Below are 56,048 nucleotides of genomic sequence, written 5' to 3' on the forward strand. Positions count from 1 at the left end.
AGTGCACGTTCGCCGAGCTCGACCGGCAGGTCGAGAAGGCCCGCGCCGAGCACGACCCCGCCGAGACCGAACGCCGCCGCCTGGCCGCGGCCGAGCAGCGGCACTTCAAGGTGCACCTGAAGTACATGACCGCCGAGGGCCTGGTCCCGATCTCCGGGCTGCTCGACGTCGCCGACGCGGTCGCCCTGGACGCCGTGGTCGCGGCGAAGGCCGACACCCTGGACCCCGCGCTGCCCCTCGACGTGCGCCGCGCGATCGCGGCCGGCCTCCTCGGCGACCCACCGGCCGGGCAGCCGCGGCGGGAGGTCGTGATCTACGCCCACACCCGCCCCGGCCAGGTCATGGTCGACCTGGACAACACCCGCTCGGTGATCACCCCCGAACACCTCCAGCACTGGTGCCAGCAGGCCGGCACCACCGTGACCGTGCGGCCGGTGATCGACCTCAACGACGAGCTGGCCACCGAGACCTACCAGGCCACCCCGCTGATGAAGGAACAGGTCCGGCTCCGCCACCCCGAGTGCCCGTTCCCGCTCTGCCACCGGCCCTCCTGGCGCCAAGGCCAGCACGCCGACACCGACCACACCATCGAATGGCCGCTCGGCGCGACCACCACCTCGAACCTCGCACCCCTGTGCCGAGGACACCACCGGCTCAAGACCTTCACCGACTGGACCTACCACCACGCCCCCGGCACCGGGTTCGTCTGGACCAGCCCCCTCGGCCACCGACATATCGGCTGACCCCCACCCCGCCGACCACGGCCGGCGGGGTCACCGTCATGTCCGTTCCCGCGAAAAGCGCCCCGGCGGTCCAGCTGTACCGGCAGACCGGTTCATGACAGTCGGCTCGCGGAGAGCTGGTAGCCGAGTGGTTGTCGGTCCTCACCCGTTCGATGCGGGTGATGCCGCGGGTTGCGAAGTACGCCGCGGCGCGGACCAGGAAGCCGGCGCAGGTCGCGCCTTCTCGTCCGGCAGGACCTCGGAGTAGGCCAGCCGGAAGTGGTCGTCGATGAGTGAGTGGACGTGGTCGAACCCGATCTTCGCGCGCTTCTTCGCCGCGGTGGATCCGGCCGACCTCCAAAGCCGGGAGGCAACCGCAACCACCCACCCGCCATCCCCGCTTGCTGCCTAGCGGCCGCCACCACCGACCAGCCGCAAACCCGCGGACATGCCAACGAGACTCACGGCTCCGTGCGGTCACCCGGCTCCCCGTCGCCCTGCTCGCGCTTCCGCTGCTCGTCGTACGCCTTGCGCTGGGCCTCCGCGCGCTCGCGCACCTGGCGGAGGAACTCCTCGTCCTTCTCCGGGTCGACGGCGGCGGCACGGCCGGGGCGGTCGTACTCGGGGAACGACGGCTGCTGGCGCTCGTACGCCGACCGGCGCGCGGCGCCGTCGTCGGGGCGGCCGGCGACCAGCCAGGCGATCGAGCCCACGAACGGGAACAACAGGACGATGATGATCCAGGCCGCCTTGGGCAGGTTGCGGACCCGGTCCGCCGGGCTGCCGATCGCGTCGACCAGGCAGAAGACCCAGAGCGCGAACGCCACCACCCCGAAAAGACCCTCGATCTTGATCACGGCGGCAGTCTGGACCCCCTCCGCTCCCGACGTCAGCAGAATCGCGTGGTTGACTCGCGGGCATGGACGCCGATCGGGTCGGCGAGGCGTTCGCGGCGGTCCCGCGGGCGTGGTTCCTCCCGCGGTCGCAACGCGGGCGGGCGGCGTACGACGGCCCGATCGACATCGGCCACGGCCAGACGAGCTCGCAGCCGCGCACGGTCGAGAACATGCTGCGCCTGCTCGAGGTGCGGCCGGGCGACCGGGTGCTCGACGTCGGCTCCGGCTCCGGGTGGACGACCGCCCTGCTCGCGCACCTGACCGGACCGGAGGGCGAGGTGCTCGGCCTCGAGCTCGAGCCGGAGCTGGTGGAGTTCGGCCGTGGCAACCTCGCCCGCGGCACCTGGCCGCGGGCGCGGATCGAGGCGGCGGACCCGGACGTGCTCGGCGACCCGGCCGGCGCGCCGTACGACCGGATCCTGGTCTCGGCCGGGGCACGGGAGCTGCCCGCCACCCTCGTCGACCAGCTCGGACCGTCGGGCCGGATGGTGATCCCGGTGAACGGCGAGATGCTGCTGGTCGAGAACGATGACGGGCAACCGGTCGTCAGCCGGCACGGCTACTACCGATTCGTGCCGCTGCGGTGAGTGCTACGAGGAGGGATAGACCTCCCACGCGTACCAGGTGCTGCCGGGCGTCCGCCACTCCCCGACGACCTCGTCGTCGCTGATGAAGTGACCCTTGTAGCACCAGTCGCGCGAGCAGACCTCGTTCCAGTGGCCGGTGTTGTCCACGGTGGTGCTCGGGAAGTCACCGAACCCGTTCACCGTGAACCCGGAGACGTGGGTGCCGTTCCACCTCAGGTGCATGTTGTTCCCGTGGTGGTCGAAGCCGCGCCAGGTGCCCTGGAAGTAGCTCGGTCCGGACGGGGTGCGAGCGCTCCACACGTGGTAGGTGCGGTCCCCGCCGCGCCGCCACTTGCCCACCACGTCGGTGGGGCTGACCCACCGGCCGGAGAAGCAGACCCCGTTGTTGCACCGCTCGTCCCAGAAGTCGTTGCCGCCGACGTGCGCGTTGCCGAAGCTCAGCTGCCCGACGTAGAAGCTCTTCACCTCCGTGCCGTCGAACTTCAGGGTCACCGTGAGGTTCTGGTGGTCGGCCCCGGTGTAGTCGCCCCGCTTCGGGATCGTGCTGCGCTCGTGGGCCGGCGAGCCGGCGGCCGCGGCGTGCTTGCCGCCGTGGGCGTCGGCGGTGGAGCCGATCAGGCAGGCGACGACGGCGGTGAGTGCGATGGTGAGTGCACCGATCCGGCGCGGGATGCTCGGCGCGCGCATCAGTGGGCGTACACGTAGGCGGTGAAGTGGGACTCGTGGCCCTGGTTCGGGTCGTTCCAGATCCCGAAGAACTCGGTGTCCGAGGCCCAGTGGCCGCGCACGCACTTGCGGGTGTGCGGGTCGCACCTGTGGTGGACGGTGGCGCCACTGACCGGCGCGCTGCTCACGATCAGGTGGCCGTTCACCGTGACGTTCGAGATCGCGTGCCCGTCGAAGTAGAAGCGCACGGACCGGTCGTGGCCGTCGCGGCCGAGGTAGTGGCCGTGGTACGGCAGCACGGACCGGGCCTCGAGCCCGGCGTGCGCCGCGTCCGCCGGAGCGGTGACGACGAGGCCCACCCCGGCGGTCATGAGTAGTACGGCGAACGTCGCGCCGATCCTGCGCAGCATGATGTGTCTCCCCTCGAGTCCCCTGTGCCCCCCGGCCTCGCCACGCTAGGTGGGCCACCCCCCGGAAGCCATCGCCTGTCCGGGCCATGGCGCCGCTGGGGTCGGACCGTTCACCGCCCGTTCCCGGGCCGCCCCTATCCTGCGCGGGTGACCGATGCGCCCGCCGAGCTCCTGCGGCTCGCCTCCGCGGACAACTTCCGCGACGTCGCGGGCACCGGGTCCGGCCACCCGACCCGGGACGGCGGGCGCGTCCGCCGCGGGGTCTTCTACCGGTCGAACGAGCTCCAGCTGACCGACGCCGACGCGACGGCCCTCGCGGACCTCGGGATCGCCGCCATCCACGACCTGCGCAGCACGCCGGAGGTCGAGGCGCACCCGGACGTCACGGTGCCGGGCGCGGCCTGGCACCACGTCGAGGTCTCCGGCATCCCGATGGCGATGGTCGAGGGACTCCACGACACCGCCGCGGCGGAATGCGTCATGCGCGAGGTGTACGACGCGTTCGTCCGCTCGGCCGGGGCGCGGGCGTCGTACGCCCGCCTGCTGACCGCGCTCGCGACCGGGGAGCTGCCCCAGCTCTTCCACTGCACCGCCGGGAAGGACCGCACCGGCTGGGCCGCCGTACTGCTGCTGGAGATCGCCGGGGTCGACCGCGGCACCATCCTCGCGGACTACCTCCTCACCAACGAGGTGTCGTCGGCGACCCGGGACAAGTACCTCGCGCTGATCGCCGAGCACCTCGGCCCGGACAAGGTCGCGGTGTACGAGCCGACGATGATCGTGGAGCCGGGCTACCTCCAGGCGGCGTACGACGCGGTCGAGGCCGACTACGGCTCCGTCGAGGGCTACTTGCGGGACGGTCTCGGTCTGGACCAGTCCCTGCTCGACGCGTTGCGGGCCAGACTGATCGCGTGACCCGCCACCCGTACGCCGTCCGGGAGGTCGGCATCGTGGTCGCGATCCAGGCGCTGGCCCTGGTCGCCCTCTCGCCGTTCTACGGCCCGCACCGGGACGAGCTCTACTTCGTCGTCGCCGGGCACCACCCGGCGTGGGGCTACCCGGACCAGCCGTCGTTCACCCCGCTCGTCGCGGCGTTGATGGACTCCCTCGCACCGTCGCACCTGCTGGTGCTGCGGCTGCCCGCCGTGCTGGCGGTGGCGGGCGTCGTGCTGCTCTCGGCACAGGCGGCGCGGCTGCTCGGTGCCGCGCGAGCCGGCCAGGTGCTGACCGCGGTGGCCGTCGCGTTCTCGGCGCTCGTGCCCGGGCTCGGGCACCTGCTCGAGACCTCGACCTTCGACCTGCTGTTCCTCACCGCCGTCCTGGTCGTCGTGGCCCAGTCGCTGATCGACGACCGGCCACGTCTCTGGCTCGTGGCCGGTGTGCTCGCCGGGCTCGGCCTCAACAACAAGCACTCGGTGGCGTTCCTCCTGCTCGGCCTCCTGGTCGGCGTCGCACTCACGCCCGGGACCCGGCCGATGCTCCGGACCCGATGGCCGTGGCTGGGCGGACTCGTCGCGCTGGCGATGTGGGTGCCGAACCTCGTCTGGCAGGCACAGCACGGTTGGCCGGTCTTCGCCCTGTCCGCCGACATCGCCGACGAGTACGGCGGGGTCGGCGGGCGGATCACCCTGGTCCTCGAGGCATTCGTCATGTACAGCCCCGTGATCGGGGTCGTCTGGATCGCGGGCCTCGTGCAGCTCCTGCGCCGTCCGGACTGGGAGCGCGCCCGGCCGGTCGCCTGGGCGTTCCTGGTCGTGCTGCTCGTCTACCTGGTCACCGGCGGCAAGGGGTACTACCTCGGCGGCCTGGTGCCGCCGCTGATCGCGGCCGGCTGCACCCACCTCGCGGCGAGCCGACCCTCCCGCCGCGTCGTCGGGGTCGGGGCCGTCCTCGTCGCGACGTCGGCCGTGGCGTACCCGGCGGTCGTCCCGGTGCTGCCGACCTCGACGTTCTCCGGCTCGTTCTGGGCCGACGTCAACGACGTCCAGGGCGACACCATCGGCTGGCCGGGATACGCCGACCAGGTCCGCGCCGTCGTCGACTCGCTCTCCCCCGAGGAGCGCGAGCACGCCGTCGTCTTCACGACCAACTACGGCGAGGCCGGGGCGATGAGCTGGTACGACGTCGGGCTGCCGGCGTACAGCGGCCACAACGGCTACCGCAACTGGGGGCCGCCACCCGAGGACGCCTCGCCCGTCGTGCTCGTCCTCGAGACCCCGCCCGACGACTTCCGGGGCTGCGAGCTCCGGGACCGGCTGCGCAACGACACGAGCACCGACAACGAGGAGGTCGGCGCGGGCGTCTGGGTCTGCGACGGCCCGGTCGGCGGCTGGCGTGCGGCCTGGCCGAGGCTCGTGCACTACAACGCGTAGCGGCCGGTCAGAGATCGACGACGAGGTCCGCGGCCGGGGTCGCGGAGCAGATCAGCACCTCGTCCGCGCCGGGCGCCTCGAGCGGCGGGGTCGCATACGCCACCGAACCGGACAGCACCGCAGTCACGCACGTGTGGCACACACCGGTCCGGCACGACCACTGGGTCGGGACGTCGCACGCCTCCGCGAGCTCCAGCACGGAGCCGTAGCCGTCGGCCCAGGCGGCTGTGATCCCCGACCGCCCGAAGGTCACGGCCGGCCCGGTGCCCGGCGGTCCCGGTGGCTGGTGCGGCACCGGGGTCGGGGCACCGACCACGCCGGGGTTGATCGGGGAGCGGGACCCGAACCGCTCGGTGTGGATCCGGGTCGGGTCCAGGCCGGCGGCCGCGAGCGCCGCACCGACGTCGGCCATGAAGGAGTCGGGGCCACACACGTACGCGCTCGCCGTCGCCGGGACGCCGAGCGCGGCGACGGCCTCCGCGGTCAGGCGTCCCGTCCGTACGCCGGAGCCGGCCGCGGGCGGTTGCGCCGGGGTCGTGTAGTACACGACCGAGTGCGACGCCGGAAGCCGCCCGAGCAGCCCCGTCACCTCGCCGGCGAACGCGTGGCTGTCGGCATCGTGGGTCGTGTGGACCCACCACACCTCGCGGGTGCTGTCCTCGCTCGCCAGCCGGTGCAGCATCGCCAGCACGGGAGTCAGGCCGATGCCCGCCGAGACGAGGAGGACCGGCGCACCGTCGTCGTCCAGCACGAAGTCCCCGCGCGGCGCCGCCACCTCCACGCTGTCCCCCGGCCGCAGGTGGGCCTGCAGGTAGGAGCTCACCCGGCCCTGCGTCTCGCGCTTCACGCTGATCCGGTACTCGCCGTCGGGACCTCCCGACAGCGAGTAGGTCCGCACCGGGACCGGGTCGCCCGAGCCGGGGACGCGGAGGGTCAGGAACTGGCCGGGACGGTACGGCGGCAGCGGGTCGTCCGAGGCCAGTCGGTACGACGTCACCGACGAGGTCTCCGCGACGACGTCGGTGACCGTGAGGGTCCGGAAGCCCGGCCAGGCCGGTGGCGGGGCGACGGCGACGCCGGCCGGCTGGCCGGTCCCGCCACTCTCCAGCATGCTCCGGAACGACCCCTGCCAGCCCGGGCTCAGGGCCGGGATGTCGAGCGCGTCCGCCAGCCGCTCCGGGTCGTGTCCCGGCAGGTAGAGGAGCGCGTCCGCGGCGGCCACGCTGAGCTCGTGCGGGCCTCGGCGGGTCCGCTCGATCGGGTCCCCGGCACGCACGTGGCCCTCGGTCAGCACCCGGAGGTAGAAGCCGGGACGGTGGTGCGCGACCAGCAGCGACGGCAGTCGTGGCTCGCCCAGCCGCATCCCCACCCGGAAGCAGGTCACGCGTGGCTGGCTGACCTCGAGCTCGGCCTCGCCGATCCGGTAGCGGTCACCGATGCAGACCTCCTCGTCGGCGAGACCCTCGACCGTGAAGTTCTCGCCGAAGGCGCCGGGCTCGAGGTCCTCGCGCTGGAGGACATCCGCCCAGTACCGGTAGGACTCGACCTGGTAGACGAGCACGGCGCGCTGCTCCCCGCCGTGTCCCGCCAGGTCGCCCTGGCCGTCGCCGTCGATGTTGAGGCGTCGTACCAGCCGGGGACCCGAGACCGGGCTCTTCCACACCCCCGTGTGCACGGTCCGTCCGCGCCAGGACACGTCCTTCGGCATCCCGACGTTGACCGACAGCAGGCGGGCCATGGCCCCAGCCTCGCCGATCCGACCGCGTCTGTCACGACACGTGGTCGGCGCCGTCGTCCTCCTCTTCGCGCATCGTGATCCGCTGCTCGGCGAACCGCACCTCGACGGTCTCGAATCCCTTGTGACGCTGAGCTCTCGCGTAGCCGACGTACGCGCGCCGGTCGGCGTCGGTGAGGTCGACCCGGTCGGTGAACGGCGTCAGGAGGGCTCGTGGCCACAGCCGTCGCTCGAGCACCACGTTGACCTCGATGCCCAGGACGCCGATGACCGCGGTGAGCCAGAGGAGCCCCATCAGGCCGAGGACCAGGCCGAAGGTCTGGTTCATCGCGCTGGTCTCGGTGAGGACGTTGGTGACGTAGGCCGTGCCGATGGTCTGGAGCCCGATCCACCCCAGCGAGGCGGTCACCGCGCCGGGCACCGAGCCGGTCCAGATGCTGTGGCTGCGGGCGGCGCCGACGCGGAACAGGGCCGTGAGCACGACCGTGTTCACCAGGACCGTGAGGACCGTGATCGGCCACCGGTACGACGAGACCGTCTCGCCGAGGACCTCGGTGTTCGCCGCGAGCGTCGACAGCACCGAGATCGTCAGGACGGCGATGCCCGCGGTCAGCAGCAGGAACAGGCTCTTGAGCCGCAGCAGGATCGGGTTCGGCCGGCTGTTGCGCGGAACGGACCACGCCACGTTGAGCGCGTTCTGCAGCGCCTGGCCGAGGCCGAGCGCGCCGTACAGCGCCACCAGGCCGCCGACGATGATCGCGGTGCTCGAGCCCGTCAGCCCCTCGGGACGGCCGAGCTGGTCGCCGATGACCGGGAACTGCGCGAGCGCCGAGTCGATCAGGTCCCCCTGGAGGTCGGGGTTGCCCTGGAGGAGGAAGCCGAGGATCGAGGAGCCGAGGAGCAGTAGCGGGAAGATCGCGATGAAGGCGTAGTAGGTGATGATCGAGGCCAGGTAGTTGCCCTGGTCGTCGAAGTACTTGTAGATGACCGCGAGCGGGTATCCGAGCACGGACCAGCGCCGCTGGGCGCGATCGGCGCCGTCGATGACCCGTCCCACCCCGCCACGCTACCGAGGTCGCGGTCCCAGAACGGTCAGGTTGCCGTCCCGGTCGGTCGTGAACAGCTCGACGCCGTCGGTCACCGTGGGCGCGTCGGCGCCCAGGGCGACCGCGATCTTGTTGGCGGCGTTGCGGGTCACGTCGAGCACCACCTCGACGACCTGGTCCTCCGGCAGGTGGCTCCGGGCGGCCGCGGCGACGTCCGCGGGGACGGCGTACGGCGTCCAGATCACCGCGTCCGTCAGGGCGAGCGCTGCCTTGACGTGGACCGGCAGGTCGCTGTCGGCGTACCGGTCCACGGCCTCGAACGTCGCCTCGTCGGCGCCCTGCTCGATCGCCGCGACGGAACGCCGGGACCGGCAGACCCGGCAGTCGTGCTGGCGCGCGCCGCGGAGCCGGACCAGCTCGGTCGTCACCGGGTCCAGCGCGTCGAGCCGCGCCACCTCGCGCATGAACTCCTCCAGCGCCGGCCACAGCTCACCGCCGTCCTCGACCGGACTGCCGACGGGACCGAGCACCGCCGGCACCCGCGGCCAGAAGTCGTCGACGAAGATCGCCTGCACGGCGACGAAGGCCGCCGGTCCGGTCGCCGCCAGGAAGCCACCCCGGAGCTCGTCGTCGATCACCGACACGTCGACCGCGAACTGCTCCGCGAACGCCACCACCCGCGGGTCCGTGAGACCGACGTCGAGGGCACGCCGCGCACCGAGGACGGCGCCGTACGACGGCGGCAGGGTCGACGGCGGCACGAGGTCAGCGTAGGGGCCCGGGATCGGGGAGCGTCGGCATCTCGAGGCCGGTGCGCCTGCCGACCAGGGCCGCCCGGGTGACCGACGCCGAGCCGAACCGGTCACGAACCCGGTCCAGCGCCGCGTCCAGGCCGTTCTCGTGCACGACGTCCGGGAACAGCGGCAGCTCCAGCTGCTGGGACCGCCCGTCGACCAGGCCGGAGATCGTGATGCCGAGCAGCGTGCACCCCCGCTCCTCGATGAGCGCCCAGTTGTCGGCGAGCAGCCGCCGGCCGGTCTCGAGCCAGGTGGCGGTGGTCGCCGTGGAGTACTTCAGCGTCGCGGAGCGGGTGGCCCGGGTGAAGTCGTCGAAGCGCAGCCGGAGCGTGAAGGTCTGACCGATCCGCTCGCCGGCCCGCAGCCGCCGGGCGACCCGGTCGACGAGGCCGGCGAGCAACGCGTCGAGCTCCTCGCGCGACTTCGGCTTGCCGGCTCGCCCCATGGCGCACTGCGACCCGATCGAGCGCCGCCGGCGGCCGACCTCGACCGCGCGCGGGTCCATCAGGTTGGCCAGTGCCCACAGGTGCCGGCTGGCGGCCCGGCCGACCGTCGCGCTCAGCTCGACCTCCTCCCGCCGGGCGAGCTGCCCGATCGTGCGGATCCCGTCCGCGTGCAGCTTCCCGGCGGTGATCGCACCGACTCCCCAGAGCCGCTCGACCGGCAGCGGGTGCAGGAACTCCTCCTCGCCGTCCGGGGCCACCGCGAGCAGGCCGTCGGGCTTGCTGACCGCGCTGGCCACCTTGGCGAGGTACTTCGTCCGCGCGATGCCGACCGAGATCGGGAGCCCGACCTCCTCGCGCACCCGGCGCCGGAGGTCGACCGCGATGGCCTCGGGCTCACCGACCAGCCGGCGCAGCCCGCCGACGTCGAGGAACGCCTCGTCGATCGAGATGCCCTCCACCAGCGGGGTGGTGTCGTCGAAGATCGCGAAGACCTGCTTGCTGGCCTCGACGTACGCCGAGAAGCGCGCCGGCACGACCAGCGCGTCCGGGCACAGCCGCGCCGCCTGGCGCCCGCCCATGGCGGAGCGGACGCCGTACGCCTTGGCCTCGTAGCTCGCGGCCAGCACGACACCACCGCCCACGATCACGGGCCGGCCGCGCAGCCGCGGGTCGTCGCGCTGCTCGACCGAGGCGTAGAACGAGTCGAGGTCGGCGTGCAGGATCACGGGACCCATGATCGAACACACGTTCGATCATGGGCAAGTGTCGGGAGCGCGCCGGCGCCGGGCGCCGGGTCAGGCGGCGAGGGCGGTCTCGATCTTCCCGGCGGAACGGCGCGCACCGTCGAGCACGGCCTCAACGGCCTCGGCGGGGGTGAGCAGCTCGTGCGCGGCCGCGACGACGGAGTCGGGCATCGCGGCCGGGGTCCGGATCATGGCTTCGGCGATGGCCAGTGCTGCGCGCGCGGCGTCCGGCCGCTCGTTCGACGCGTCGTGGTGGGCGTCGACCTGCATCGAGATCGACTCGAGGAAGCTCGAGATCGCGTCGCCGGTGTCCGCGACCGGGTAGCGGCGCCGACCCGGCCACGTCTCCGAGGGCCCGAAGAGGGCGTCGAGCGCGACCCGGACGCGGGGCGCCACGTCGGCGATCCAGATCATGTTGGCCACGGCTGCGGTGTGGCCCGCGGTCGCGCGGACGAAGGCGTCGCGCACGCGACCGTCGATGGCGGTCGCGTCCCGGCCGAACTGGTCGGCGAAGGCCACGACCTCCGGCGCCTCCAGCATCTCGTCGTGCACTCCGGACGGCCGCACCGAGACCAGGACCGTGTAGGACGCGAGTGTGGCGGGCGCGTGGGTCCCCAGAGCGGTCGCGCCGCCCCCGGTCCAGTCGTCGTGGGTCACTCCCCTGACTGTGGCACGTTCAGTACGACTTGGGCAGTCCCAGGGAGTGCATCGCCACGAAATTGAGGATCATCTCCCGGCTGACGGGCGCGATCCGGCCGGCCCGGGTCGCCACCAGCAGCCCCGCCACGCCGTACTCCTGCGTGATGCCGTTGCCGCCGTGGGTCTGCACGGCCGCGTCGGCGGCGTGGCAGGCGGCCTCGGCCGCGGCGTACTTGGCCATGTTCGCGGCCTCGCCCGCGCCCATGTCGTCGCCGGCGTCGTACAGCGCCGCGGCCTTCTGCGTCATCAGCCGCGCCATCTCGGTCTCGATGTGGCACTGGGCGAGCGGGTGCGCGATCGCCTGGTGCGAGCCGATCGGGTCCTTGAACACCGTGCGCTCGCGGGCGTAGGACGCCGCCTTGTCGAGGGCGTAGCGCGCGAGTCCGGTGGAGAACGACGCCGCCATGATCCGCTCCGGGTTGAGCCCGGCGAACAGCTGGACCAGCCCACCGTTCTCGTCGCCCACGATCGCGTCGGCCGGCAGCCGGACGTCGTCGATGAACACCTGGAACTGCAGCTCCGGGCTGACGATCTCCATGGGGATCGCCCGGTACTCCAGGCCCGGGGCGTCGGTCGGCACCACGAAGAGCACCGGCTTCACCTTGCCGGTCCTGGCGTCCTCGGCGCGCGCGACGACGAGCACGTTGTCGGCCTCGTCCACGCCGGAGATGTAGATCTTGCGGCCGTTCAGCACCCACTCGTCGCCGTCCTTGCGGGCGGTCGTCGTGATGTTGTGCGTGTTGGTGCCGGCATCCGGCTCGGTGATGGCGAACGCCATCGTCGAGGTGCCGTCGCAGATGCCGGGCAGCCAGCGCTGCTTCTGCTCCTCGGTGCCGTAGCGGCTGATGATGGTGCCGCAGATCGCGGGGCTCACGACCATGAGCAGCAGCGGGCAGCCCTGCGCGGACAGCTCCTCGCAGACGGCCGCGATGTCGCCGATGCCGCCGCCACCGCCGCCGTACTCCTCGGGGATGTTGATGCCGAGGTAGCCGTTCTTCCCGATCTCCAGCCAGAGCTCGGTGGTCTTCTCGCCGCTGCGCGCCTTCGCGGTGAACCACTCGCGGCCGTACTTGCCGGCCAGCCGGGCGACGGCCTTGCGCAGCTCCTGGCGCTCCTCGGACTCGCTGAACGTGCTCACTCTGCTTCCTCCACCACTGCGAGAACCTCGCCGGCCGCGACCTGCGTGCCGACCTTGACGTCGATCTGGGCGAGGACGCCGGCGTGCGGCGCGGTCACCGGGTGCTGCATCTTCATCGCCTCGAGCACCAGCACCTGCTGGCCCGCCTCGACCTGCTGGCCCGCCTCGACCGCGACGCTGACGACGGTGCCGGGCATCGGGGCGAGCAGGCTGCCGCTCGCGACCTGCTCGGCCGGGTCGACGAACCTCGGCACCCGGGTCAGCCGGACGTGCCCGTGCGGGCCGTCGACGTCGACAGCTGCTCCGTCGACACTGATCCGGTAGGTCGTGCGCACGCCGTCGGTCTCGAGCGTGACGCTGTCGGGACCGGCGTCGATGACCTCGTGGCCGTCGACGGCGTAGGCACCGAGCCACTCGACCGTGGCCTCCTCGAAGACCGTCCGCTGCGGCTGGGACACCACGTTGCGCCAGGCGACCGGGATGCCACGCTGGACGGTCCGCACCTCCTTCGCCCGCTCCGCCAGCGCGATCGCCGCGGCGACCGCCGAGCGGGTCGTGTGCCCGGGACGTGTCTCCGGGTCGTTGTCGGGCATCCGATCCAGGAAGTCGGTCGACACCTGACCGGAGAGGAACCGCGGGTCCCGCAGGATCGCGACGAGCTGGTCGCGGTTGGTGACCAGTCCGTGGATCCGCGCCCGGGACAGGACGCCGGCGAGCTTGCGGGCCGCCTGCTCCCGGCTCGGCGCGTGCGCGATCACCTTGGCGAGCATGGCGTCGTAGTGCGTCGACACCTCGCTGCCGGACTCGAAGCCGGCGTCCACGCGGATGCCGTCCTCCACCGGGATCTCGAACGTCGTGAGCACGCCGCTCTGCGGCTGGTAGCCGGCAGCGGGGTCCTCGGCGTACAGCCGCACCTCGATCGCGTGGCTCCGCGGCGGGTCCGTCCACCCCATGTACCAGTCCGACTCCGCCGAGATGATCTGCAGCTCGACGAGGTCGACGTCGTGCACGAGCTCGGTGACCGGGTGCTCGACCTGGAGCCGGGTGTTCATCTCCAGGAAGAAGAACCGCTCGGTCGCCGGGTCGTAGAGGAACTCGACCGTGCCGGCGCCCCGGTAGTCGACGGCCTCGGCGGCCTTGCGGGCGGCGTCGTGCAGCGCGGACCGCGTCTCGTCCGGGAGGTTCGGCGCGGGTGCCTCCTCGACGACCTTCTGGTGCCGCCGCTGGAGCGAGCAGTCGCGCTCGCCGTAGACGCTGGTGCCGACGACCTGCACCTCGACGTGCCGGCCGTGCTCGACGTACGGCTCGACGAAGACGGTGCCGTCACCGAAGGCGGAGGCCGCCTCTGACTCGGCCTTCTCGATCTCGCCGGGGAGGTCCTCGAGGCGTCGGACGACGCGCATGCCGCGGCCGCCGCCTCCGGCGGACGCCTTCACGAGCAGCGGCAGGTCGGCCTCGGTCGGCTCGTCCGGCGCCTGGAGCACCGGCACGCCGGCGGCCTTCATGATCTCCTTGGCGCGGATCTTGGAGCCCATCGCCTCGATCGACTCGGGCGCGGGCCCGACCCATGTCAGCCCCGCGTCGACCACGGCCCGGGCGAAGTCGGCGTTCTCGGACAGGAAGCCGTAGCCCGGGTGGATCGCGTCGGCACCGGAGCGCCGGGCGGCGTCGAGCACCAGGTCGATGCGCAGGTAGGTCTCGGCCGGTGCGTTGCCGGGCAGGCGTACGGCGGTGTCCGCCTCGCGCACGTAGGGCAGGCCGGCGTCGGCGTCCGAGTGGATCGCGACCGTCTCGATGCCGAGCTTGCGGCAGGTGCGGAAGACCCGCGAGGCGATCTCGGCCCGGTTCGCCACCAGGAGTCGTTCGATGGGGCGGCGGCTCACGGGCGGAACACCCCGAACCGGTCGGCGCCGACGACCGGCTTGTTCTCGATGACCGACAGGCAGATGCCGAGGACGGTCCGGGTGTCGCGCGGGTCGATGACGCCGTCGTCGTACAGCATCCCGGACAGGAAGTAGGGCATCGACTGCTCCTCGATCTGGGCCTCGACGATCTCCTTCACGCCCTTGAAGCCCTCGGCGTCGAACACCTGCCCCTTGGCCTCGGCGGACTGCTGGGCCACGATCTCGAGCACGCCGGCGAGCTGGGCCGGGCCCATCACGGCGGACTTCGCGGACGGCCAGGTGAAGAGGAACCGCGGGTCGAAGGCGCGGCCGTTCATGCCGTAGTTGCCGGCGCCGTACGACGCGCCCATGATCACCGACAGGTGCGGGACCCTCGAGTTGCTGACCGCGTTGATCATCATCGCGCCGTGCTTGATGATGCCGCCCTGCTCGTACTCCTTGCCGACCATGTAGCCGGTGGTGTTGTGCAGGAAGAGCAGCGGGGTGTCGACCTGGTTCGCGAGCTGGATGAACTGGGTGGCCTTCTGCGCCTCCTCCGAGAACAGCACACCCTGCGCGTTGGCGAGGATCCCGATCGGGCGGCCGTGCAGCTTGGCCCAGCCGGTGACCAGGGAGGTGCCGTAGAGCGGCTTGAACTCGTCGAAGACCGCGCCGTTCGCTCCCCCGGATCCCGGGGCGGAGACGCCGTCACAGATCCGGCGGATCACCTCGCGCGGGTCGAACGGCTCCTTGAGGTCGGTCGGGATCAGGTCGAGCAGTCCCTCCGGGTCCTCGTCCGGCTCGGCCCAGGCGGCGGGCGGCGCCGTCGCCTTACGCCAGTTCAGCCGCGCCACGATGCGCCGGCCGATCCGGATCGCGTCGAGCTCGTCCTCGGCGAGGTAGTCGGCCAGGCCGCTGGTCCGGGCGTGCATCTCGGCGCCGCCCAGGGACTCGTCGTCGGACTCCTCGCCGGTGGCCATCTTCACCAGCGGCGGGCCGCCGAGGAACACCTTGGCCTGGTCGCGGACCATCACGGTGTAGTCGGACATGCCGGGCACGTAGGCACCGCCGGCGGTCGAGTTGCCGAACACCAGCGCGATGGTCGGCTCCTTGCGCGCGCTGGAGCGGGTGATGTCGCGGAAGAGCTTGCCGCCCGGGATGAAGATCTCCTTCTGCGTGGGCAGGTCCGCGCCTCCGGACTCGACCAGGGCGACCGAGGGCAGCCCGTTCTCCTCGGCGATCTGCGAGGCCCGGAAGATCTTCTTGACCGTCCACGGGTTCGAGGCGCCGCCCTTCACGGTCGGGTCGTTCGCGGTGATCATGCACTCGACGCCCTCCACGACGCCGATGCCCGTCACCACCGACGCACCCACCGCGAAGTCGGAGCCCCACCCGGCCAGCGGCGACAGCTCGAGGAACGCCGAGCCCTCGTCGACGAGCAGCTCGATCCGCTCGCGGGGCAGCAGCTTGCCCCGCGCGTGGTGGCGGTCGACGTACTTCTGTCCCCCGCCCTCGACGGCCCTGGCGTGCTCGGCGTCGAGGTCGGCGATCTTCTCGAGCATCGCGGTCCGGTTGTCGCTCATTGCTCGACCACCGCCTTCATCCGCTCGAGGGTCGTGCGCATGCCCTTCTCGTTGGTGCGGCCGCGGAGCCTGCCCATCACCAGCCAGTAGGCACGCAGGTAGAAGACGGGCTCCAGCCGGTAGTACTCGGTCACCAGCGCGCCGTCGCCGTCCGGCTCGATCCGGTAGCCCCAGTTGTTGACCGTCACGTCGTCGGTGCCGACGGAGAACTCGAACAGCTCGTTCGGCACGCACGCCGTGACCTTGCAGGGAGTCCAGTAGGTCGGCCCGACGCCGTTGCGCTTCACGTGGCCCTTGAAGTACGCGCCCTCCTCGGGCCCGGTCGAGCCACGGGTCCACTCCGCCTCGAAGGTCTCCGGCGAGAATTCGCCGATCCGGGTCACGTCGCTGACCAGCGCCCACACCTTCTCGGGCGGCGCGTCCATCCGGAGCGTCACCTCGCCCCTCATCGATGCGGTCATTCGGGGTCCCCTCGGAATCGTGGGATGGAGGAGCGAAGCGGGGGAATCCCGCGATTCCGTGGGGTGATCATGTGTAGCCCAGCAGCTTGGCTGCGAGATCGGTCAGCACGTCGCTGGCCCCTCCTCCGATCGGCAGGATCCGGGCGTCGCGGTAGTGCCGCTCCACCTCGGTCCCGTGCATGTATCCCGTCCCGCCGTGCAGCTGGACGGCCTGGTCACAGACGTACGTCGCGCAGTCGACCGCGGTCTGCTTCGCCAGGCAGGCCTCGGCGACCACGTTCTCTCCCGCGACGTGGCGGCGGGCGACCTCGCGCGTGTAGGTGCGCGCGACCTCGACCTGCCTCCGCATCTCCACGAGCCGGTGCCGCACCACCTGCCGGCTGAGCAACGGCTTGCCGAAGGTCTCCCGGTCGCGGCAGTAGGTCGCCGTGAGCTCGAGCGAGCGTCCGGCGATGCCGTAGGCGTGCACCGCCAGCGCGAGCCGCTCGACGACGAACTGCTCGGCGATCTGGAGGAACCCGGTGTCCTCCTCGCCGACCAGGTTCGTGACCGGCACCCGCGCGTCGACGTACGACAGCTCGGCGGTGTCGGAGCAGTGCCAGCCCATCTTCTGCAGCGAGCGGTCCACGGTGAAGCCGGACGTGCCCTTCTCGACGACGAGGAGGCTGACGCCCCCCGCCCCCGGACCACCGGTCCGCACGGCGGTCGTCACGAAGTCGGCGCGCACGCCGCTGGTGATGAACGTCTTGGACCCGTTGACGACGTACTCGTCACCGTCGCGTACGGCGGTGGTGCGGATGCCGCCCACGTCGGAGCCGCCGCCGGGCTCGGTGATCGCGAGCGCGCCGATCCTGTCGCCGGCCAGGGCCGGGCGGACGAACCGGTCGACGAGGTCGGCGTTGCCGGATGCGGCGATGTGCGGGAGGGCGATGCCGCCGGTGAACAGCGCGGCCATCAGCCCGCTGCTGGCACCGGCCTCGAACATCCCCTCCTGGAGGTCGACCGTGTCGAGCAGGTCGCCGCCCTCGCCACCGACCGACTCCGGGAACGAGACGCCGAGGAGGCCCTGCTTCGCGGCAGCGGCGTGCAGCTCGCGCGGGACGGACCCGGCGTCCTCCCACTCCTGGAGGTGGTCGACGACCTCGCGGCGGGTGAACTCCGCGGCGACCTCGCGCAGGTTCATGCCAGGTCCTCCTGGACGTGCACCATCCGCGAGCGGACCCACTCGCCGAGCCCCTTGGCCTGCGGGTCGAACCGCGTCGACGCGGCGACGCCGTCGCCGAGCAGCCCGCGGACCAGCACGTTCACCGCACCCAGGTTCGGCAGCAGGTAGACCTCGACGTCCAGGTCGGCCGCCTCGGGCACCAGCTCGCGCACCTTGCGCGGGGTGACGAGCTTCTGCAGCCAGGTCACGCGGTCGGCGTACTTGTCCGAGCCGTCGTGCGCCACCCAGAGGCCGAGGTTCGCGTCGCCGCCCTTGTCACCCGATCGCGCGTGCACGAACGTGCCCAGCGGCATCCGGCGGGTGAGGGAGTCCGTGGGCGCCGGGTACGGCGAGGGCCGCCGGCCCTCGGCGTCGTCCACGGCGGCGAACTCCGTCGGGTCGGCGATCACCTCGCGCCGGCCGTCGGCGTGCACGACCGTGTGCGTGACGGCCGATCGGTCGACGTACGCGGGCCGGTAGACGCCGTACGGCGCAGGTTGCGCCGGCGGGCCGGTCATCGTGAAGCCGGGGTACGACGCCAGCGCGAGCTCGACGGCCGGGCCGGTGAAGGCCCGGCCGACCGGGTCGGGCGCGGCGTCGCGCACCGTGCAGCGCAGGAGGCAGGACGCGCCCTCCTCGGTGTCCGCGTCCGGCGCGGGCAGGGCGCCGAGCGTCCAGGTCACGTCGGCGGCGGTCAGGGACGGGCTGAGCTGCTCGCGCACCCAGTCGGCCTTGGCCTCGATGTCGAGGCCGGTCAGCACGAACTCCACGGTGTTGCGGAAGCCGCCCAGCTCGTTCACGCAGACCTTGAGCCGCTCGGGCGGCGCCTCGCCGCGCACCCCGCTGATCTCGACCCGGTCCGGCCCGACCTCGCGCAGCCGCACCGAGTCGAGGTGCGTGGTGACGTCCGGGTTGAGGTAACGGGTCGTCTGGATCTCGTACAGCAGCTGCGCGGTGACGGTGTCGATCGTGACCGCCCCGCCGGTGCCGGCGTGCTTGGTGATCACGCTCGACCCGTCCGCGGCGATCTCGGCGAGGGGGAAGCCGAGCGACCTGGTGTGGTCCGGGAGGGACCGGAAGCCCGAGAAGTTGCCGCCGGTCGCCTGGGTGCCGCACTCGAGGACGTGCCCGGCGACGACGGCGCCGGCGAGCTCGTCGTACGACTTGGGTGTCCAGCCGTGGTGCGCGACCGCCGGCCCCACCACCAGCGAGGCGTCGGTGACGCGTCCGGTGACGACCACGTCGGCGCCCGCCGAGAGCGCGGCCGCGATGCCGAAGCCGCCGAGGTAGGCGTTCGCGGTGAGGGCGCCCTCGCCGATCCCGACCTCGGCGAGTCCGCGGACGTCGTCGCCCTCGACGTGGGCGACCTGCGGGTCGAGCCCCAGCCCGCGGGCGACCTCGCGGATCCGCTCCGCGAGACCCGCGGGGTTGAGGCCGCCGGCGTTGCTGACGATCCTCACTCCCTGCTCCAGCGCGAGCCCGAGGCAGTCCTCGAGCTGCCGGGCGAAGGTCTTCGCGTACCCGAGCGCCGGGTCCTTCATGGTGTCCCGGCCGAGGATCAGCATGGTCAGCTCGGCGAGGTAGTCGCCGGTCAGGTAGTCCAGGCCCTGCCCGTCCTCCTGGCGGCCCTCCAGCATCTCCCGCATCGCGGAGAGCCGGTCACCGTAGAAGCCCGAGCAGTTGCCGATCCTCATCGCCTCTGCCGCCCGTCACCCGCGGGACCGGCGAACGCCTGGGCGATCGCCAGCCACTGCTCCGCGTCCGCGCCGACGGCGACCAGGTCGGTGTCGTCGCGGTGCACGCGCTGGGTGACCAGCAGGCAGAAGTCGTAGGCGGGGCCGCGCACCGACTGTGCCGCGTCCTCCGGCCCCCAGGCCCACAGCTCGCCTGAGGGCGCGGTCAGCTCGACGCGGAACTCCTCGGCCGGCGCCTCCAGTCCGTGCACCGAGAAGGCGAAGTCCCGCGTGCGTACGCCGAGGTGGGTGACGTGGCGGATCCGGTCGGTGAGCTCGGGGACGACCTCGAGGGCGTCGTACACGTCCAGCGCGTGCGCCCACGTCTCCATGAACCGCGCCGTGGCCATCGAGGCCGGGGACATCGGTGGGCCGAACCACGGCATCTTCTGGCCGACGGGGAACTCGCGCAGCGCCCGCGGTAGCGCCTCCCGGGCCGCGCCCCAGCGGCCGAGCAGCGCCTCGGGCCGCAAGCGCGCGACCTCGTGCGCCTGCTGGTCCACGAACCCCGTCGGGTCCTCCAGCGCACGCAGCACCAGCGCGTCCCACGCGTCCTGGTCGGTCGCCGCGATCACCGCGACCTCGTCGGTCCACAGCAGGTGGGCGACCTGGGTGGCGACCGACCAGCCGGTGGCCGGCGTCGGCGTGTCCCAGCCGTCGTCGTCGAGACCGACCACGACGTTCCAGAGCCGGTCGCTCTCCGCCTCGAGGTCGTCGAGCAGCTCGTCCAGAAGGGTCATCGCAGCTCCTGCTCCAGGACGTCGGCCCAGCGGTCGAGGATCCGGCCGCGGCGTCGTGCGTCGTCGGTGATGGTGTTCGCGAGGCCGAGGCCGCGGACCAGGTCGAGGGTCGCCTGCACCAGCTCGCGGGTGCCGGCCACGGACTCGTCGGCCCCGAGCAGCTCGACGGTGAGCCGGTGCGTCTCCCGGCCGACCCGCTGCTCGAGCGGAGCGACGGCGGCGAGCAGGGCCTCGTCGGTGCGGGCGGCGACCCAGAGCTCGAGCGCGGCGGTGAAGACCGGTGAGGTGAAGTGGTCCGCGAGCACCTGCAGGACCGCGCGGGTGTGGCGCGGTCCCTCCGGCACGGCCGCGGCCGCCGCGGCGAGCTCCAGACCGCGCTTCTCGGTGAGGTGCTCGACGGCCGCCACGACCAGGTCGTTCTTGGTCGGGAAGTGGTGCAGCTGCGCGCCCCTGCTGACGCCGGCCCGCTCGGAGACCAGCGTCGTCGACGTGCCGGCGAAGCCGCGCTCGACCAGGCAGTCCACGGTCGCCTCGAGCAGCCGCGCCCGCATCACCCGGGTGCGCTCCTCCTGGGGGACGCGCGTCGTCCCGGCGGTGGTCACGCGGCCAGCATGGCGCGATCACCAACAAACAGTCAAGACTGACTGTTTGTCATTCGAGCCGCGCGACCATCGGCAGCCGCGACCGGGTGCTCAGCCCGACGATCAGCGCGGTCACCAGCGGCAGCCCGACGACCAGGCCGAGGATCATCAGCCACGGGACGTCGAGGAACGGGCCGGTGTCGGAGTACGCCGGCGCCGTCAGCGGCACCGTGATCGCGAGGCCGGGGATGAACCCCACCACCGCACCGAGCACGGCGCCGACGAAGCCGACCACCAGCGCGTACGACGCCGCGACCCCGCGCCGGCGGCGCGGGGAGGCGCCGACTGCGGAGAGCGTCGCGAGGTCCGGCCGGGCGTCCGAGAGCGCGAGGAACGTCGCCGTCAGCGTGCCGCCGAGCATCAGCACCGCGCCGAGCCCCGCGAGCACCAGCTGCACGATCTTCGTGCCCTGGTCGGCCTGGTAGCCGCGCTCGACGTAGAACCCGGCGTTCCGGCTGACCGCCGAGATCGCCTCGGAGAGGTTCTCCTGCTGGGTCGCCGAGATGTCGGTCCCGGTGACGGCGAGGGCCCCGGTGGACGTCTCCGCGCCGAGGCGCTCGGCGACCGCGGGCGGCACGATCGCGGCGAGCGGCGGGTAGGAGCCCGCGGTGAAGCGGACGTAGGCGGCCGGCACGGTCACCCGCTCGTGCCCCCGCCGCACCACCGCCGTCTCGTCGTCGACCCGGTCGTCGGTGAAGGCCACGACACCGCCGCGCGCGAGAACCTCGTCGGCTCTCGCGCGGTCCGCGGCAGACACCCCGGGGACCACCGACGGGACCGCCCCGGCCACGAGGATCGAGGAGCCGAAGTTCTCCGTCATGGTCTCCAGGAGCGGACCGCGGTGGTGCGGCGCCGTGATCTGGACCGAGCTGCCCCGCCCGGCCGCGGCGAGCACGAGCTCGACGTCCGCGTCCGGGACCTCGCGCCGCACCGCATCCTCGATCTCGTCCCACTTCGCGGGCTTCAGGCCGTACCCCGTCACCGCGGCCTGCCCCATCGCGAGCGTCGGCGTGTACGTGCCGCGGTTCTCCGCCTCGTCGCTGGTGACCGCGATGCCGAGCGCGACCACGCCCGCGACGGTGGCCGCGACCGCGGCGACCGCGGGCACGGTGCGCGTCCGGTGCCGGGCGGCGTCCCGCGCGGCGTACCGCGGCGACAGCGGCAGCCGGCCGGCCAGCCGCGCCACGCCGATCACGACGACGGGCACGATGAAGAGCATCCCCAGCACGGCCAGGATCGCGGCGCCGGCGATGAGGAACGCACCGGTGTCGCCCGAGGTCGTGCCGAACACCGCCATCGCGACGGCGCCGCCGATGAGGAGGACGCCCGCGATCGGCGAGCGCGCCGACGGGGGCCGATCGGCTCGCCGGCCGGCGAGCACCGCCACGACGTCCTGGCGCGAGGCGATGACGGCTGGGACGACGGCCGCCAGCACCGCACTGGCCAGGCCGAACGCGGCGACGCCGAGCAGGTGCGGCCACGGCACGTCGAACGGGCCGAACCAGGTGCTCGACCACCGCTGCACGACGGGCACGAGCAGCCACCCGGCACCGATCCCGAGGATCACGCCCAGCACCGCGGCGGCGCCCCCCAGGACGACCCCGCCCGCGAGCACGACCCGCCGGGTCTGGGCCGGGGTGCCGCCGGAGGCGGCCATCAGCGCCAGGCTCCGCGACTGGCGCCGGGCGCTGACCGCGAATGCCGGACCGGCGAGCAGCACCACCTCGAGCAGCGCCATCACCACGACGAGCGCGACGGCCGCGATGACCGCGTTGTCGCTCCCGGAGCTCCACGACCGGATCTCCGCGGGGACCTCCGAGGCGGGCGGAGGATCCTCGATGACCGCACGGGACAGCACGGTCGCCCCCATCGCGTTGAGGTCCTTGACCGTCTCCCAGGAGACCGGTCCACCAGCGGCCAGCCAGGTCGGACCGCCGGCATACGCGGCCGAGACGCCGAGGCTGCCGACCGGGCCGGCGACGTAGGGGTAGGTGCGCAGTTCGGGCGACTCTGCAACGCCCACGATCACCGGCGACGGCGCGTCCTTGCCGCGGATGTCGAGCCGGTCCGCGACGGCGTACCCCTTGTCCAGGAGGGCCCGGTTCACCACCACCTCGCCGGCGTCCTGCGGGAGCCGGCCGGAGGTGAGGTCGACCAGGCCGGCGGCGACCGGGTCGCGCAGGTCGACCTCGACCGAGTCCGCCGACGCGTAGCCCTTGTCGGTGCGGACGTCGACGCCGCCGGTGCGCTCCACGACCAGTCGTGCGCCGCCGAGCGCGGCCGAGATGTCCGCCGCGGCGGGCGGCTCCTGCTTCCGCCCGTCGGAGGTGTTGCCGTCGTACGGGTCGAAGGCCTGGATCATCGGCCGTCCCTCCGCGGGCACGACGACCTGAGCAGCCGCCGACCCGAGCCGGCGGTCGAGCCCCTCGACACTGCTGACCGACTGGGTCTGGATCAGCACGTCGGCCGCCGTCACCGCGAGCACGGGCAGCGCGATCATCACCAGCACCAGGACCGACCGGCCGCGGGCGCGCAGCGCCTCCCGTGCCGCGATCCGCAGCGCGAGTCGCCAGGAGGTGACCCGGCCGGCTCCCGGTCGGCTCATCGGGTGACGCCCGACTCGAGCAGCCCCTCGGCAGCGTCGGTGCCGGTCTCGTCGATCACCACTCCGTCGCGCAGGAACACCACCCGGTCGGCCCAAGCGGCGTGCCGCGCCTCGTGCGTGACGAGGACGCCGGCGGCGCCCGCGTCGCAGCGCACCCGGAGCAGGCGCAGGATGTCCTCGCCGGTCTCGCTGTCGAGCGCCCCCGTGGGCTCGTCCGCGAGGATCAGGCGGCGGTCCCCCACGACCGCCCGCGCGATCGCGACGCGCTGCTGCTGGCCACCGGACATGTGGTCGGGGAACCGGTCGGCGAGGTCGCCGATGCCGACCTCGTCGAGGGCCGTCCGCGCCGCCGCGCGAGCCGTGCGGGTGCGGACGCCGTCGAGTTCCAGCGGGAGCGCGACGTTCTCCACCGCCGTCAGCGCGGGGATCAGGTTGAAGTCCTGGAAGACGTAGCCGATGGAGGTACGCCGCATCCGGGCGCGGCCGCCGTTCCCCAGGGTGGCCAGGTCGACACCCTCGACGGAGACCGTGCCGGAGGTCGGTGCGTCCAGGCCGCCGGCCAGCGTGAGCAGCGTCGACTTGCCGGACCCGGACGGGCCCATGACCGCGACCAGCTCGCCGGCGGACGCGCGGAAGGAGACGTCGCGCAGGGCGCGCACCTCGGTGGCGCCCTCGCCGTGCACGCGGGTGACGACGTTGAGGTGCAGCACCGAGCTCATCGGGCCACCTCCGGTGCGTCGACGGGAGCCGGGACGGCCGGCTTCTCGAGCGCGGCGCGCCGCAGCCGGGCCTCGCAGTGATCGAGCCAGCGGATCTCCGCCTCGGCCGCGAACACGAGCGAGTCGAGCACCAGCCCCCACGCCAGGTCGTTGCCCCCGTCGCGCTTGAGCCGGGTGTAGTCCTGCAGGGCGGCCATGGTCGCGGAGCGCTGCTGCTGGATCACGCTGCCGACGTCGACGCCGGGCATCGTGACGGCGAGGGCGAGCTTGATCGCCAGCTCGTCGCGGGGCGGCTGGGTGCGCGGCACCGGGGTGGTGAACCAGGCCGCGACCTCCTCACGCCCGGCTGCGGTGACCCGGTAGATGACGTGGCCCTCGCCGTCCGCGCCGTCGGCCTCGACGAGGCCGTCGCGCTCGAGCCGGGTCAGGGTCGTGTAGACCTGCCCGACGTTGAGGGGCCAGGTCGACCCGGTGCGCTGCTCGAACTCCGCGCGCAGCTGGTAACCGTATCGCGGGCCCTGCTCGAGGAGGGCCAGGAGTGCCTGTTTCACCGACATACCGAGTATGTATACCCGGTATGCACCGCGCTGGCAAGATGGTGCTGGAGGGCAGAATCGGTCCGGTGACCACCACGCGGATCCCCGGTCTCGTCCTCACCGACCACACGGTCGAGGTGCCGCTCGACCACGCCCGGCCGGACGGGCCCACGATCGAGGTCTTCGCGCGCGAGGCGGTCGCCGCCGGCCGTGAGCACGACGACCTGCCCTGGCTGCTCTTCCTCCAGGGCGGACCGGGCGGGAAGTCGCCGCGCCCGGGCGGCGGCGCCGACGCCTGGGTCCGGTTCGCCACCCGCACGCACCGGGTGCTGCTGCTCGACCAGCGCGGGACCGGCCGGAGCACGCCGTTGACCCGCCTGTCGGTCGCGGGCAGGTCCGACGCCGAGATCGCGGCGTACCTCCGGCTGATGCGCGCGGACAGCATCGTCGCCGACGCCGAGGTGCTGCGCGCCCGGGTCGCCGGCGGCCGGACCTGGGAGACCCTCGGCCAGAGCTACGGCGGCTTCGTCACGATGGCCTACCTCTCGCGCGCCCCCGAGGCGCTCGACGCCTGCTACGTCACCGGCGGGCTGCCCGGGCTGACCGCGACCGCCGACGAGGTCTACCGGCGCACCTACCCGCGGGTGGCCCGCAAGAACGCGGAGTTCTACGCGCGCCACCCCGGTGACCGTGAGCTGGTGCGCCGGATCGCGAACCACCTGGACGCGCACGTCGTCGTGCTGCCCGACGGCGACCGGCTGACCACGCGCCGGTTCCGGCTGGTCGGCAGCGCGTTCGGGATGAGCGACGGCTACGAGCGGGTGCACTGGCTGCTGGACGAGGCGTTCCACGGCCACCGGCTCTCCGACGTCTTCCTGTCCGGGGTGATGGCGCTGACGTCGTACGCCGAGGGGCCGCTGTTCGCGCTGCAGGAGTACACCTACGGCCGGCCCGGCGCCGGCCCGACCGCGTGGGCTGCCGAGCGCGAGATGGCGCGGCACCCGGAGTTCGCCGAGCACCAGGACCCGCTGCTGCTCACCGGCGAGATGTTCTACCGCTGGATGTTCTCCGACATCCGGGCGCTCGAGCCGTTCGCGGGAGCGGCGGACCTGCTGGCGGCGTACGACGACTGGCCGCCGCTGTACGACCTCGACCGGCTCGCCGGCAACGAGGTGCCGGTGCTCGCGGCGGTCTACTTCGACGACATGTACGTCGACGCCGAGCTCCAGCTCGAGACCGCGCGAGGGGTCGGCAATGTCCGCACCTGGGTCACCGACGAGTTCGAGCACGACGGCCTGCGGGCGGACGCGCCGCGGGTGCTGGGACGGCTGATGGCGATGCGCGCCGGTCAGGTGTAGCTGTTCGAGGGCCAGCCGTTGGCGTCGAGGTACCAGACCGCCGAGGTCAGCACGACGAGGATCAGCAGCGCGAACAGCAACCCGCCGGCGACCGGCAGGAACCAGCCCGGCGCCCGCTTCGAGCGGACGGCCGTCACCTTCACCACGACCGCACCGAACACCGCGCAGCCGAGGACGCCGTGCACGACCGTGCGCAGCGGCACCTTCTCGCCGTCCGGCAGGTGACCGCTCTCCAGGCCGAGCGCCCAGATGCAGTGGTAGGCCACGAACACGCTCAGCAGCAGGGCGACCGCGCCGGTGGCGCGGTGCGCGGTGCCCAGCCAGGACGGCAGAGCGAGCCCGAGCTTCCCGTAGAGCCACAGGGCGCCGAGGAGCTGGAGCACCGCGAGCACGCCGATCACGCAGGTCACCGCGACCTTCATCGCGAGCACGGTGTCGAACCCGAGCGTCGTCGTACCGCTCAGGGTCGGGTCGTGGAGGGTGCCGAAGACGCCGACGAGCAACGCGACGACGGCGCCCGCCGCGAACGCCGTGAGGGGGACCGTCATGCCCCTGCCCATGGGCACAGCATGCTCCCGGCGGGTGCTCAGCGGTAGGTCAGGTGCTCGCCCTCGAGGTGCGGGTGCTCGTTGAACGTGAGGATCCGGGCGCCGGTCGAGCCGACCACGACGCGGGTGAACGACGAGTTCACGATCGTGGTGTTGAAGCGGCTCCAGAGCCGGCCGAACGTCGCATCGTCGGCGCCGGGGTCGACCAGCGCGGCGCAGGCCGCGGCGATCGGGCCGCCGGACGTGACGACGACGGCCGTGCCGCCCGGCCCGGCCTGGGCGCAGACGTCGTCCAGCGACGCGGTCACGCGGGTGCGGAAGGCCGACCACGGCTCGTGGTACTCGCCGTCGTGCTCGCCGGCGGTCCAGCGCGCGGTCGCGAGCTCGAAGACCCGCTGGAACTCGCGGTTGTCGAGCTCGCCCGGCGGTACGTCGGGGTACGCCGCCACCACGCCGAGGTGGTCGAACTCGTCCCACCCGGGATCCACCACCGCGTCGGCCCAGCCGGCCGCCTCGGCCGTCTCGCGGTGCCGGCGCATCGAGCCGCGGACGACCGCGGTCGGCCGGTCGGCCTTCTCGCGCAGCCACTCGCCCAGCAGGCGGCCCTGCTGCCAGCCGGTCTCGGACAGCACGTCGTAGTCGTCGGCCCCGAACGACGCCTGCCCGTGACGGACCAGGATCACCACACCCATGCCCGGCAGGCTAGAGGAGGGCCCGTCCGTGCCATTCCCGGTCCCGGGTCGCGGGACCTACCGTCGGACCATGTTCATCCAGGTGTTCCAGGGTGTCTGCACCCGGCACGACGAGCTGAAGGCGGTCCTCGACCGCTGGCCCGTCGAGCTCGGGCCGGGCGCCGACGGCTGGCTCGGTGGGACCTACGGGTTCACCGACGACGACTACTTCGTCGCCGTGGTGCGGTTCGAGGACCGCGCCGCCGCGGAGGCGAACTCCCGGCGCCCCGAGCAGGGTGCGTGGGCCGAGCGGCTGATGGCGGCCTTCGACGGGCCCGTGGAGTTCCACGACGCGGACGACGTGACGCTGCTCTTCGACGGCGGCTCCGACGAGGCGGGCTTCGTGCAGGTGATCCAGGGCCGGGTCGACGACCCGGGGCGGCTGCGGCGGCTGATCGCCTCGGAGCCCTCGGAGCTGCGCCGGATGCGTCCCGACATCATCGGCGCGACGTTGGCGATGGAGCCGGACGGGTCCTTCACCGAGACCGTTGCGTTCACCGACGAGGCGAGCGCCCGCCGCGCCGAGGGGCAGGAGCCGCCCGCCGACGTCCGTGCCGAGCTCGAGTACGCGATGGCCGGCGCGCGGTTCTACGACCTGCGCCATCCCTGGTTCGCCTCGCCGTAGGGACGTCGTCCGAGGTGGTCGCGGGAGCGACCGACTCGGACGACGTCCCGGCGCGGGTCAGGCCGGGAAGGAGCCGTGCGACGCGGCGAGGTCACGCAGCCACGCCGAGGCGCGGAACCGGTCGCCGTACCTCTCGGCGAGCTCGTCGGCGCGCTTCACGAACGCCCCGAGGCCGATCTGGCCCTCGGTGTTCTCGTAGCCCGTCATGAACTGCGCGGCGCCGCCGGTCATCGCCGGGAAGCCGATGCCCATGATCGAGCCGATGTTCGCGGCGGCCGCGGACTCGATGACGCCCTCCTCGAAGCACTTCGCGGTCTCGATCGCCTCGACGAACAGCAGTCGGTCCTTGACGTCCTGGAACGGGACCGGCTGGTCGGCGACCGGGAACGCCTCGGCGAGTCCCGGCCAGATCCCGACGCGGGACCGGGACTCGTCGTACTCGTAGAAGCCGGCGCCCTTGAGCCGCGACGGGCGGCCGATCTCGAGCATCCTCTCGACGACCGCGGTGCCCGGGTGCGGGGCGTAGTCGATCCCGTCGCGCGCGGCGGCGTCGGCGGTCGCCTTGCCGATCTTGGCCATCAGCTCCATGTTGAGCTCGTCGCTGAGCTGCAGCGGGCCGACCGGGTAGCCGTCCTGGGTCGCGGCCCGCTCGATGCTGACGGGGTGCACGCCCTCGGCGAGCATCGCGAGGCCCTCGTTGACCATGGTGCCGATCACCCGCGAGGTGTAGAAGCCGCGGCTGTCGTTGACGACGATCGGCGTCTTCCGGATCTGCTGCACCACGTCGTACGCCTTGGCCAGCGCGACGTCCGAGGTCTCCTTGCCCCTGATGATCTCGACCAGCGGCATCTTGTCGACGGGCGAGAAGAAGTGCAGGCCGATGAAGTCGGCGGGCCGGTCCACGCCGGTCGCGAGCTCGGTGATCGGCAGCGTCGAGGTGTTGGAGCAGAGCAGCGCGTCGGGGTCGACGTACGACGCGACCTCCGCGAACACCTGCTGCTTCAGCGCCGGGTCCTCGAAGACGGCCTCGATGACGAGGTCGCACCCCGCGAGGTCGGCCGGGTCCGCGGTCGGGGTGATCCTCCCCAGCAGCTCCTCCGACTTCTCCTCGGTGAGCTTCCCGCGCGAGATCGCCTTGGCGTTGAGCTTCTCGGAGTACGCCTTGCCCTTGTCCGCGCCCTCCTGCGAGACGTCCTTGAGCACCACCTGCATGCCCGCACGGGCGCACGAGTAGGCGATGCCGGCGCCCATCATGCCGGCGCCGAGGACACCCACCTTCTTCGCCGTGTAGGGCTCGATGCCCTGCGGTCGCAGCTTGCCGGCGTTGATCGCCTGCAGGTCGAAGAAGAACGCCTGGATCATGTTCTTCGAGCCCTGGTTGACGATCAGGTTCGTCAGGTAGCGCGACTCGATCCGCGACGCCGTGTCGAAGTCGGTCAGCGCGCCCTCGACCGCGGCGGACAGGATCGCGCGCGGCGCCGGGTAGACCGCGCCCTTGGTCTGCTTGCGCAGCAGCGCGGGGAACGCCGGCAGGAAGCCCGCCAGCGCGGGCGACGTCGGCGATCCGCCGGGCATCTTGTAGCCGGGCTTGTCCCACGGGTTCTGGTGCTCGTCCGGGTTGGCCCTGATCCACGCCTTGGCGGCCGGGACCAGCTCCTCGCGGGTGGCGACCAGCTCGTCGACCAGGCCCTTCTCCTTCGCGGCGCTCGGCTTGAACTGGGTGCCGGGGAGCAGCACGTCCATCAGGCCGGACTGCAGGCCGAGGAGGCGGACGACGCGGGTCACGCCGCCCCCGCCCGGGAGCAGGCCGAGCGTCGACTCGGGCAGTCCGAGCTTGACGCTGTCGTCGTCGACCACGATGCGGTGGTTGCACGCCAGGCAGATCTCGAAGCCACCCCCGAGGGCGGCACCGTTGATCGCGGCGACCACCGGCCTCGGGTACAGCTCGAGCTTGCGCAGGCCGGCCTTCACCGCCTCGCCCATCGCGAACACCGGGGCGGCGTCCGCCTTGGTCGCCTGGACCATGTTCTTGAGGTTGCCGCCCGCGAAGAACGTCTTCTTGGCGCTCGCGATCACGACGCCCGTCACGCTGTCGACCTCGTCGTACAGCCGCTGCACGGCGGCCGACATCGACTCCTGGTAGACCTCGTTCATGGTGTTCGCGCTCGCGGTCGGGTCGTCGAGCGTGAGGGTGACGATGCCGTCGGCGTCGCGGTCGTAGCGGACGGCGGTCTGCTGGTCAGTGCTGCTGGTGCTCATCGGGATTCCTGTTCTGGGTGCCAGGTGAGGTGATGGTGCTCAGGGAGAGCGACTGGGTCTCGATACGCCCTGGTCCGCGACCTCGTTCCTCGGTCGCGGGGGCTACTCGACCACCGACGGGTCGCTCCGGCTCGTCAACGGCGGTCTGGCGGCTCCGCCGCTCAGACCACCTCGACGATCGTGGCGATCCCCATGCCGCCGCCGACGCAGAGCGTGGCGAGGCCGCGGCGCAGGTCCCGGCGCTGGAGCTCGTCGATGAGGGTGCCGAGGATCATCGCGCCGGTGGCACCGAGCGGGTGGCCCATCGCGATCGCGCCGCCGTTGACGTTGGTGATCTCGTGGCTGATGCCGAGGTCCCGCATGAACCGCATGGCGACGGCGGCGAACGCCTCGTTGATCTCGAAGAGGTCGATGTCCTCGACCTCGAGACCGGCCCTGGCGAGCGCCTTGCGTGCGGCCGGTGCGGGCCCGGTCAGCATGATCGTCGGGTCCGCGCCCGACACGGCGGTCGCCAGCACGCGGGCCCGCGGGGTCAGGCCCAGTGCGGAGCCGACCTCCTCGGTGCCGATCGCCATCAGGGCCGCGCCGTCGACGATGCCCGAGGAGTTGCCGGCGTGGTGGACGTGGTCGATCCGCTCGACCCAGTGGTACTTCTCGAGCGCTACGTCGTCGAAGCCCGCCTGTGCGCCGATGTCGGCGAAGCTGGGCTTCAGCCCGGCCAGGCCCTCTGGGCTCGTGTCCGGACGGATCGTCTCGTCGTGGTCGAGCACCGTGAGGCCGTTGAGGTCCTTCACCGGGACGACGGCGTTCGCGAAGTAGCCGTTGGCCCAGGCCTTGGCCGCGCGGTGGTGGGACTCGGCGGCGTATGCGTCGACGTCCTCCCGGCTCCAGCCCTCGATCGTCGCGATCAGGTCGGCGCCGATGCCCTGCGGCACGAAGCCGGTCGTGAGCGCGGTGGCGGGGTCGGACGCCCACGCGCCGCCGTCGGAGCCCATCGGCACCCGGCTCATCGACTCCACGCCGCCGGCGAGGATCAGGTCCTCGAAGCCGCCGCGGACGCGGGACGCGGCCTGGTTGACGGCCTCCAGGCCGGACGCGCAGAAGCGGTTCAGCTGCACGCCCGCGACCGTCTCCGGGTACCCGGCCTTGAGCGCCGCGGTCTTGGCGATGTCGCCGCCCTGCTCGCCGATCGGCGACACGACGCCGAGGACGACGTCGTCGACGCGCTCCGGGTCGAGCGTGGGGTTGCGCACCTTGATCTCGTCGAGGAGCCCGACCATCAGGTCGACGGGCTTCACCTCGTGGAGGGAGCCGACCTTCTTGCCCTTGCCGCGCGGCGTGCGAATGTGGTCGTACACGAATGCCTCTGCCATGCAGCGATTGTGACACTATTACTGTCACCGTCAACAGGATGGATCGTGTGGTGCGGGTCACGAGGAGTGGGATGGACGAGCTGCTGACGCTCGAGGAGCTGACGACGCGGGTCGGCATGAGCGTGCGGAACATCCGCTTCTACACGACCAAGGGCCTGGTCCCGCCGCCGATCCGGCGCGGCCGCTCCGGGTACTACAGCAGCGACCACGTGGCCCGGCTCGAGCTGGTCCAGGAGCTCCAGGCACACGGCTTCACCCTCTCGGCGATCGAGAAGTACGTCGCACGGATCCCGGCCGACGCCTCTCCCGAGGACATCGCACTGCACCGGACGATGCTCGCGCCCTGGCAGGCGGACCTGCCGGTCGAGATGTCGAGGACCGAGCTCGAGAAGCGCACCGGCCGCACGCTCAGCGACGACGACCTGACCACGCTGGCCGCCCTGGGCATCGTGTTCCGCACCAAGCGCGGCCGCTACGAGGTCGCGGTCTCCCAGCTCTCGGTCGGCCTCGGCCTGCTCGAGCTCGGCTTCCCGACCGAGGCTGCACTCGCCGCCGCCGACGTGTACGCCGAGCACGGCCGGCAGATCGCCAAGGAGCTGAACGAGCTGTTCCGCACCATGGTCTGGCCGGTCTACCGGGAGTCCGGCGCCCCGCCCGACCGGCTGCGCGAGGTCGTCGAGCGGCTCAAGCCGCTGTCGGTGGCGAGCCTGGTGTCGGCGTACGAGGCCGCGATGGACGAGACCCGCCGCGAGAACATCGCCAAGCGGGCCCGCTGAGCGCGACCGGCTCCACGACCACTACCGGGGCCGCCGGGTGGGTACGGCAGGACCCGTGAGCACCGTCCTCGTCACCGGCGCGACCGGCTTCGTCGGCCGCCACCTGGTCCCCGCGCTCCTCGAGCGCGGCTTCGACGTCCGCGCGATGACCCGACGCCCGGAGGAGTACGACGCCTCGGGGGAGCCGGTGGCCGGCGACGTCTCGGACGCGGGCAGCCTGGCCGCTCCGCTCGAGGGCGTGGACGTCGCGGTGTACCTCGTGCACTCGCTCGACGAGGACGACTTCGAGCAGCGGGACGCCGAGGCGGCGCGGGCGTTCGGGCTGGCCGCCGCGGCGAGCGGGGTGCGCCAGATCGTCTACCTCGGCGGCCTCGGCAAGGACGACGGCCGGCTCTCGCCGCACCTGCGCTCGCGGCGCGAGGTCGAGCGGCTGCTCGGTGGGTCGGGCGTCCCGGTCACGGTGCTGCGCGCGGCGATCGTCGTCGGCGCCGGTGGCATCTCCTGGGAGATGACCCGGCAGCTGGTGAAGAACCTGCCGGCGATGGTGGTGCCGAGGTGGGCGGAGACCCGCACCCAGCCGATCGCGCTCGCGGACGTGGTGCGCTACCTCGCCGGCGTCGTCGGCCGGGAGGAGGCGTACGGCCGGGCGTACGAGATCGGCGGCCCCGACCAGCTCAGCTACGTCGACATGCTCCAGCAGGCGGCCGAGGTGATCAACGGGCGCCGGGTGCCGATCGTGACCGTGCCGGTGCTCACGCCCCGGCTCTCGTCGTACTGGATCTCGTTCGTCACCGACGTGGACGCGACGACGGGGCGGAACCTGATCGACTCGATGGGCACCGAGGTGATCGTCACCGACCACGCGATCCGCGACCTGGTGCCGGGCGAGCCCCTGACCTACGCCGAGGCGGTGCGGCTAGCGCTGGAAGAGAGCGGGCAGCAGGAAGAGCATGGTGAGTGACCACGTGCAGTGCGTGAGGATCGGCGGCAGCAGGGCGTCGTAGCGCCGTCGCTCCAGGGCGACGATCACGCCGAGCACCACGGCGGCGAACGCGAGCAGCAGGTTGCCGGTCGCCAGCGTCGTGAGGCCGTAGACGGCGGTCGTCACCGCGACGGGGTGGCGCGGGACGAGGTCGTAGGCCGCGCCGCGGAAGAACAGCTCCTCGGCGATGCCGGTGACGACCGTGACGAGGACGAGCAGCGGCCACGAGCCGCGGGCCGCGTGGTCGGCGACGTCGCGCACCTGCCCGTCGAGGAACGCGACCTGCCTGACGACGAACGAGCCCACGACGAACAGGCCCACCAGCGCCGCGCCCGCCGCGACCGGCACGAGCACCGGGCGAGGTGGGCCGAGACGCGGTGGGCCCACGGCGTACGCGGCCACGACCCACACGCCGGCCAGGGCCAGCGTCGCCGCGTAGAACCACGCACTTCCGGGCGGGATGCGCAGGGAGACCCCGAGCACCGCGCCACCGAGAACGACGAAGGCGGCGGCGATCAGCCGTCGATCGCGCACACGCCCCCCTGCGTCGTACCGGCTACTTGGAGAGTCCGTCCTTGACGTCCTTGGCGGCGTCCTTGACGTGCTCGCCGGCGTTCTTCACCTTGCCGGACGTCTGGTCCGCCTGGCCCTCGGACTTCAGGTCGCGGTCACCGGTGGCGCTGCCTGCCGACTCCTTGCCCTTGCCCTTGAGCTCTTCAGCCTTGTTCTCTGCCTTGTCCTTGAGTCCCATAGGGCTCCAGTGACCGGTCAGGGGTACGCCGAAACGTCAGGAGGCGCGCTGGCGCGGGCGACCGCGGCCACCGCGGGACCGCGATCGGCTGCCGGCCGGGCGGTTGCCCGCGGACCCGTTGGCCTGCCGGACGGCAGGCGCCTCGACGACCAGGCCACCGGGCACGGTGCTCCGCTCGCCCGGGGCCAGCTGGGCCAGCATCGGGTGGCTCGCGCCGGTGACCTTGGTGACCGTCGGCTTGATGCCCGCGGCGCGGGTGAGCGCACGGACGTCGCGCACCTGGTCGTCGGTCATCAGCGTCACCACGGTGCCACGGGCGCCGGCGCGCGCCGTACGGCCCGAACGGTGCAGGTAGGCCTTGTGCTCGACCGGCGGGTCGGCGTGCACGACCAGCGCCACGTCGTCGACGTGGATGCCGCGGGCCGCGATGTCGGTCGCGACCAGCGTGGTCGCCCGGCCCGCGTGGAACGCGTCCATGTTGCGGGTCCGCGCGCCCTGGCTGAGGTTGCCGTGCAGCTCGACCGTCGGGACGCCGTTGCGGTTGAGCTGGCGGGTGAGGGCCTTCGCGCCGTGCTTGGTGCGGGTGAACACCACGGTCCGGCCGGGCGCGCTGGTCAGGTCGGTCAGCACCGAGACGCGGTGCTCCCGGGACAGGTGCAGGACGTGGTGGTCCATGGTCGAGACGGGAGACTGCGCCGAGTCGGCCTCGTGGGTGACCGGGTCGGTCAGGAAGCGCTTCACGATCACGTCGATCGCCTTGTCCAGCGTCGCCGAGAACAGCAGCCGCTGCCCGTCGCGCGGCGTCCGGTCGAGGATCCGGCGGACGACGGGCAGGAAGCCCAGGTCGGCCATGTGGTCGGCCTCGTCCAGCACGGTGATCTCGACCGCGCCGAGGTCGCAGTGACCCTGGCCGATCAGGTCCTCGAGACGACCGGGGCAGGCGAGCACGATATCCGCGCCCCGGCGCAGGCCCTGGACCTGCGGGCCCTGGCCGACACCGCCGAACACGGTCTGGGTGGTGAGGCCGGCGGCCCTCGCCAGCGGGTCGAGCGCCTCCTTGATCTGGCCGACCAGCTCGCGGGTCGGGGCCAGGATCAGGGCGCGCGGCCGGCCGGAGCGGACCTTGCGGCCGGAGGCCGACAGTCGCGCGACCAGCGGCAGCAGGAAGGCGTAGGTCTTGCCGGAGCCGGTGCGGCCCCGGCCCAGGACGTCGCGGCCCGCGAGCGAGTCGGGGAGCGTGGCGGCCTGGATGGGAGTCGGGGAGGTGATGCCGCGGGTCGCGAGGACGGCGGCAAGGTCAGCGGGCACGCCGAGATCGGCGAAGCCCGCAGTGTGAACTGCAGAAGACAAGAGAGAGTCACTCACTGCTGGGGGTGTCTCGCCAGCATGGGTTCCGAGATGGCGCTGGAGCCGGGGCTCGCGCGGGCCCGAGGCAAGACAGAACGGGCTCCGTCCGTAAGTCTACGCAGAAGGTGCCCGATCCGACGATTCAGCGGCTCACCGGAACGTCAGCACCCCGTCGTCGATCCGGTCCCGGTTGATGGACCGGACGTCCTTGAGGTAGTTCTGCCGCAGCTTCCAGGGCTCCCGGTCGCCCTGCTTCGGCAGCTCGTCGAGGGCGCGGAGGATGTAGCCGGAGCTGAAGTCGATCAGGCGCTCCTCCCCGACGGACGGGTCGCGGGGCGCCACCACGCGGCGTACGCCGTGCTCGTCCAGGTGGCGGAGCAGCCGGCAGACGAAGTCGGCGACCAGGTCGGCCTTGAGCGTCCAGGAGGCGTTGGTGTAGCCGATCGTGAAGACGAAGTTCGGCACGTCGCTGAGCATCAGCGCCTTGTAGGTCATCGTGTCCTGCATCTTGACCTCGGCGCCGTCCACGGTGAGCTCGACGCCGCCCATCGCCTTGAGGGTGAGCCCGGTCGCGCTGACGATGACGTCGGCCTCGAGCTCCTCGCCCGAGCGGAGCAGGATGCCGCGCTCGGTGAACCGCTCGATGTGGTCGGTCACGACGGACGCCGACCCGCTGCGCAGCGCCTCGAACAGGTCGCCGTCCGGCACGAAGCAGACCCGCTGGTCCCACGGGTTGTAGGCGGGCCTGAAGTGCTCGTCCACGTCGACGTCGGGCGGCAGCTGCTTGGCCGCCTCCTTGCGGATGAACCCCTTCACCATCTCCGGCCGGCGGCGGGAGAGCTGGAAGAACAGCGTCGAGGCGAGGATGGCCTTGGCGCGCACGATCCGGTAGCGGAGGGCCGACGGCAGCCGGTGCAGGCGGGTGGCGATCGGGTCGCGCCCGGGCAGCGACAGGACGTACGTCGGGGAGCGCTGGAGCATGGTGACGTGGGCGGCGCCGGCCTGCGCCATCGCGGGCACCAGGGTGACCGCCGTCGCACCCGACCCGATGACCACGACCTTCTTGCCGGTGTAGTCGAGGTCCTCCGGCCAGTGCTGCGGGTGCACGATCGTGCCGCGGAAGTCCTGCTGGCCGGGGAAGTCGGGCGTGAAGCCCTTGTCATAGTCGTAGTAGCCGCCGCAGGCCCAGAGGAAGCCGGTCGTGATCGTGCGGGTCTCGCCGTCGTGCTCGACCTGGACCGTCCACAGGGACGTCCCGGAGTCCCACGCGGCACCGACGACCCGGTGCCGGTAGCGGATCAGCCGCTCGACGTCGTACTCCCGGGCGACCGTGCGGAGGTACTCCAGGATCGACGGGCCGTCGGCGAGCGCGACGTCGCCCTCCCAGTGCCGCCACTTGAAGCCGAACGTGAACATGTCCGAGTCCGAGCGGATCCCCGGGTAGCGGAACAGGTCCCAGGTGCCGCCCAGGGAATCGCGCGCCTCGAGGACCGCGACGGACTTCCCGGGGTGCTCCGTGCTCAGCCGGCAGGCGGCTCCGATGCCGGACAGCCCGGCGCCGATGATGAGGACGTCGACGTGCTCGCTCATGGCACACACCTTACTGAATATCTGTCAACAGGCATAGAGCTCGACGAACCGGCTCAGCAGCCGCGGCGGGTGCTCGACGTGGCTCCGCCGGGCCAGCGCCTGGACCCGCTCGGCCTCCTCGGGCGGGTCGAAGTAGCCGTGGTGGCGGTAGATGTCGATGCGCAGGCAGATGCCCTCGACGTCGAGCTCGGGGTGGAACTGCGTCGCGTAGACGTTGCTGCCCATCCGGAACGCCTGGACCGGGCAGGTGGCGCTGCCCGCGAGCCTGGTCGCGCCCGCGGGGAGCCTGCTGACGGCCTCCTTGTGGCCGAGGAACGCGTCGAACTCGCGCGGCATCTCCCCCAGCAGCGGGTCGGCCGCGCCCGCGTCGGTCAGCGTGACGCGGACGGCCGAGATCGGCTCGCCGTACCTCCGGTCGACCAGGCCGCCGCGCAGCCCGCCCAGCACCCCGACGCCGTAGCAGGCGCCGAGGAACGGGAAGTCCTGCTCGAGGACCCGCTCGGCGAGGCCGCGGAGCTCGGCCTCCGCGCGCCGCTGCGCCGCGCTCTTGGCCTCCTCGGGGTCGCTCGCGTTGTACGGGCCGCCGCCGAGGATGATCCCGGACCAGTCCGCGAGCTCGACCGGTCCGAGCTCGCGCGCCTCGAGGCGGATGCGGCGTACGTCGCGCTCGTCGAGCCCGGAGCAGGCGAGGACGGCGGCGTACTCGCTGTCCGCGGCGGCGTCCTCGGCGCGGGTGCCCAGGAACAGGAACGGCTTCACTGACCCGGGGGTGCCTGGACGGCGGCGCCGGTCGCGATCAGCTCGTCGGCGTTCGTGACGCCCCAGGCGGCCAGCGCTTCCCGGGTGCTGTCGCCGGCGGACTCGGCGAGGCGGCCGATCGTCGCCCCCGTGCGGGAGAACCGCGGGGCAGGGGCGGGCTGGAGGTAGCCGTCGTGGTGGACGAGGGTGCCGCGGGCCCTGATGTGCGGGTGCTCCGCCGCCGCGGTCAGCGGGATGATCCCGGCGACGCAGGCGTCCGTGCCCTCGAAGACCGCGACCCACTCGGCCTGGGTCCGCTGCCGGAACGTCTCCGCGATCAGCGTGCGCAGCGCGTCGGCCCGGTCGGCGTCGTTCCGGTCCGGAGCCGTGTGCTCGATGCCGAGCAGGCGCACGAACTCGGCGTAGAACTGGGGCTCGAGCGCGCCGACCGACATGTGCTTGCCGTCGGCGGTCTCGTAGACGTCGTAGTAGGGCACGCCGCCGTCGAGGAGGTTCGATGCCCGCTCCTCCTTGAAGCCGCCGGACGCGAGGAACGCCGCGGTCATGGTGTTGAGGTGCGTGGTGCCGTCGACGATCGCGGCGTCGACGACCTGCCCCCGGTTGCTGACCCGGGCTTCCAGGAGCGCAGCGAGGATGCCGATCACGAGGTACGTCGACCCGCCGCCGAAGTCGCCGACCAGGTTGCCCGGGAAGTGCGGCCGGCTCCGGTCCTGGCCGAGGCCGTGCAGCGCGCCGGTGATCGCGATGTAGTTCATGTCGTGGCCGGCCACCTGCGCGAAAGGTCCGTCCTGGCCCCACCCGGTCATCCGCCCGTAGACGAGGCGCTCGTTGCGCTCGTGGCAGGCCTCCGGTCCGAAGCCCAGCCGCTCCGCCACGCCCGGCCGCATGCCCTCGACCAGCACGTCGGCGTTCTCGACCAGCGTCAGCACGGTCTCGACGGCGTCGGGGTTCTTCAGGTCGAGCGCCACGCTGGGACGGCCGCGGTTGAGCAGCATGTGCGGCCCGCCGCCCGCCAGCGCCTGCCCGCCGGGCCGCTCGATCCGGATCACGTCGGCACCGAGGTCGGCAAGGATCATGCACGCGTGCGGCCCGGGCCCGATCCCGGCGATCTCGACCACCTTCACGCCCTTGAGCGGACCGGTGCCCCGGCCGAGTTCGATGCTCATGCCCGGCATCATGACAGAGGCGCTGTCAGCGTCCCTGTGGATGGGCGGTCGCGCTCGTCGGCGCTCCGCGCTGGGATCGCGGCATGCGTCCGATCCCGCCCGAGCTGCTGCGCGGACCGTTCACGCGCTCGCATGCGGCGGAGCTCGGGGTGACCAGCCGCCAGCTCGAGGGCGCCCGCTTCGTCCGCGTCTTCCCCCGGGTGCACCGGTGGTCGGACCACGTGATGACCGAGAGCGACTGGGTGAGTGCCGCCCGGCTCTCACTGCCCGGCGACGCCCAGCTGACCGGGATCACGCGGATCCAGCAGCTCGGGCTCGACTTCGGTCCCCGGCGGCCGATGCGGTTCGTCGTCGACCGCGACCTCCATCTCTCCCTCGACGAGATCTTCCTGCACCGGACCAGACGGCTGCCGCCGACCGACGAGGTCGGAGTCGTCCCCGCCGGCGCCTACCTGGCCTACTGCGCGCGGGCCCGGGTGATCGACGCGATCAAGGTCGGCGACTGGCTGCTCCGCCACCAGCACACGACGCCGGAGGCGATCCGCGACGTCGCCCTGTCAGCGCCCTGGCGCGACGGAGCCCACGAGGCGGTGTGGGTCCTCGACCACCTGGTCGCTGGCTCGAGGTCGCTGAAGGAGAGCGAGACCCGGGCGGTCCTGTCGTTCGCCGGCCTCCCTCCTCCCGAGACCAACGTCGCTGTCGACGTCCGGGAGAACGTCGAGGTCATCGGGGACCTGGTGTACCGGGACCTCGGGCTCGTCGTGGAGTACGAAGGCGCCCACCACCAGACCGACCGCTCGCAGTACCTCTGCGACGTCGACCGCTACGCCCTGCTGCGGACCGCGAACGTGCCGTACGTGCAGGTCACGAACGAGAAGCTGAGGCGGCCGAAGACGCTGGTGGGCGAGGTGTATCGCGGGCTCCTGGCCGCCGGCTACACAGGGCCGGCCCCGCGCTTCGACGATCGGTGGCGGTTGCTCTTCCTGCCGCTGTCGACGGCGGTGGGGCCACGCTGGGCCCGCATCACCGGGCGAGCGGTGGGTTAGCCACCTTCTGCGCGGTGGATTCGGTGGCTGGCTCACCGGCGGCCCGGCGTTCACCCTCTCGGCCCGGGCCGGGCCAGCGGTGCCTCAGCCACCTTTTTCGACCCGGATTCGGTGGCCGGCCCACCGCTCACCGGCGCCCGCCCCGGCCAGCGGTGCCTCAGCCACCCTTTTCGACCCGGATTCGGTGGCCAGCCCACCGCCCACCCGCGCCCGCCCCGGCCAGCGGTGCCTCAGCCACCTATTTCGCACCACATTCGGTGGTCAACCCACCGCCCGCCAACGCCCGCACCCGCCAGCGCCGCCCGCCAGCGCCACGGCGTCCAGTCAGAGCACCCGCCGCAGGAACTGCCGGGTCCGCTCCTCGCGGGGGGAGGTGAAGATCTCGGACGGCGGTCCCTGCTCGAGGATCCGGCCCTCGTCGAGGAAGCACACCGACGTGGCGATGTCGCGGGCGAACGCCATCTCGTGGGTGGCGAGCACCATGGTCATGCCGGCCTCGGCCTCGGCCCGGACGATCGAGAGCACCTCACCGACCAGCTCGGGGTCCAGCGCTGCGGTGATCTCGTCGAGCAGCAGCAGCCGGGGCGAGGTGCAGAGCGCGCGGACCAGGGCGGCGCGTTGCTGCTGGCCGCCGGACAGGCGGTCCGGGTGCTTGGCCGCCTGGTCCTCGAGTCCGAAGCGGGACAGCAGGGACATCGCTCGTTGGGAGGCCTCCGCCCGCGACAGGCCGTGCACGAGACGCGGCGCGAGCGTGCAGTTGTCCAGGACGGTCAGGTGCGGGAACAGGTTGTACGCCTGGAACACCAGCCCGATCTGCGACCGCACCGAGCGGGCATCGACGCGCGGGTCGGAGATCTCGGCGCCGTCGAAGGAGATCACCCCGTCGTCGATCTCCTCGAGCAGGTTCAGGCAGCGCAGCAGCGTGGACTTCCCCGACCCGGACGACCCGATCAGGCAGATCACGTCGTGCTGCTCCACGGTCATCGAGACGTCGTCCAGCACAACGCGGTCGCCGTACGACTTCCGCACCCCGGACACGGTCAGCAGGCTCACAGGGCCCCCGCGAGCTCGCGGCGCCGCATCCGCGCGGTCAGCCAGTCGCACAGCCGGGCGAGGGGCACGGTCATCGCGATGAAGAAGCAGGCGACCACGACGTACGGCGTGTAGTTGAAGTTGTAGTTCCCGTAGTCGCGAGCGACGAAGACCGCGTCGAAGACGCCGATCGCGGAGGCGAGCGCCGTGTCCTTCTGCAGCGACACGAAGTCGTTGAGCAGTGGCGGGATCACCCGGCGCACGGCTTGGGGTACGACGACGTGCCGGAGCGCCTGACCGCGCGAGAGTCCCAGCGACTGCGCACTCGCCCACTGCGACGGGTGGACGGACTCGATGCCCGAGCGGAACACCTCCGCGACGTAGGCGCTGTAGGAGATGATCAGCGCGACCGTCGCCCAGAAGAACGGGCTGATCGGCAGGCCCTGCAGCTGCAGGCTCGGCATGCCGAAGCCGAGCAGCAGCACCAGCAGGATGGTCGGGATCCCCCGGACGACGTCCGTGTAGACGATCGCCGTGATCCGCAGCGGCATCAGCCAGGGCGACCTGCTGACCCGGGCGATCGCGATCAGCATGCCGAGGACCAGGATGAAGACCTCGGCGACCAGGAACATCTTGATGTTCAGCCAGATCGCGTCCCAGACGTCCGGCAGCACGGCGCGTGCGTGGTGGCCGTTGAAGAACGTCTCCTTCACGGTCGCCCAGCCCGGGGAGCTGACCAGGCCGACGCCGATCAGCACGAACACGACGACCGTGGACACCGTCGCGATCAGGATCGACCGGGTGCGCAGGCGCCGCCGTACGACCCGGCGATCGAGCTCGTGCCGGCTCGGTGACCAGTCACTCACTGAAGCGTGGGCACGTTCACGACGTCGGAGAGCCACTGCTTCTCGATCTGCGCGAGGGTGCCGTCCTCCTTGAGCTTCGCGAGAGCGGCGTCCACGCACGGGACCAGGAGGTTGCCCTTTTGGAACAGCATGCCGAACTCCTCCTGCTGTCCGGTCTCCGGTTGGAACTGGCCCACGATCGTGCTGTTCGGGATCTCGACGGCACTGATGTAGAACGCGGTCGGGAGGTCGGAGAGGATCGCGTCGACCTGGCCGTTCTGCAGCGCCTGCTTCGCGGCGTTGGTGTCGTCGAACACCGCGGGGTCCTCGGTCGGCTGGATCACGTCCCGGATGGCGGTGAGCGACGTGGTGCCGGTCTGGGCACCGAGCTTGAGGTCCTTGAGGTCCGCGATGCTGGTGGCCGCGGCACCCGGCGTGCCCTTCAGCGCGATGACCGCCTGCGCGGCCTGGTAGTAGCCGTCGGAGAAGTCCACGACCTCGGCACGCTGCGGGGTGATCGAGATCTGGTTGATGTCGAAGTCGAAGTCCTTCTCACCCGGGGCGTAGGACTTGTTGAACGGCACCTTGACCCACGTGACCTGGTCCTTGCTGAAGCCGAGCTGCTCCGCGACGGCGTACGCCACCGCGGACTCGAAGCCCTTGCCGTTGCTCGGGTCGTTGTCGACGAACCACGGGTCGTACGCCGGGGAGTCGGTGCCGACCGTCAGCTGGCCGGGGGTCCGCAGCGGCAGCGAGTCGGTCGCACACTGGTTCGCGGTGGCCGACGGGTTCCCGGTGTCGGTCGCGGTGGCACCCCCGTCCGACTCGGGCGCGCACGCGACGGCGGCGAGAAGCAGGGGTACGGCGGCAACCGCCAGGGATCCACGCAGGCGCATGGCGAAAGCGTAGGACCCCGGGGCCCGCGACGACGCATTCCGCAGATTTGTGGACGTGGTGAGATGGACCGGTGCTCCGCGACCTTTCCGACGACCAGGCCCGGACCGCGCTCCCGTTCAAGTGGGGCGCGACCGAGCCCGGGGTGCTGCCGGCCTGGGTCGCCGAGATGGACTTCCGGCTGGCGGAGCCGATCGAGGACGCACTCGTGCGCGCCGTCCGCGGCAGCGCCCTCGGCTACCCGCCGCCCGCGGACGGGCTCGGTACGGCGTTCGCGGGGTTCGCGCAGCGGCACTGGTCCTGGCGCGTTCCCGACGACGCCTCGGTCGCGACCGGCGGGGTGATGAGCGGCATCCGCCTCGCCCTCGAGGCGCTCTGCCCGGCGGGACCCGTCGTGGTGCCCCAGCCCTGCTACCCGCCGTTCCGCGATGTCGTGGCGGTCACCGGTCGCGAGCTGGTGACCGTCGACCTCGACCCGGACGCCGACGTCGCGACCCTGGACCTGGCCGCGATCGAGGCGGCGTTCGCCGCGGGCGCCCGCACCTTCCTCCTCTGCAACCCGCACAACCCGCTCGGCCGGGCCTGGACCCGGTCCGAGCTGGAGGCGCTCGCGGAGCTGACCGGGCGGTACGGCGTACGCGTGGTCTCCGACGAGATCCACGCGCCGCTGGTGCTGCCGGGCGCGACGTTCACGCCGTACCTCACCGTGGACCAGTCGGCCGTCATGGTCACCAGTGCCTCGAAGTCGTTCAACATGCCGGCCGTGCACGGCGCCCAGCTCGTGCTGCTCGACCCGGCCGACCGCGAGCGCGTCCGCGCGCTCCCGGTCCCGGCGCAGAACACCTGGTCCTCGCTCGGCGTCGTCGCCGGCGAGGTCGCGTGGCGGGACTGCGACGAGTGGCTGGCCGCGCTGGTCGAGCGCCTGGACCGGAACCGGGCGCTGCTCGCCGACGAGCTGCCACCGAAGGCACGGATGCGGCCGCTGGAGGCGACGTACCTCGCATGGCTCGACCTGCGCGCCTACGCCGCCGACCCCTGCGCGGTCGCGCTGCGGCACGGCGTTCGACTCGCGCCCGGTGGCGACTACCAGCCCGGCCTGCCGGGCCACGTCCGGCTCAACCTCGCGACCAGTGCCGACCGGCTGGCGGAGATCCTTCACCGGCTGGTCACCGGGCTGACCACGTCGGGGACCGGGACCGACACCTAGGGTGACGCGCCTGGACTCACTGTCATCGGGTGTGGCGTCGACGTGCTTCCGCACCGACCGGAAGCCGCCGACCTCGCGAAGCGCTCAGACATCCAGCCGGCCGCGACGCTGGACGAGCGGCCGCGGCGCCTGCGGCAGCCAGGTACGGGTGATGTGGTCGACGACGTGCACGCCGGCCGGTGCCTCGACCCGCTGGAGCCCCTCGACCTGCTCCCCGCGGCCCTCCATCAGCGCGCTGTAGACCTCCCACTCGCGGCGCTTGCGCGGTGCGCGGGACGACTCGTCGAACGAGGTGTGGCTCCAGTGCGCGAACTCGTCGGCGTCCAGCCACTTCAGCTCGACGCACAGCCCCTCGGGCATGATCAGCCGCTCCGACGTGCTCGGGAACTCGCGCACCTCCCACTCGAACGCCTTCACGAACGTGAACTCCGGCCCCATCGGGTAGATCCACGGCTCCAGGAACCGGAACCCGAGGTCGATCCACGCCACCGACTCGCTCTCGATCGAGACCGGGTGCCGCGGCACCAGCACGACGGCATCCGAGCCCTCGAGCTGCCACGACAGGTCCGACAGCGCGGCCACGCCCTCGCGGGTCAGCACCATGTCGCCGTCCCACTTCATCGAGTACGACGTGCGCACGTGCGCGAACGACCAGTTGTAGAAGTGGGTCAGCGAGTGCACGGAGTCCGGCGGGGTCGCGAGGTGCTCGTGACCCGCGCGGCTCACCCTGAACGGGTACGACGTCAGCGTGAAGCGCCCGGTCGCCCCGCACTCCTCGGCCACCCGCTGCGCGACCTCGGGCGTGCCGTCGTCCGAGCCGTTGTCGACCAGCACCACGTGCTGCACCGCCTCGAACATCGGCGGCAGCACCCAGGGCAGGTTGCGCGCCTCGTTCTTCACCCGGAACACGCAGGTGAGCCCGGGCGCCAGCGGCCCGCGCGTCCACGGCCAGGTGACGTCGTACGCCGTCTCGCCCTCGAGGTTGGCGATGTCGACCACGGTCAGCGCTCCCGGCCGAACGCCTTGCGCAGCCCGCGCCGCATCGTCGGCGGCACCAGCGCACGCACGCCGTGCGGGAGCCTGTCGGCGCCGCGTCGGACGGTGGCGGGTGCCGGCTGCTGGGCGAGGCCCTCGCGGCGCGCGGCCAGCGCGGTCGACTGGGCGATCGCCTCGGCCTCGTCGTAGAGGTCGGCGTACGCCGTGCGCAGCTGGTCGAGCACCTCGTGCACCTCGGGGGTGTCACCGTCCTCCTCGGCGAGCCGGTCGAGGTGCTGCCAGCTCTCCTCCGCGATCTCCCGCAGCCGCGCGGGGACAGCGACGTCCTCCCACGTCAGCTGGACCCGGCGCAGGGTCGGGTCGATGAACTGGTGCACCCGGCGCACGTCGTTCGCGGTCGCGGACTTCACCGCGTCGATGTCGAAGGCCTGCCCGATCGCGAACACCGGGACCGTCCAGTCCCGGAACATGTCCTGGTAGCGCACGAACCGGCGCGCGGACCCGCGCGTGGAGCGCTCCGTGTGCAGCATCATGTTCACCCAGGCCGCGGTGCGCTGCACGTCCCCCGCCTCGGGCGCGTAGTCCTTCTGCTTGCTGCCGACCACCTCGGTGACCGGCCGCAGCATCGTCACGTACGCCGGCGCCGCGTCGCAGCGCAGCGCGGCGGAGCGCCAGAGGCCGAGGAACCACGCGAGCCGCGGGTCCTTGACGACGAGCTCGGGGCCGGCCTCGGAGAACTGCTGCGCCAGCCAGTCGTGCAGGCGCCCGCGCAGCGGCTCGAACGCCGCGAGCTTCCCGGCCGCGAACCACGCCGACGGGCGCGCGTCGGAGACGTGCACGTTGCAGCGGTCGAGCAGCTCCTCGTGGAGGTCGACCACCCACTGCGGCTCGCCGAAGCCCTTCGGGTTGGTCTCGTCGGCGACGACCTCGGGCTGCGGCACGCGCATCCCGAGCGTCTGCAACGCCCCCGCCATGGTGCTGGTGCCGCTCCGACCCGAACCGACGACGAACACCACCCGGCGCTTGACCGGGACGGCCTCGGACAGCGGGGTCGGCGTCGACATGGCCTGCACTCTATTGACCGCGGCGGCGCAGGAGCGAACCGATCGCGCGGCGCTTCGCGGGCTGCTCCGCCGGAGGCTGCCTCCGCTCCGGCCGCGGCGCCGCTGCCCTCCCGAGCTCGCGCCAGGGGTCGGCCGGGTCCCGGGCGGCGCCCGCGGAGCCGCGCGTCATCTGACGCCGAGTCGGCGCAGTCTCAGCTGAGATGGCGCCGACTCGGCGCAGTCTCAGCTGAGATGGCGCCGACTCGGCCTCAACCGAGCGACTTCGTCTGCGCGGCGATGACGTCGGCGTACCACTGGAACGACCGCTTCGGCGTCCGCACCAGCGTGTCGTAGTCGACGTGCACGAGCCCGAACCGCTGCGTGAAGCCTTCGGACCACTCGAAGTTGTCCATGAGCGACCACGTGTAGTAGCCGCGTACGTCGACGCCGCGCTGCACGGCGGTCGCGACCGCGCGCAGGTGCGCGTCGAGGTAGTCGATGCGCGGCTGGTCGTCGACGACGCCGTTCTCGTCGGGTCCCATGTTGTAGGCGCAACCGGACTCCGTGACGAAGATCGGCGGGAGCGCGGCGCGGTACCGGGCGCGCAGGATGATCAGCCACTCGCGGAGCGCGTCCGGCACGACCGGCCACCCGAAGTCGGTGGTGGGGTAGCCGACCAGCTCGCGGAACTCGAACGGCAGCTCCGCGTCCTCGCGGGCGGCGCCGATCTTGAACGGGTTGTAGTAGTTGACCCCGTAGAAGTCGAGCGGCTGCCGGATCACGGCCAGGTCGCCGTCCTGCAGGATCCCCTCCAGCAGCGGCTGGAGGTCCTGCGGGTAGCGGCCCAGCAGCATCGGCTCGGTGAACATGCCGTTCCAGAGCGCGTCGAACAGCTTGGACGCACCCACGTCGGCCACGTCGTCGGAGGCCGGCCACATCGGCGCGTGGTTGTTCGCGCAGCCCACGCTCGTGGCGCCCGCGGCGCGCAGCGCGATGGCCGCGCGGCCGTGGCCGAGCAGCAGGTGGTGCGCCACCGGCATCGCGTCGAACATCAGCGTCTTGCCCGGCGCGTGCCTGCCGATCGCGTAGCCCATCATCATCACGACGTTCGGCTCGTTCACCGGGATCCAGTGCTCGACCCGGTCGCCGAACCTCTCGCCGAGGATCGCGGCGTACTCGGCGAACCGCTCGACGGTGTCGCGGTTGAGCCAGCCACCGTCGTCCTCGAGCGCCTGCGGCAGGTCCCAGTGGTAGAGCGTCACCATCGGCTGCACGTCGTTGGTGAGGAGCTCGTCGATCAGCCGGTCGTAGAACGCGAGCCCGGCAGCGTTCGCCGGCCCGGAGCCGGTCGGCTGGATCCGCGGCCAGGAGACCGACAGCCGGTAGCCGCCGACCCCGAGGCGCTTCATCAGGGCGACGTCCTCGGCGTACCGGTGGTAGTGGTCGCACGCGACCGCCCCGCTCGACCCGTCGACGATCCGACCCTCCTGCGCGGTGAAGGTGTCCCAGATGCTCGGGCCCTTGCCGTCCTCGGTCGCCGCCCCCTCGATCTGGTACGACGCCGTGCTCGTGCCGAAGCGGAAGCCGGGTGGGAGCTGGGGAAGGGGCGCTGGGGGCGCATGGTCGGGCACGGGCACAATGATGCAGATGACTGTCGAGATCCGCCGGGGAACCGAGCGCTTCCTCACCCGGAGTGAGGGACATTTCACCCGGCACTCATTCTCCTTCGGGTCCCACTACGACCCGGACAACGTCTCCTTCGGCCCGCTCGTCTGCCACGACGACCACCGGCTGAAGGCGGGGGCCGGCTTCCCCGAGCACGAGCATCGCGACGTCGAGATCGTCACCTGGGTGCTCTCCGGGTCGCTCCTGCACACCGACTCCTCGGGGAGGGACGCGGTCGTGCGCCCGGGTCAGGTGCAGGTGCTCTCGGCCGGTTCCGGCGTGACCCACTCCGAGATCGCCGGGCCTGAGGGCCAGGTGCGGTTCGTCCAGGCATGGCTGACGCCGGACGAGGCCGGTACGCCGCCGTCGTACTCGCTCACGCCGGTGGAGCTGACCCCCGGCGAGCTGAGCCCGGTGACGGCGATCGGGTCGTCCCGCCTGCTCGTCGCCCGGCTGGCCGCCGGGCAGACGGTCACGCTCCCCGACGAGCGGCTGCAGCACGTCTTCGTCGCCGGCGGCGCACTCATCCGCTCCTCGCTGGCGGAGCCGCTCGCCGACGGCGACGCGTTCCGCATCACCGACACCCCGGGGCTGACGGTGACCGCGGCCGTCCCGACCGAGCTGATGGTCTGGGCCTTCGACCGATGACCCGCCGGGCACTGCTGCTGCCCGGCCGGGCCTACCCGGTCTCGATGCCGCTGCTCGCCGCCAACGGCGCCGTGCTGGCGCGGCACGGCTGGGCGGTGCGCCCCGTCAGCTGGGCGGCACCCGAACCGGTGCCGACCGACGGCGCCTGGGTCGGCCAGCAGGCGGCAGCCGCGATGGGCGAGGACCCCGGACCGTGGCTGTTCGCCGCGAAGTCGCTCGGCACCCGGGTCACCCAGTCGCCCGTCCGGGCCGCGGCCTACGTGCTGCTCACCCCGCTGACGGCCGACCCGGCCGCCACCTCGGCGATCGCGGCCCTCGTGCGGGACGGACGTCCGGTCCTGCTCGTCGGCGGCACGGCCGACCCGTTCTGGTCGTCTGCCGCGTCGGCCGCGACCGGTGCGGACGTCGTCGAGGTCGAGGGCGCCGACCACGCGATGCTGGGCCTGCACGACCAGGTCGCAACCGCCGTCGACTCGTTCCTCACCACATTGAGTCGGGACTCGACCGTCAGCAGATGACGGGGAGGGCGCCCGGGACGATCTCGACGGTGGCGGGTGGGGAGCCGAGGGTCGGCAGCGGGCCGAGCGGCTCGCCGTCCGCGCCGACCGGGATCGGGGCGCGCGCGGTGCCGCGGATCTCGACCCGCTTGCCCGACAGCACGGTGACCTCGGCGAGGTCGACGTGTGCGCCGTCGTACACCTTCGGCAGCGAGCGCATCAGCGCGATCCGGCCGGCGGCCTCGATCACGACGACATCCAGGACGCCGTCCTCGACCGACGCGGGCGGCGCGATCCGCATGCCCTTGCCGTAGTACGCCGAGTTCGCGACCACCACCGTGGCGGCGGCGTACTCGTGCTCGATCCCGTCGACCGCGACCCGGTAGCGCCCGGGCTGGTACGTCGCGAGCGCGCGCAGCGCGGCGTACGGGTACTGCAGCGCGCGGGGCAGCCACCTCGCCCGGTCCACGATCTCGGCGGCGCGGGCGTCGACGCCGGCGTAGACGGACCCGGCCACGACCCGGCGCTGCCCGCCGAGCGTCGCCGCGAGCAGGTCGACCTGCCGCACCTCACCGGAGAGCAGCAGCGTGGCCTGCGCGTCCGGCTCCTCGGGCACCCCGAGCATCCGGGCGAAGTCGTTGCCGCGACCGGCCGGCAGCACGCCGAGGGTGCCGCCACGGGCGGAGACCAGGCCGGCGAGCGAGGAGAGCATGCCGTCGCCCCCCACGGACACCACCACGTCGCCGCGGCCGACCGCCTGGTCGACGAGCTCGACCATCGCGTGCGGGCCCGGCGAGTACGTGACGTCGACGGTCGCGCCCGCCTCGCGCAGCAGCCGCGCGACCGGTACGACGGCGCCGGGTGCGGCGCCGCCGCCCGACGTCGGGTTGACCAGGAAGGTGAACGCCCTGCCGTTCCTCGGCAAGCTCACGGGACCAGCACCCCCGGGTTGAGGATGCCCGTCGGGTCGAGGTCGGCCTTGACCGCGCGCAGCACCGAGACGCCGAGCGGCCCGATCTCGCGCGCGAACCACGGCTTGTGGTCGGTGCCGACCGCGTGGTGGTGGGTGATCGTCGCACCGGCGGCGATCATCGCGTCGCTCGCGGCCGCCTTCGCGACCTGCCACTGCGCGAGCGGGTCGTCCGCCTCCTTCGCGGCGACCGTGAAGTACAGCGAGCAGCCGGTCTCGTAGACGTGCGAGATGTGGCAGAGCACGATCGCGGGGTCGCCGAGTGCGCCGGTCAGCGCCGCCTTCACGTCGGCATACAGCCGCTCGACGTTCGACCAGAACGTCGCCGTCTCCAGCGTCTCGACCAGCACCCCGGCGTCCAGCATCGAGTCGCGGAGGTACGGCGCGTCGAAGCGACCGCTCGACCACTTCTCGCCCGGGGCGGTCCCCGCAGCGGTGCCGCCCAGCCCGGACAGCACCGCGGTGACCGCGGCGCGCTTCGCCTCGACCGCGGCCGGCTCGCCCTCGTAGCCGGTGATCATCAGGCAGCCGGTGGCGGCCGCGCCGCCGATCGCGCCCGGGTCGGCGAGGTTGAGCGCGGTCTCGGCCTCGTCGGAGAGGCGCAGGACGGTCGGCATCAGCCCGGACTGGGCGAGGGTGCGCAAGGCGGCCGCGCCGTCCGCGAAGGACGGCCAGCGCCACCCCTCGTACGCGGTGACCTTGGGCCGCCTCCGCACCCGGACGGTCACGGCGGTGATCACGCCGAAGGCGCCCTCGGAGCCGAGGAACAGCTGGCGCAGGTCGGGGCCGGCGGCGTTGGCCGGGGCGGTCCCGAGGTCGAGCCGGCCCCGAGGGGTCGCGACGGTGAGGCCGACGACCAGCGCGTCGAACCGGCCGTAGCCCGCGCTGGACTGGCCGCTGGAGCGGGTGGCGGCGAAGCCGCCGATGGAGGCGTACTCCCACGACTGCGGGTAGTGCCCGATGGTCACGCCCTCGGCCGCCAGCAGCTCCTCGGCCTCCGGGCCGCGAAGGCCGGGCTCGAGCACCGCCGTCATCGAGGTGTGGTCGACCGAGATCAGCCGCTTCATCCGCACCAGGTCGAGGCTGAACACGCCCGCGAAGCCCTCCCGGCGGGCGACCAGGCCACCGGTCACCGACGTACCCCCTCCGAACGGCACCACCGCCAGGTGGTGCTCGACCGCGAGCGCGAGGACGGCGGCGACCTCGTCGTGGTCGGCCGGGCGTACGACGGCGTCGGGCGCGTCGGACAGGTCACCGGAGCGGGCGCGCAGGAGGTCGGGCGTGGACTTGCCGCGGGTGCGCAGCCGGCGGGTCTCGTCGTCGGTGCGGACGTGGCCGGCGCCGACCACCTTCTCCAGCTCGGCCAGCACCGCGGCGTCGAGCGCCGGTGGCGCGAGCGGCACCGGCTCGACGGCGGGCCGGTCGTCGGTCCCGAAGACCAGCTCGACCATCCCGCGGGCGTCCTCGGGCAGCGCCCGCGCTCGGGCCGGGTCTCCCCAGCGGGACGGGTGCATCTCGCTCTGGTCCATGCGTTACACTGTGACATATGACGTCACTTCGTCACAAGCAGGAGCCGCGCGACGCCTATCTCGACGCCGCCCGGGACTGCATCCTCGACGTCGGCTGGCGGCGTACGACCCTGACCGAGGTCGCCCGGCGGGCCGGCGTCTCCCGGATGACGATCTACCGCACCTGGGCCGACATGCCCCAGCTGCTCGCGGACCTGATGACCCGGGAGTGGGGCGGCGTGGTCGCCGAGTCGCTCGCCGCGGAGGACCCGGCGGCCCCGGCGGTCGACCGGCTCGTCGGCGACATCGTCGGCACCGTGCAGCGGCTCCGGGAGAACGAGCTGTTCCTCCGCATCGTCGAGCTCGACCCCGAGCTGCTGCTCCCCTACCTGCTCTCGCGCCGCGGCCGGTCGCAGGACGCGATCCTCGACCTCACCGCCCGGGCGATCGCAGACGGCCAGGCGGAGGGCACGATCCGCGCCGGCAACCCGCTCGCCATCGCCCGTGGGCTGCTGCTCGCCGCCCACGGCCACGTGCTCTCCTCCCACACGATGGTGGACGACGACGTCACCGAGGAGGAGCTCGACGTCGAGCTCGTGCTCACCCTGAGCCGGAGCCTCCGGCCATGACCGCCAGCATCTCCGGAGGCCTGACGGACGTCCCGACGGACGTCGACGTCGTGGTGATCGGCCTGGGCATCACCGGCGCCGGCGTGGCCCTCGACGCGGTGACCCGCGGTCTGTCGGTGCTCGCGGTGGACGCCCACGACCTCGCGTTCGGCACGTCGCGCTGGTCCTCGAAGATGGTGCACGGCGGCCTGCGCTACCTCGCCAAGGGGCAGATCGGCGTCGCCCACGAGAGCGCCGTCGAGCGCGGCATCCTGATGGAGGTCACCGCGCCCCACCTGACCCGGCCGATGCCGATGCTCGTCCCGCTGTCCGCCAGTGTGAGCCGCCTCCAGACCGCGTTCACCCGCGGCGGGCTCTGGGCCGGCGACCTGCTGCGGCGCGGCGCCCGGACCGACGCCGCGACCCTCCCCCGCCCGCGGCACCTCTCCGTGACCGAGGCGCTCCGGCTGGTCCCCGCTTTACGGCCTGACGGGCTGCGCGGCGCCATGCTGGGCTGGGACGGGCAGCTCGAGGACGATGCCCGGCTGGTCACCACGGTGGCCCGGACGGCCGCGGCGTACGGCGCCCACGTCCGCACCCGCGCCCGGGTGCTGCGGGCCACGGGCACCAGCGTCGAGCTCCGCGACGAGACCCTGTCATCGGGGGCCGGCACCACCACCACCGTCACCGCGAGAGCCGTCGTCAACGCGACCGGCGTCTGGGCCGACACCCTGGTCGACGGCATCACGCTGCGCCCCAGCCGCGGCACCCACGTGGTGCTGCGCCAGGAGACCCTGCCCGGGCTCACCGTGTCGGTGTTCTGCCCCGTGCCCGGCGAGACGAACCGGTTCGTGATGGTCCTGCCCCAACCCGACGGCACCGTGTACGTCGGCCTCACCGACGAGCCGGTCGACGGCGAGATCCCCGACGTGCCGGAGCCCTCGGAGCCGGAGATCGGCTTCCTCCTCGACGTCGTCTCCGCGGCGTTCTCCCGGCAGCTGCACCGCACCGATGTCGTCGGGGCGTACGCCGGGCTCCGCCCGCTGCTCGACAGCGCCGACGGCTCGACGGCCGACCTGTCCCGGCGGCACGCGGTGCTCACCAGCCCCGACGGCGTCGTCACGATCGTGGGCGGCAAGCTGACGACGTACCGCCGGATGGCCGAGGACGCCGTCGACGCGGCGGTCACCCAGGGCCGCTTGGACGCGGGCGCGTGCCGGACCAGGACCCTGCCCCTGCTCGGCGCCGCGTCGCGGGCGGAGCTCGCCCGGCTCGAGCTGCCGCCGCGGCTGGTGCGCAGGTTCGGTACCGACGCCGCGCTCGTCCTCGAGAACGCCCGGACGGTCAGCGGGCTGCCGGACGAGGAGCTGCTCGCCCCGGTCGCGGACGGTGTCCCCGTGACGCTGGCCGAGCTGATCTTCGGCGTGACCCACGAGGGCGCCCTGGACGTGGCCGACCTCCTGGACCGGCGTACCCGCGTTGGTCTGGTGCCCGCCGACCGGGAGCTCGCCGTGCCCGCCGCGGAACGAGCACTGCGCATCGCGATGATCCAGGGCGATGCCCCAGAGCGATGATTTTGTGCGTCGACGCCGGTCGGTACCTGCAGGCAGACTGGAGGACCGATGACGACCACCGAGCTCGACGACTTTCCCACGCTGACGCAGCGCTACCAGCGGGAGCTGCTCGCGCACTGCTACCGGATGTCCGGATCCGTCCACGAGGCGGAGGACCTGGTGCAGGAGACGTTCCTGCGCGCCTGGAAGGCCTCGGCCGACTTCGAGGGACGATCGTCGGTGCGGACCTGGCTGTACCGGATCGCCACGAACGTGTGCCTGACCAACCTGGAGGGCCGCCCGCGCCGTCCGCTGCCCGCCGGGCTCGGCACGCCCGACGCGATGGCCGGCGACGCCCTCGAGGCCGACCACGAGATCGCCTGGCTCGAGCCGGTGCCCGACGCCGCCGTCGTGGTCGCCGAGCGGGACTCGATCCGGCTCGCGTTCGTCGCGGCGCTCCAGCACCTTCCCGCACGTCAACGTGCGGTGCTGATCCTGCGCGACGTGCTGCGCTGGTCGGCCGCCGAGGTGGCCGAGGCCCTCGACACCACGAGTGCGGCCGTGAACTCCGCCCTCCAGCGCGCCCACGCCCAGCTCGCCGAGCGCGGCCTCACCGAGGACACGGTCGAGCCCGACCTGACGCCCGAGCAGCAGCGGATGCTGGAGCGCTACGTCGACGCGTTCTGGCGCAAGGACGTCGACTCGATCGTCGGCATGCTCACCGCCGAGGCGACCTGGGACATGCCGCCCTTCACCAGCTGGTTCAAGGGCACCGAGAGCATCCACTGGCTGATCGCCAACGAGTGTCCTGGCGGCGCGCACGACATGCCGATGCTGCCGACGCAGGCGAACGGCCAGCCGGCGTACGGCCTCTACATGCGTACGCCGAGCGGCGACTTCATCCCGTTCCAGCTCCAGGTGCTCGAGCTCGACGGTGACCACGTGCGGCACGTCACCGCGTTCTTCGACCATCGCCTCTTCGAGACCTTCGGGCTGCCCATGCGGCTGCCCGCCGACCACCTTCCGGCGCCGAGCCCGCGGTGACGGCCACGCTCGGCGGTTCCGTCGAGCTGCTGGAACGGGCACTCGGCTACACCCGCGCCCGGCTCGGCCGCGTCCACGACGATCTGCTCGACCGGCCCACGCCCTGCGAGGGCTGGACGCTGGGCGACCTGCTCGCGCACATGGAGGATGCGCTCGACGCGTTCACCGAGGCCGCCGGAGGTGAGGTCGTCGTGCGCGGTGGCAGCCGCGCGGCCGGCCGGATCGCCGCGATCCAGGACAAGGCGTGTGCGCTGCTCGGCGCGTGGGGCCGGCCCGCTCCGGGGGACGTGGTGATCGCGACGTCCGCCGGTGGGCTCGACCTGATGAGCACGCTGCTCGTCGCCACCGCCGCTCTCGAGGTCACCGTGCACGGCTGGGACGTCGGCCGAGCGACCGGCGAGTGCGTGGCGATCCCCGCGGAGCTGGCGCGGGAGCTGCTGCCGGTGGCCGAGCGCGTGGTCGGCCCGGCCGACCGCGGGGTCCGGTTCGCGGCACCGCGGCCGGCGGCGGCGGACGCCGCCGACGACGTCCGGCTGCTCGCCCACCTCGGACGGACCTGACTGGACCGCTGCCCGGGTTCCCCGCATTCCCGACCGCCACCGGGCGGCCGTTCCTAGGCTGGCCCGCATGCTGACGCCCCAGGCGGGTCTCGCCGAGGCCTCGGCCCGGGAGGACCTCCGCACCCTGCACGCCCTCGTGGCCCGCGGCTGTTCGCGAGCCCGGGCGGGGCAGATCACCGCGGCCCTCGCCGACCTCGACGAGGCCCGCCAGGACTGGCTCCGCCTCTCCGACCTGGACCGCGCGGCGCTGCTCACGACCTCCATCGACTGCCGGCTCGCACGGGGCGAGCTGACGCCCGCGACGACGGACGGCGAGGCGCTGGGGGTGCTGCTGGACGGAACCGGACTGGTCGGTGCGACCGCGCACTTCGGCCGGGGCGAGCTGTCCGCCGCGTCCGGCGACCCGGATCTCGCGGCCGGCCACTACGCCCGCGTCGGCCGGATCCTCGACGACGAGGAGCCCGACCTGCTGCCGTGGCGGGCGTACGCCGCGCTCGCGGCCGTTCGAGCGGGACGGCGGGCCGACGCGGTCGTGCTCGCGCGTGAGCACGTGGCGCTGGCGCGCGAGGCGCGGGCGCCGTATGCCACCGCCCTCGGCCTGCGGACCCTCGCCACCGTGGACATGCACGTGGACCGCACGAGCACCCTGCGCGAGGCGCGCGCGGCGCTGCTCGCGACCCCCGCCGCCCGGCTGGCGGCCCAGATCGACACCGACCTCGCCGGCCTGCTGCTGCTGTCCACCCACTCCGGTGGGGGTCGTGACGAGGCGCGGGAGGCCGTCCAGCTGCTCCGCTCGGCCGAGGAGTACGCCGGGTGCGAGGAGCTCTGGCCGCTGCAGAGCCGGATCCGGCGGCTGCTCGAGCGGCTGGGCGAGCCGGCCCGTCCGGTGCTCGGCGAGGCGCTGCGCGCGCTGACGGCGTCCGAGCGCCGGGTCGCGAAGCTGGCCGCCGACGGGCTGACCAACCGCGAGATCGCGCTCCAGCTCGTGCTCACCGTCAAGGCCGTCGAGTGGCACCTCTCGCACGTCTACCGCAAGCTCGGCATCCGGTCCCGCGCGGGGCTCGCCACCAGCCTCGGCGTCGCCTGACCCACTCAGAGCCAGCGCAGCCACGCCCCGTGGCCATGGGTGAGCGCGACCGCGCGGCCGTCGATGCCGAGCACGAAGCCGCGGGCGTCGGACGGCACCGGTCCGCTGGCCGTCACCTCCGGCAGCACGCTCGCCGCCTCGTTGCTCACCCAGTGGCAGCGGCCCTCTGCGACCAGCCCGGTCATCAGCGCCTGGAACCGGTCCCGGTCCTCGGGCGG

54 protein-coding genes and 2 pseudogenes (1 of these 56 running past the window's edge) are annotated in these 56,048 nt (G+C 72.7%); 17 read left to right on the top strand and 39 right to left on the bottom strand.

The window, feature by feature from the left end; all coding sequences use genetic code 11:
- A pseudogene (locus N538_RS29330) lies at positions 1-743 on the top strand (HNH endonuclease); the annotation flags it as partial.
- 130 nt (positions 744-873) lie between these two features.
- On the opposite strand, the pseudogene N538_RS28020 reads toward N538_RS29330, so the two are convergent.
- Together N538_RS28020 and N538_RS0113690 are read right to left on the bottom strand one after the other, a co-directional pair.
- Positions 874-1,043 (bottom strand): annotated as a pseudogene (locus N538_RS28020) (IS481 family transposase); the annotation flags it as partial.
- A 140-nt stretch (positions 1,044-1,183) separates the two neighbouring features.
- A complete protein-coding gene (locus N538_RS0113690; protein WP_028637752.1) occupies positions 1,184-1,579 on the bottom strand; it encodes a PLDc N-terminal domain-containing protein in 396 nt (131 codons plus the stop codon).
- 62 nt (positions 1,580-1,641) lie between these two features.
- Here N538_RS0113690 and N538_RS0113695 point away from each other — a divergent pair, with 62 nt between their 5' ends.
- The gene (locus N538_RS0113695) at positions 1,642-2,205 is read left to right on the top strand and encodes a protein-L-isoaspartate O-methyltransferase family protein (RefSeq protein WP_028637753.1); all 564 of its coding nucleotides are present in this window, start codon (positions 1,642-1,644) and stop codon (positions 2,203-2,205) included.
- A 3-nt stretch (positions 2,206-2,208) separates the two neighbouring features.
- On the opposite strand, the gene N538_RS0113700 is transcribed toward N538_RS0113695, so the two are convergent.
- Together N538_RS0113700 and N538_RS0113705 are read right to left on the bottom strand one after the other, a co-directional pair.
- Complete coding sequence (locus N538_RS0113700) at positions 2,209-2,892, bottom strand: hypothetical protein (RefSeq protein ID WP_028637754.1); 684 nt, start codon at positions 2,890-2,892, stop codon at positions 2,209-2,211.
- Entirely contained in the window at positions 2,892-3,281 is a 390-nt protein-coding gene (locus N538_RS0113705) for a hypothetical protein (protein ID WP_028637755.1), read from the bottom strand. The genes N538_RS0113700 and N538_RS0113705 overlap by 1 nt, the downstream gene beginning before the upstream one ends.
- Before the next feature lie 147 nt (positions 3,282-3,428).
- Between N538_RS0113705 and N538_RS25415 the strand changes: the two genes are divergently transcribed.
- The gene (locus tag N538_RS25415; protein ID WP_051549284.1) at positions 3,429-4,196 is read left to right on the top strand and encodes a tyrosine-protein phosphatase; all 768 of its coding nucleotides are present in this window, start codon (positions 3,429-3,431) and stop codon (positions 4,194-4,196) included.
- Positions 4,193-5,653, top strand: coding sequence for a glycosyltransferase family 39 protein (locus tag N538_RS25420; protein ID WP_036570591.1), 1,461 nt, complete (start codon positions 4,193-4,195; stop codon positions 5,651-5,653). Before N538_RS25415 ends, N538_RS25420 begins: the two co-directional genes overlap by 4 nt.
- A 7-nt stretch (positions 5,654-5,660) precedes the next feature.
- On the opposite strand, the gene N538_RS0113720 is transcribed toward N538_RS25420, so the two are convergent.
- From N538_RS0113720 to N538_RS0113795, 16 genes are all read right to left on the bottom strand, one after another.
- Entirely contained in the window at positions 5,661-7,391 is a 1,731-nt protein-coding gene (locus tag N538_RS0113720) for an MOSC and FAD-binding oxidoreductase domain-containing protein (protein ID WP_028637756.1), read from the bottom strand.
- Between the two features lie 31 nt (positions 7,392-7,422).
- Positions 7,423-8,445, bottom strand: a complete 1,023-nt coding sequence (locus N538_RS0113725) for a YihY/virulence factor BrkB family protein (protein WP_028637757.1) — start codon at positions 8,443-8,445, stop codon at positions 7,423-7,425.
- A gap of 9 nt (positions 8,446-8,454) precedes the next feature.
- Positions 8,455-9,195 (bottom strand): carboxymuconolactone decarboxylase family protein, encoded by a 741-nt coding sequence (locus N538_RS25425; RefSeq protein WP_051549285.1) that lies wholly within the window; start codon positions 9,193-9,195, stop codon positions 8,455-8,457.
- A gap of 4 nt (positions 9,196-9,199) precedes the next feature.
- A complete protein-coding gene (gene dinB, locus N538_RS0113735) occupies positions 9,200-10,402 on the bottom strand; it encodes a DNA polymerase IV (protein WP_231496217.1) in 1,203 nt (400 codons plus the stop codon).
- A 69-nt stretch (positions 10,403-10,471) separates the two neighbouring features.
- Complete coding sequence (locus N538_RS0113740) at positions 10,472-11,077, bottom strand: hypothetical protein (protein ID WP_028637759.1); 606 nt, start codon at positions 11,075-11,077, stop codon at positions 10,472-10,474.
- 19 nt (positions 11,078-11,096) lie between these two features.
- Entirely contained in the window at positions 11,097-12,257 is a 1,161-nt protein-coding gene (locus N538_RS0113745; RefSeq protein WP_028637760.1) for an acyl-CoA dehydrogenase family protein, read from the bottom strand.
- On the bottom strand, positions 12,254-14,140 hold the full coding sequence (locus N538_RS0113750) for an ATP-binding protein (RefSeq protein WP_028637761.1): 1,887 nt from the start codon (positions 14,138-14,140) through the stop codon (positions 12,254-12,256). Before N538_RS0113750 ends, N538_RS0113745 begins: the two co-directional genes overlap by 4 nt.
- Entirely contained in the window at positions 14,137-15,723 is a 1,587-nt protein-coding gene (locus N538_RS0113755) for an acyl-CoA carboxylase subunit beta (protein ID WP_028637762.1), read from the bottom strand. Before N538_RS0113755 ends, N538_RS0113750 begins: the two co-directional genes overlap by 4 nt.
- Positions 15,720-16,184, bottom strand: coding sequence for an SRPBCC family protein (locus N538_RS0113760; protein WP_197025345.1), 465 nt, complete (start codon positions 16,182-16,184; stop codon positions 15,720-15,722). The genes N538_RS0113755 and N538_RS0113760 overlap by 4 nt, the downstream gene beginning before the upstream one ends.
- Before the next feature lie 67 nt (positions 16,185-16,251).
- Positions 16,252-17,367, bottom strand: a complete 1,116-nt coding sequence (locus N538_RS0113765) for an acyl-CoA dehydrogenase family protein (protein ID WP_051549286.1) — start codon at positions 17,365-17,367, stop codon at positions 16,252-16,254.
- Positions 17,364-19,082, bottom strand: coding sequence for an acyclic terpene utilization AtuA family protein (locus N538_RS0113770; RefSeq protein WP_028637765.1), 1,719 nt, complete (start codon positions 19,080-19,082; stop codon positions 17,364-17,366). The genes N538_RS0113765 and N538_RS0113770 overlap by 4 nt, the downstream gene beginning before the upstream one ends.
- A complete protein-coding gene (locus N538_RS0113775) occupies positions 19,079-19,861 on the bottom strand; it encodes a TIGR03084 family metal-binding protein (RefSeq protein WP_028637766.1) in 783 nt (260 codons plus the stop codon). The genes N538_RS0113770 and N538_RS0113775 overlap by 4 nt, the downstream gene beginning before the upstream one ends.
- Positions 19,858-20,463, bottom strand: a complete 606-nt coding sequence (locus N538_RS0113780) for a TetR/AcrR family transcriptional regulator (RefSeq protein WP_028637767.1) — start codon at positions 20,461-20,463, stop codon at positions 19,858-19,860. Before N538_RS0113780 ends, N538_RS0113775 begins: the two co-directional genes overlap by 4 nt.
- A 49-nt stretch (positions 20,464-20,512) precedes the next feature.
- Positions 20,513-23,107, bottom strand: a complete 2,595-nt coding sequence (locus N538_RS0113785) for an ABC transporter permease (protein ID WP_028637768.1) — start codon at positions 23,105-23,107, stop codon at positions 20,513-20,515.
- Positions 23,104-23,826 (bottom strand): ABC transporter ATP-binding protein, encoded by a 723-nt coding sequence (locus N538_RS0113790; RefSeq protein WP_028637769.1) that lies wholly within the window; start codon positions 23,824-23,826, stop codon positions 23,104-23,106. Before N538_RS0113790 ends, N538_RS0113785 begins: the two co-directional genes overlap by 4 nt.
- Complete coding sequence (locus tag N538_RS0113795; protein WP_028637770.1) at positions 23,823-24,383, bottom strand: PadR family transcriptional regulator; 561 nt, start codon at positions 24,381-24,383, stop codon at positions 23,823-23,825. Before N538_RS0113795 ends, N538_RS0113790 begins: the two co-directional genes overlap by 4 nt.
- 65 nt (positions 24,384-24,448) lie before the next feature.
- On the opposite strand from N538_RS0113795, the gene N538_RS0113800 reads away from it, so the two are divergent.
- Positions 24,449-25,720, top strand: a complete 1,272-nt coding sequence (locus N538_RS0113800) for an alpha/beta fold hydrolase (protein WP_231496218.1) — start codon at positions 24,449-24,451, stop codon at positions 25,718-25,720.
- Here N538_RS0113800 and N538_RS0113805 read toward each other — a convergent pair.
- Positions 25,711-26,268 (bottom strand): DUF6529 family protein, encoded by a 558-nt coding sequence (locus N538_RS0113805; protein WP_028637772.1) that lies wholly within the window; start codon positions 26,266-26,268, stop codon positions 25,711-25,713. The two genes, N538_RS0113800 and N538_RS0113805, sit on opposite strands and share 10 nt — an antisense overlap.
- Positions 26,269-26,306: 38 nt before the next feature.
- Positions 26,307-26,960 (bottom strand): histidine phosphatase family protein, encoded by a 654-nt coding sequence (locus tag N538_RS0113810; RefSeq protein WP_028637773.1) that lies wholly within the window; start codon positions 26,958-26,960, stop codon positions 26,307-26,309.
- Positions 26,961-27,030: 70 nt separating this feature from the next.
- Between N538_RS0113810 and N538_RS0113815 the strand changes: the two genes are divergently transcribed.
- A complete protein-coding gene (locus N538_RS0113815) occupies positions 27,031-27,624 on the top strand; it encodes a hypothetical protein (protein WP_028637774.1) in 594 nt (197 codons plus the stop codon).
- A gap of 57 nt (positions 27,625-27,681) precedes the next feature.
- Here the strand turns inward: N538_RS0113815 and N538_RS0113820 are convergent, their stop codons facing one another.
- Both N538_RS0113820 and N538_RS0113825 read right to left on the bottom strand, forming a co-directional pair.
- Complete coding sequence (locus N538_RS0113820) at positions 27,682-29,883, bottom strand: 3-hydroxyacyl-CoA dehydrogenase NAD-binding domain-containing protein (protein ID WP_028637775.1); 2,202 nt, start codon at positions 29,881-29,883, stop codon at positions 27,682-27,684.
- 161 nt (positions 29,884-30,044) lie between these two features.
- Positions 30,045-31,256, bottom strand: coding sequence for an acetyl-CoA C-acetyltransferase (locus tag N538_RS0113825; RefSeq protein ID WP_028637776.1), 1,212 nt, complete (start codon positions 31,254-31,256; stop codon positions 30,045-30,047).
- A 71-nt stretch (positions 31,257-31,327) separates the two neighbouring features.
- On the opposite strand from N538_RS0113825, the gene N538_RS0113830 reads away from it, so the two are divergent.
- Positions 31,328-32,032, top strand: a complete 705-nt coding sequence (locus tag N538_RS0113830; RefSeq protein ID WP_231496219.1) for a MerR family transcriptional regulator — start codon at positions 31,328-31,330, stop codon at positions 32,030-32,032.
- Between the two features lie 55 nt (positions 32,033-32,087).
- Positions 32,088-32,993, top strand: coding sequence for an NAD(P)H-binding protein (locus N538_RS0113835; RefSeq protein ID WP_036570600.1), 906 nt, complete (start codon positions 32,088-32,090; stop codon positions 32,991-32,993).
- Here N538_RS0113835 and N538_RS25430 read toward each other — a convergent pair.
- From N538_RS25430 to N538_RS25440, 6 genes are all read right to left on the bottom strand, one after another.
- A complete protein-coding gene (locus N538_RS25430; protein ID WP_051549287.1) occupies positions 32,949-33,548 on the bottom strand; it encodes a CPBP family intramembrane glutamic endopeptidase in 600 nt (199 codons plus the stop codon). The two genes, N538_RS0113835 and N538_RS25430, sit on opposite strands and share 45 nt — an antisense overlap.
- Positions 33,549-33,570: 22 nt before the next feature.
- Positions 33,571-33,765, bottom strand: a complete 195-nt coding sequence (locus N538_RS0113845) for a CsbD family protein (protein ID WP_028637779.1) — start codon at positions 33,763-33,765, stop codon at positions 33,571-33,573.
- Positions 33,766-33,801: 36 nt separating this feature from the next.
- On the bottom strand, positions 33,802-35,073 hold the full coding sequence (locus N538_RS25435) for a DEAD/DEAH box helicase (protein ID WP_231496220.1): 1,272 nt from the start codon (positions 35,071-35,073) through the stop codon (positions 33,802-33,804).
- 189 nt (positions 35,074-35,262) lie between these two features.
- Positions 35,263-36,702 carry a flavin-containing monooxygenase gene (locus N538_RS0113855; RefSeq protein ID WP_028637780.1) on the bottom strand — a complete coding sequence of 480 codons (1,440 nt, stop codon included), beginning with the start codon at positions 36,700-36,702 and terminating at the stop codon, positions 35,263-35,265.
- 24 nt (positions 36,703-36,726) lie between these two features.
- A complete protein-coding gene (locus N538_RS0113860; RefSeq protein ID WP_028637781.1) occupies positions 36,727-37,461 on the bottom strand; it encodes a glutamine amidotransferase in 735 nt (244 codons plus the stop codon).
- Positions 37,458-38,627 (bottom strand): CaiB/BaiF CoA transferase family protein, encoded by a 1,170-nt coding sequence (locus N538_RS25440; RefSeq protein WP_036570606.1) that lies wholly within the window; start codon positions 38,625-38,627, stop codon positions 37,458-37,460. Before N538_RS25440 ends, N538_RS0113860 begins: the two co-directional genes overlap by 4 nt.
- 83 nt (positions 38,628-38,710) lie before the next feature.
- Between N538_RS25440 and N538_RS0113870 the strand changes: the two genes are divergently transcribed.
- The gene (locus N538_RS0113870; RefSeq protein ID WP_028637782.1) at positions 38,711-39,673 is read left to right on the top strand and encodes a hypothetical protein; all 963 of its coding nucleotides are present in this window, start codon (positions 38,711-38,713) and stop codon (positions 39,671-39,673) included.
- Between the two features lie 324 nt (positions 39,674-39,997).
- On the opposite strand, the gene N538_RS0113875 is transcribed toward N538_RS0113870, so the two are convergent.
- From N538_RS0113875 to N538_RS0113885, 3 genes are read right to left on the bottom strand one after another with little or no spacing between them, the layout of a single operon-like run.
- A complete protein-coding gene (locus N538_RS0113875; RefSeq protein WP_028637783.1) occupies positions 39,998-40,726 on the bottom strand; it encodes an amino acid ABC transporter ATP-binding protein in 729 nt (242 codons plus the stop codon).
- The gene (locus tag N538_RS0113880) at positions 40,723-41,571 is read right to left on the bottom strand and encodes an amino acid ABC transporter permease (RefSeq protein WP_028637784.1); all 849 of its coding nucleotides are present in this window, start codon (positions 41,569-41,571) and stop codon (positions 40,723-40,725) included. Before N538_RS0113880 ends, N538_RS0113875 begins: the two co-directional genes overlap by 4 nt.
- Positions 41,568-42,446 (bottom strand): ABC transporter substrate-binding protein, encoded by an 879-nt coding sequence (locus N538_RS0113885; protein WP_028637785.1) that lies wholly within the window; start codon positions 42,444-42,446, stop codon positions 41,568-41,570. The genes N538_RS0113880 and N538_RS0113885 overlap by 4 nt, the downstream gene beginning before the upstream one ends.
- A 71-nt stretch (positions 42,447-42,517) precedes the next feature.
- Here N538_RS0113885 and N538_RS25445 point away from each other — a divergent pair, with 71 nt between their 5' ends.
- The gene (locus N538_RS25445; protein WP_036570609.1) at positions 42,518-43,651 is read left to right on the top strand and encodes a MalY/PatB family protein; all 1,134 of its coding nucleotides are present in this window, start codon (positions 42,518-42,520) and stop codon (positions 43,649-43,651) included.
- Positions 43,652-43,735: 84 nt separating this feature from the next.
- On the opposite strand, the gene N538_RS0113895 is transcribed toward N538_RS25445, so the two are convergent.
- The 3 genes from N538_RS0113895 to N538_RS0113905 form a co-directional block, all read right to left on the bottom strand.
- Positions 43,736-44,650, bottom strand: a complete 915-nt coding sequence (locus tag N538_RS0113895) for a hypothetical protein (RefSeq protein WP_231496221.1) — start codon at positions 44,648-44,650, stop codon at positions 43,736-43,738.
- A gap of 2 nt (positions 44,651-44,652) precedes the next feature.
- Positions 44,653-45,711, bottom strand: coding sequence for a sulfotransferase family protein (locus N538_RS0113900; protein ID WP_081790547.1), 1,059 nt, complete (start codon positions 45,709-45,711; stop codon positions 44,653-44,655).
- 248 nt (positions 45,712-45,959) lie between these two features.
- Complete coding sequence (locus N538_RS0113905) at positions 45,960-47,321, bottom strand: GH1 family beta-glucosidase (RefSeq protein ID WP_028637788.1); 1,362 nt, start codon at positions 47,319-47,321, stop codon at positions 45,960-45,962.
- A 16-nt stretch (positions 47,322-47,337) separates the two neighbouring features.
- Between N538_RS0113905 and N538_RS0113910 the strand changes: the two genes are divergently transcribed.
- Positions 47,338-48,003: a pirin family protein gene (locus N538_RS0113910; protein ID WP_197025346.1), complete on the top strand. Its 666-nt coding sequence runs from the start codon at positions 47,338-47,340 to the stop codon at positions 48,001-48,003.
- Positions 48,000-48,521: an alpha/beta hydrolase gene (locus N538_RS0113915; RefSeq protein WP_028637790.1), complete on the top strand. Its 522-nt coding sequence runs from the start codon at positions 48,000-48,002 to the stop codon at positions 48,519-48,521. The genes N538_RS0113910 and N538_RS0113915 overlap by 4 nt, the downstream gene beginning before the upstream one ends.
- Here the strand turns inward: N538_RS0113915 and N538_RS0113920 are convergent.
- Both N538_RS0113920 and N538_RS0113925 read right to left on the bottom strand, forming a co-directional pair.
- A complete protein-coding gene (locus N538_RS0113920; protein WP_028637791.1) occupies positions 48,511-49,431 on the bottom strand; it encodes a diacylglycerol/lipid kinase family protein in 921 nt (306 codons plus the stop codon). The two genes, N538_RS0113915 and N538_RS0113920, sit on opposite strands and share 11 nt — an antisense overlap.
- Positions 49,428-50,999, bottom strand: a complete 1,572-nt coding sequence (locus N538_RS0113925) for an FAD-binding oxidoreductase (RefSeq protein WP_231496222.1) — start codon at positions 50,997-50,999, stop codon at positions 49,428-49,430. The genes N538_RS0113920 and N538_RS0113925 overlap by 4 nt, the downstream gene beginning before the upstream one ends.
- Positions 51,000-51,016: 17 nt before the next feature.
- Here N538_RS0113925 and N538_RS0113930 point away from each other — a divergent pair, with 17 nt between their 5' ends.
- From N538_RS0113930 to N538_RS0113950, 5 genes are all read left to right on the top strand, one after another.
- Complete coding sequence (locus N538_RS0113930) at positions 51,017-51,607, top strand: TetR/AcrR family transcriptional regulator (RefSeq protein ID WP_028637793.1); 591 nt, start codon at positions 51,017-51,019, stop codon at positions 51,605-51,607.
- Entirely contained in the window at positions 51,604-53,160 is a 1,557-nt protein-coding gene (locus tag N538_RS25450; RefSeq protein WP_036570617.1) for a glycerol-3-phosphate dehydrogenase/oxidase, read from the top strand. The genes N538_RS0113930 and N538_RS25450 overlap by 4 nt, the downstream gene beginning before the upstream one ends.
- 48 nt (positions 53,161-53,208) lie before the next feature.
- Entirely contained in the window at positions 53,209-54,183 is a 975-nt protein-coding gene (locus tag N538_RS25455) for a sigma-70 family RNA polymerase sigma factor (protein ID WP_051549289.1), read from the top strand.
- The gene (locus tag N538_RS0113945) at positions 54,180-54,743 is read left to right on the top strand and encodes a TIGR03086 family metal-binding protein (RefSeq protein WP_028637794.1); all 564 of its coding nucleotides are present in this window, start codon (positions 54,180-54,182) and stop codon (positions 54,741-54,743) included. The genes N538_RS25455 and N538_RS0113945 overlap by 4 nt, the downstream gene beginning before the upstream one ends.
- Positions 54,744-54,810: 67 nt before the next feature.
- Positions 54,811-55,830 carry a helix-turn-helix transcriptional regulator gene (locus N538_RS0113950; RefSeq protein ID WP_028637795.1) on the top strand — a complete coding sequence of 340 codons (1,020 nt, stop codon included), beginning with the start codon at positions 54,811-54,813 and terminating at the stop codon, positions 55,828-55,830.
- A gap of 5 nt (positions 55,831-55,835) precedes the next feature.
- Here N538_RS0113950 and N538_RS0113955 read toward each other — a convergent pair whose 3' ends face one another.
- A protein-coding gene (locus N538_RS0113955) for a DUF2332 domain-containing protein (protein ID WP_028637796.1) crosses the window boundary here: on the bottom strand, positions 55,836-56,048 show its 3' end. 750 nt of this gene lie beyond the right edge of the window; 213 of the gene's 963 nt are visible here — the last part of the coding sequence; its start codon lies beyond the right edge, outside the window; the stop codon is at positions 55,836-55,838.

The organism is Nocardioides sp. URHA0032 (assembly GCF_000620645.1).
GTDB lineage: Bacteria > Actinomycetota > Actinomycetes > Propionibacteriales > Nocardioidaceae > Nocardioides.

Coding starts and splice junctions, on each gene's coding strand:
- N538_RS0113785 (WP_028637768.1), bottom strand. CDS start 23,107: ATGAGCCGACCGGGAGCCGGCCGGGTCACCTCCTGGCGACTCGCGCTG.
- N538_RS0113765 (WP_051549286.1), bottom strand. CDS start 17,367: ATGAACCTGCGCGAGGTCGCCGCGGAGTTCACCCGCCGCGAGGTCGTC.
- N538_RS25455 (WP_051549289.1), top strand. CDS start 53,209: ATGACGACCACCGAGCTCGACGACTTTCCCACGCTGACGCAGCGCTAC.
- N538_RS0113795 (WP_028637770.1), bottom strand. CDS start 24,383: ATGTCGGTGAAACAGGCACTCCTGGCCCTCCTCGAGCAGGGCCCGCGA.
- N538_RS25440 (WP_036570606.1), bottom strand. CDS start 38,627: ATGAGCATCGAACTCGGCCGGGGCACCGGTCCGCTCAAGGGCGTGAAG.
- N538_RS0113820 (WP_028637775.1), bottom strand. CDS start 29,883: ATGAGCACCAGCAGCACTGACCAGCAGACCGCCGTCCGCTACGACCGC.
- N538_RS0113805 (WP_028637772.1), bottom strand. CDS start 26,268: ATGACGGTCCCCCTCACGGCGTTCGCGGCGGGCGCCGTCGTCGCGTTG.
- N538_RS0113770 (WP_028637765.1), bottom strand. CDS start 19,082: ATGAGGATCGGCAACTGCTCGGGCTTCTACGGTGACCGGCTCTCCGCG.
- N538_RS0113760 (WP_197025345.1), bottom strand. CDS start 16,184: ATGACCGCATCGATGAGGGGCGAGGTGACGCTCCGGATGGACGCGCCG.
- N538_RS0113705 (WP_028637755.1), bottom strand. CDS start 3,281: ATGCTGCGCAGGATCGGCGCGACGTTCGCCGTACTACTCATGACCGCC.
- N538_RS0113695 (WP_028637753.1), top strand. CDS start 1,642: ATGGACGCCGATCGGGTCGGCGAGGCGTTCGCGGCGGTCCCGCGGGCG.
- N538_RS0113915 (WP_028637790.1), top strand. CDS start 48,000: ATGACCCGCCGGGCACTGCTGCTGCCCGGCCGGGCCTACCCGGTCTCG.
- N538_RS0113950 (WP_028637795.1), top strand. CDS start 54,811: ATGCTGACGCCCCAGGCGGGTCTCGCCGAGGCCTCGGCCCGGGAGGAC.
- N538_RS25450 (WP_036570617.1), top strand. CDS start 51,604: ATGACCGCCAGCATCTCCGGAGGCCTGACGGACGTCCCGACGGACGTC.
- N538_RS0113885 (WP_028637785.1), bottom strand. CDS start 42,446: ATGCGCCTGCGTGGATCCCTGGCGGTTGCCGCCGTACCCCTGCTTCTC.
- N538_RS0113830 (WP_231496219.1), top strand. CDS start 31,328: ATGGACGAGCTGCTGACGCTCGAGGAGCTGACGACGCGGGTCGGCATG.
- N538_RS0113825 (WP_028637776.1), bottom strand. CDS start 31,256: ATGGCAGAGGCATTCGTGTACGACCACATTCGCACGCCGCGCGGCAAG.
- N538_RS0113855 (WP_028637780.1), bottom strand. CDS start 36,702: ATGAGCGAGCACGTCGACGTCCTCATCATCGGCGCCGGGCTGTCCGGC.
- N538_RS0113845 (WP_028637779.1), bottom strand. CDS start 33,765: ATGGGACTCAAGGACAAGGCAGAGAACAAGGCTGAAGAGCTCAAGGGC.
- N538_RS0113910 (WP_197025346.1), top strand. CDS start 47,338: ATGACTGTCGAGATCCGCCGGGGAACCGAGCGCTTCCTCACCCGGAGT.
- N538_RS0113810 (WP_028637773.1), bottom strand. CDS start 26,960: ATGGGTGTGGTGATCCTGGTCCGTCACGGGCAGGCGTCGTTCGGGGCC.
- N538_RS0113790 (WP_028637769.1), bottom strand. CDS start 23,826: ATGAGCTCGGTGCTGCACCTCAACGTCGTCACCCGCGTGCACGGCGAG.
- N538_RS0113900 (WP_081790547.1), bottom strand. CDS start 45,711: ATGTCGACGCCGACCCCGCTGTCCGAGGCCGTCCCGGTCAAGCGCCGG.
- N538_RS0113925 (WP_231496222.1), bottom strand. CDS start 50,999: ATGGACCAGAGCGAGATGCACCCGTCCCGCTGGGGAGACCCGGCCCGA.
- N538_RS0113720 (WP_028637756.1), bottom strand. CDS start 7,391: ATGGCCCGCCTGCTGTCGGTCAACGTCGGGATGCCGAAGGACGTGTCC.
- N538_RS0113930 (WP_028637793.1), top strand. CDS start 51,017: ATGACGTCACTTCGTCACAAGCAGGAGCCGCGCGACGCCTATCTCGAC.
- N538_RS0113815 (WP_028637774.1), top strand. CDS start 27,031: ATGTTCATCCAGGTGTTCCAGGGTGTCTGCACCCGGCACGACGAGCTG.
- N538_RS0113870 (WP_028637782.1), top strand. CDS start 38,711: ATGCGTCCGATCCCGCCCGAGCTGCTGCGCGGACCGTTCACGCGCTCG.
- N538_RS0113775 (WP_028637766.1), bottom strand. CDS start 19,861: ATGACCCTTCTGGACGAGCTGCTCGACGACCTCGAGGCGGAGAGCGAC.
- N538_RS0113755 (WP_028637762.1), bottom strand. CDS start 15,723: ATGAGCGACAACCGGACCGCGATGCTCGAGAAGATCGCCGACCTCGAC.
- N538_RS0113700 (WP_028637754.1), bottom strand. CDS start 2,892: ATGCGCGCGCCGAGCATCCCGCGCCGGATCGGTGCACTCACCATCGCA.